Raw genomic sequence first — 57,671 nt, forward strand, 5'->3', positions numbered from 1 at the left:
CCGCCGCTAGGTTATTTAGAAGCAAGCTTCTAAATAACCCCGCTCGACTTGCATGTATTAGGCACGCCGCCAGCGTTCGTCCTGAGCCAGGATCAAACTCTCCATTAAAGACCAACCGAGGCTGGTTTATAGAAAGAGCGATTAGCTCATGTTGAAACTGACGAGATAAAATATCTCTTGTTTGATTTTGCGAACAAAATCAATTTACTCACTCGTTGTTCAGTTTTCAAAGATCAAAACTTTATTCTCTCTTACTTTGTTTCACCACCGCGTCTCAGCGACGACTTAAATAATATATCACGTTTGCCTCATCTTTGCAACACTTTTTTTTCGGGAGAATTTTTTAATCAATTCTACTTTGTTTTTGTGTTGCTAACTATCTTGTAAAAGACAGCTATAATAATATACCACATAGTCATGCTAATTAGCAACATCTTTTTTAGTGACATTTTTCATAGTTAAGATTACTGCATTTAAACAAAGAGACTATCATTCTAAACTATCAGAATAACAGCCTCTTTAACTTTTATTTCTTCCACCTACGACTAACAAATCGGGACGTTATTAGTGTTTACCTCTTTCTTGTATTTATCTGCGTCAGTCATTAATCCATGGATTTTGACGTGCACGAGCACTATAGGATGAGGAGCGAGATCTTCCTCCAGTCGATTTACGGGATTTATGCTTCTTAACAGTTTCATGCTCGCTTGAAACCTTAGCTTTGGATGTTTCTTCTTTGGATGTACTGTTAGAGATATCTTTTGATTTGCCTTTACGCGCGCTATCGTCTTTTTTTGAAGAAGAAGCAACTTCATTTTGAGATGGAATAGCCAGATTGTTATCTACCTCTTGCGTTCCCGGAGAGACTGGCGCCGACTCCGTGTTTCCTTCCCGGCATCCACAGTCTGGCATAAACATATAGGGCGTGGTATACCCCTCTAATGGATACATAGGTGCATTTCCATGTGCGAACGGATGATATGGGTGATTCGCGGAGTGTTGACCTATTGGTTGGCTAAAGTCGGACACGTATCCACTTGCAGGCATACTATATTGTGGTCCTCCCCATGCGTTGCCCCACTGGCTACCCTGGACTGCACTCTCTGGTTGCTGCTGCGGGCCCCCTTGATGGATAAATGGAGGATAGACAGGATAGGATGTATTTTCAGACGCTTCATGACTCGGATAATATCCGGGGGTGCAGCAGCAATCTGAATAGGCAGGATAAGGTGCGGGATGAGCATGTAAGGGTGCAGTCTGCACAGGCCCCCAGCACCATGGATGCTCACAGTCATGATGATAGCCCTGATCTGCAACTACAGTAGGAGAGGCATGGTCTGCAAAGGAAGTATTTACAGGAGCATTCCCCCAATTCTGAGGAGATCCAATCCCCGGATACCACGAGTTCGGCATAGCATTTATTTGCGGACTGTAATCAAATGCCGGTTGCTGTAATGGCCATGAGGAATTCTCCATCGGCTTCGAGCTAGTGCAGCCACAAAACTTTTCGGTTACGGGTTGCTTCTCGATATGAACTGGAAGCTGCGGTTTAGGTGCAATCGGTTGGGTGACTATAGGTTGCATTTGTTGAGGTGGGGCAGGTTGAGTAATTATGGGCTGCAATTGAGGTGGAGCAGGATTTACGGGCACCATATTGACGGGTGCCATATTGACAGGCGCCATAGGAACTTCAGGCAGTTTTAATTCAGGAAGCTTAGGAGGATTCACTGTTTCTTTCGGCTGTGTCATTTCTTCTTTAGGGCTAGGCATATTCTCCGGTTTAGGCTGTGTTAATTCCGCCTTGGGCTGGGTAAGCTCTTCCTTGGTTGGGGATTCAGGTTTAGGCTTTGTCATCTCTTCTTTCACTGCGGTATTTTTCTTATTCACAGAAAGATCAGATATGCTTTCTTTGTAGTGTGGAATATTAACTGTTTCTCCAACCAAAAGTGCATTCGGGTTTTTAAGCTGGGAATTGGCATCAATAATTATCTTCAGCGGTACATTCCACGCCTTGGACAACTTCCACAACGTATCACCTTGCTTAACCTTGTGTTGATAGACCGTTGACGGCTGTGTTTCCATCGTAACAGGATCTGTCGGAATTTTGATTTTCTCGCCGATGCTCAACTGATTAGGGTCTGCCAATTGGGGATTGGCGGCAATAACTTTCTCTAGTGTCACATTATACTTCTGTGCCAGTAAGTACAGAGTGTCACCTTTTTTGACGATGTGTATTTTCACAGGTCACAAACCTCCTAGACTTTCGTTCGGGCGGGATAAACGCCCGGCTTCTGTTATTACATCCTATGCACCTCCCGGGCGAATGACCCCCTACAAACAAAAAAATCCTCTCAACCGAATACTCTTACAAGCATTCAGTCAAAAGGATCTCGTATTCTTTTAGTCCTGCCACACTTTATAGCCATCCTGATCCACAATCTTCCGGAACTCGGCCAGGAGCTCTAAAGTCACTGGACCAGCAACACCGGAGCCGATCGTACGACCATCTACTTCATAAGCTGCAATCACTTCTGCAGCGGTTCCCGTAAAAAACACCTCATCCGCCACATATACATCATGCAATGTAAAAGGTTGCTCCTTAAGCGAATATCCAAGCTTGGCACACAAATCGATGATAGCATTACGAGTAATCCCCTCAAGCGCTCCCAAATAACAAGGCGGTGTATATAACACTCCATTTTTGACAATGAAAATGTTATCAGCAGAACCTTCCGTCACATATCCTTGGGAATTGAGCATAATAGCCTCACCTACACCAGCATAATTAGACTGGATCTTCACCAGGATATTGTTGAGGTAGTTCAATGATTTTATCTTTGGATTCAAAGCATCCGGGATGTTGCGACGTTGAGAGACAGAAATTGTCTTCAGACCTGTCAAATAAGCTTCTTCCGGATAAATGGCGAGCTGCTCGACAATAATGATGACACTCGCCTTTGCACAACGAAGGGGATCCAAACCTAGATTTCCAGCACCCCGGGATACAACCAATCGGATATATCCATTGCGCATTTCGTTAAGACGAATCGTTTCAGCCATTGCTTCCAACATTTCATCAGGAGACAACGGAATGTTCAACTGAATAGATTTCGCAGAATCATACAGCCGCTCTAAATGCTCCTTACATTTAAAAATATTGCCGTTATAAATACGAATACCCTCAAATATACCGTCTCCGTACAAGAAACCATGATCATATACGGAAACCTTTGCGTTCTCCTTAGTCACATGCTGTCCATCCAGATAGATCCATTGTTCTGCCATTACAACCACACCTCCGATTAATGTTCCTTCAAAATAGGTTCGATCGCTGCTTCAACATACTTGTAGCTTGGATAAGAGCCAAGAATACGTACATGGCACCCCAAAGCCTCGATCTCTGCAAAGGCTGCCGGAAGCAAAACGGAATGCAGAGATTCCAGAACTTCAATGTAAAAATAATAATTCCCCAATTGCTTTTTGGTCGGACGCGATTCAATACGAGACAGATTTAACCTGCGCCATGCAAATGCGGATAAAACCTGATGCAGCGCTCCTGGGAAATCCTGCGGCGGCGTAACCAGAATACTGGTTCGCTGGCCTTCAGGCGTACGCGGGAACCTTACAGGTTGATGCCCAATCAAGACAAAGCGGGTGAAATTGTTATCATGATCCGTCACTTTGCTGGCCAAAATATCTAATCCGTGTTTGGTAGCCGCAAGCTTGGTTCCAAGAGCGGTCCAACCTTTACCTGGGTTATGTTTAACAATTTCGACGGCCTCTGCCGTACTTCCTGCACTCTCCAGCTCGGCTTGAGGAGCGAAAGTTTGTATGAATTCTTTACATTGGGGAAGCGCTACAGGATGGGACATAATTTTGACCACTTTGCTCAAATCAAGCTTGTCCTGATCCCCGAGAAATTCACTACGATGTCCAATAAGATTTTGAATTGAAGGATATACCCATTCCGCCTGCATCGGAATGTCTACCTCATGCACAAGCCAGTCCATATGCAAACTTACAGAGCCATCAATCGTATTTTCTATAGGAATTACACTATAATCTGCCTGTCCCTTGTCTATTGCCTGAAATACGTCTGCTATATGCTTGTAAAACAGTAGTTCACAGGGTGTATCTCCTAACAAATATTTAATTGCTTCATGAGAAACAGTCCCCTCAGGAAGAAGTGCAATTCGCATCATATCGTAAGTTCCCCTTTAATCATATCCATAAAAGGGTGTGTATTCCCTTCCGTATATACTTTAGCCCCTTCAACCTCCGGGCGCAAATTTAAAACAGACGCAGTGATCCCTTCTTTGTTCATTGTCTCCGTTAAATACTGTTCAAGCTCCGCTTTACGATTTTCCCGTTGATCCGTCAATGCCAGCAATGTCGGTCCAGCACCGCTAAGGGCCACACCCAATGCACCATAATGGTGCGCATTCTGTAGGATCTCTGTCATACCCGGTACAAGTGCCGCGCGGTAAGGCTGATGAAGCTGATCACGCATCGCTTCAGCGATTAGATCTGTTCGACCCGATGCCAATGCCGCTACCAGCATTGAAGCATGGCTTATATTGTATACAGCATCCTTCAAGGATACATGGGTAGGCAGGACCTCTCTGGCCTTCGACGTGGACAGTTGAAAATCTGGAATAACTACCATCACCTCTAGATTAGCATCCGGTTCAATCCGTAAGTGCTTGGCATGTTTGCCATCCCACACGGCAGTAATAATACCGCCAAACAAAGAGGCCCCGACATTGTCCGGATGCTTTTCAATAGCGCTTGCCATATCAAATAGCTTGGAATCCGACAGAGGCGAGCCAATCAGCGTATTAGCGGCCACCAAGGCACCTACAATGGCGGAAGCGCTGCTGCCCAAACCACGGGTAAGCGGAATATCCGAGTACATCGAAATTTCCAGTTCAGGAACAGATACACCTGCTTCACGAAAAACCATTTGTGCCACCTTGTAAATCAAATTGGTTTTATCTTGGGGAACGCCATTCATTTGATCCCCGTACAGATGGAAAGCTGTCTGCTCGGCCTCTTTTAATTCAATCCATGCGTATAGAGACAACGCCATGCCCAATGTATCAAAGCCAGGTCCTAGGTTAGCCGTACTCGCAGGCACGCGCACTCTTGCTGTTTTCAAAACGGTCATACAGATGATTCCTCCTGCTTTTATTAACTATCCCTCTACCCGATATACACTCTTGATGCGGCGAATCACGTCCAAAGTTTCAAAATGCTCCAAAACCTTTTTCATACTTGCTTTACTAGCTAAATGAGTCACGATAATAATCTCAGCATCGGGATTAGTCTCATTCGGCTGCTGCACGACAGATGCCAAACTGACATTGAATTCAGCAAATACCTGCGTAATCTGTGCCAATACCCCTGCTTTATCATCTACGTGTAAAAGCACGAAATTTTTGAAATACACGTCTTCGTCATTGCAAATTTTTTTAGGATTGTAGGGTACGATTGCTTTTAGCCCATTTACGCCAAGTTTGAGGTTTTTCACTACAGCTACCAGGTCAGCCACTACTGATGTAGCTGTTGGCATTTCGCCTGCACCTGCACCATAAAACATGGTTTCTCCCACTGCTTCACCATGTACATAAACTGCGTTGAATACCCCGTTCACCGATGCCAATGGATGCTGCTTGCGCACCATAGTCGGCTGAACATTAATCGTAAATTCATCACCTTGGCGTTCTGCAATACCAAGCAACTTCATTTCATATCCTAGTTTTTTAGCAAAGGCAATATCTTCACTGGTTACCTTTGAAATGCCGCTCACGCTTACATCCTTGAGCTCTACATTAGAGCGGAAACCGAGGGTTCCCAGTATTGCCATCTTGCGCGCCGCATCCAATCCTTCGACATCTGAGGTCGGATCAGATTCTGCATATCCCAGCTCTTGAGCTTCCTTAAGAACCTCCTCGTACGAGGCTCCTTCCTGACTCATTTTAGTTAAAATAAAGTTTGTTGTACCGTTCACAATCCCCATAATGCGTTTAATACGGTCAGAGGAGAACCCTTCAATGAGTGTACGAATGATCGGGATACCGCCTGCCACACTAGCCTCATAAAAAATATCACATTGTTTTTCCTGTGCTTTTGCCAATACTTCAGAACCGTGCAATGCCATTAAGTCCTTGTTGGCTGTTACAATGTGTTTGCCTCTCTCTAACGCTTCTAGAATGTACTCCTTCGTCTGATCAATCCCACCCATGACTTCGATAATCACATCAATTTCAGGGTCTCGAATGACTTCCCACGGGTCCTCAGTAAGTTTGGCGGTGTCTACTTCTATGGAACGATACTTATCTATGTTTTTTACAGCTATTTTTTCAATGATGATCGGTGAACCTACTTGTCTGCTCAAGTCTTCCTGATTACCCTCAACGATTCGAACGACTCCCGTACCTACAGTCCCTAAGCCTAACAATCCTACTTTGACCGGTTTCATCCATTCCCCTCCTGCTAACTTTTATCTAACGAACTGTATCGCCTCAGCCTTGCCCAATCAGGCGGACCCGCTTGACTCCAGAAATGCTTTCCAAGCCCTCCAGCAGAACACCCAATTCATCACTAAGCCTGGACATTTCGACTGAGATAACTACATTGGCTCTACCTTGCAGTGGAATACTTTGCTGGATCGTCAGCACATTACCTCCGTAATCCGCCACTCTGCCGAGCACCCTGGACAGCATGCCGGATTGATGCTCTAGATCGATAGAGATATTGACAATTCGCTCACGCTCCAACTGGTTAACCAAATGTATGCCATCTTTATATTTATAAAAGGCGCTTCGGCTTAGCCCAACCTGCTCCACAGCATCATGTACGGTTTTAACATCTCCCGAAGCCAGCAGCAGTTTTACCTGTATGGTCTTAACAATAGCTTCAGGCAAAATATCTTCCCGTACCAAGTAATAGCGCTCTTTCAAGAACGTCCTCTCCTCAAAGACTTATGTTTTTGTATAGAGGACATTATATCGAAACTCATGAAAATCGGCAAGCTAACAATAAAAAAAACGGCTACTGCCTTCTATAGAATTCCCTATAGTGCAGTAACCGTTCAGGTTTTAAAGCTTTATTTAATTTTTAGTAGTAGCTGCTGCCTTCTACGAATTCGAACTCGAAATCAGCGATGCGTACAGATGTACCATCTGTGGCACCACGTTTGCGTAGCTCAGCATCCACACCCATATGACGCAACGTTCTTGCTAATTTCAAGATGGCATCATGCGAATTCATCTGCATGCGCTTCATCATGCGCTCAATTTTGGGGCTGTGCACCACGAATGTGTCATTTTCACGTACAATCGTAAAGCCCTCGTCTTCGGTCGTATCCAACTTAAATACCTTGCGTTCATTAACTTCTGCTACTTCCTCAACAACCGGCTCGTCCGGTATTTGATCCAACAGATCAGCAGCCCGATAGAGCAGTTCCTTTACACCCTGACGTGTCAGAGAGGAAATAGGCATGATTTCAAGGTCAGGACGTATGGTAGCAATCTGCTCTTTGAAGTGAGCAAGATTTTCTTCAGCTTCCGGCATATCCATTTTATTGGCCGCCACAATTTGTGGACGCTCAGCCAGAGCTGCATTATATTGCTTTAATTCGTCGTTTATTTTGGTCCAGTCTTCAAACGGATCACGTCCTTCAGAGCCGGCCATATCCACGACATGGATAATAATTCGCGTCCGCTCAATGTGCCGCAGGAATTCATGGCCCAGTCCAGTGCCTTCATGAGCTCCTTCAATCAAACCAGGCAAATCGGCCATCACAAAGTTCCGCTGATCGCCCACATCCACGACGCCCAGATTTGGGGTAATCGTTGTAAAGTGGTATGCGCCAATTTTGGGTTTTGCAGAAGATACAACTGACAACAAGGTAGACTTTCCTACACTAGGAAATCCGACCAAGCCTACGTCAGCCATCACTTTTAACTCAAGCGTAATATAACGTTCTTGCCCCTCCGCACCGTTTTCAGCCAATTCAGGCGCTGGATTACTCGGTGTTGCAAAACGAATATTGCCGCGTCCTCCGCGTCCTCCTTTAGCTACAACGACCTGTTGGCCATGACGAGTCATATCTGCCAGTACTTCACCTGTGTCATCATCCATGATAACTGTTCCCGGTGGTATACGGACAATCATGTGCTCAGCGTTGGCTCCGTGTTGGCTTTTGTTGCGACCTTTTACCCCACGCTGGGCTTTAAAATGCCGTTGGTACCGAAAATCCATCAAGGTACGCAAACCCTCATCTACACGGAAAATTACATCTCCACCGTTCCCTCCGTCACCACCAGCTGGGCCGCCATTAGGAACATATTTCTCACGGCGAAACGCTATTAATCCGTCTCCACCGTCACCGCCTTTAACAAAAATCTTCGCTTTATCTACAAACATGGTTACACCTTCCTTATGTCTGGCACTGCATTCGAATTTGAAGCATATCGCCCGTAGGGAGCTTCTCTGTTCGAAGGCGTTCACTTCCAAGTACGGATCTGACCTGCTTTAGTATATTTAAATCGGCAGGTATGTCACTTCCTTCAAACCGGACGATAACATCATTCTGATCCATACCGAAATAAAGTGTCAATCTGCGCACTTCTCCCCAGGACGACCGGCCCCCGCCATATTGATACGCACGCACCGTTTGTATGACGGCCGAGGCAAGCGACTCGCCGTCTTCGGGAGACATGACAGCGTCTAACTTTAAATCCTCCTCAACCTGTACCGACAATTGTAAATTTCCGGCGTTCACGCGAAAAGACTGCAAATAAAACACCAGCGAGGGAATACCCAGCTTAGATATTTTACTGTCTTCCGACACCCGCCCCTTTATTGTTTCCACATAAGCAGCTGATTTATCATGCTTATTCATACGAATATAGCCATAAAGCACCTGTAAATCATTCATCCAGTCATGCCGATGATGGTTAAGCGTTGCTATCGCTGTACGCTCAAAAGAACGCAAAGCAGCTTTCCGCTCATGTTCAACCTGTCTATGTGTATACCACATACCAAAACAAGCAGCAGCTACAGCCCACACAGCTAGTATGATAATCGTTAATGCTTTGGGATAGAGCAGTGAAAAAACCAAAGGAATCAGAATGGAACCCAACGCCAGATAAGGCGCTCTTTTCCGCTGGAACATGGCTTCTCTCCGTTCTGCGATAATTAAATGGACTAGTCAACAACCTTTATCCAGTATAGCACAGACTAACTTTCCAGTTCATTACCATCATGCAAAAAAGCCTCCGACAAAAGTGCCGGAGGCTTTTCAGCGTGTCTAAGCCGCTATTAAGCTTCTACAGTAGCTGCTACTGGAGCAACGTCGATCGGGTAGATGCTCACCTTTTTGCGATCACGGCCCCAACGTTCGAACTTCACAACGCCGTCCACTTTCGCGAACAGAGTGTCGTCCTTACCGATGCCCACGTTCGTGCCCGGGTGAATTTTCGTTCCGCGTTGACGAACCAAGATGCTACCGCCGGTAACTGCTTGACCGTCAGCACGTTTCACTCCAAGACGTTTCGATCTGCTGTCACGTCCGTTTTTTGTGGAACCTACACCTTTTTTCGATGCGAATAACTGAAGATCCAATGTCAATTTCAACATGATGTCTACCTCCTTCTTTGTTTATTTTCTATTTGAATATACTTACCGTATGATTCAGCAATGCTTGTCAGCATAATCACCATGGACTCCAACAACAGTTGAACCTGTGCGTTCGCATCATGATAACTTTCAGGAGAAAGATACGCGCTTAAAAAGCCGTTTTCCATTTCCGTTTCCATTTCAACGTCCGTAAGAGCTACAATCGAATTGACAGTTCCTACTGTTACCGCTGAAACACCAGCACATACGATATCCTCGCCAGATTTAGCAAAATTCGCATGACCTTTAACAGAAAACCCCTGTATGCTGCCATCCTCCAGCCGTATAATACGCACGATAATCAATTATCGCACCCTCTTACGCTTGGATTTTTTCAATCGTCACTTTCGTGTACGGTTGACGATGACCTTGCTTCACATGGTAGTTCTTTTTAGGTTTGTATTTGTATACAACGACCTTTTGACCTTGACCATGCTTCTCAACTTTAGCTGTTACAGAAGCTCCAGAAAGAAGCGGTGTACCTGCTGTCAAGCCATTGTCGCCGGACACTGCCAGAACACGATCGAACGTTACAGTTTCACCATCATTAGCTTCCAACTTCTCGATGAACAATACATCGCCCTCTTGAACTTTGTATTGCTTACCACCAGTTTCGATAATTGCGTACATTTGCTTGCACCTCCTTATGTCTCAGACTCGCCTAATTGCAGGTGGCAGTTTCCTTAGGATACTGCACTTCAGTACCTGATTGGAGCGGTTACAGCATGTGCAGCCAATCTTACGCATCACACATACTAAATGATTGTAGCACAAGCTTCGTACACATTCAACCTTTAGTTTTGAAATAATTTTGATTACGCACGTTCTACACGAGAGTCTTTTCTTCACGCACTTTTTTGCGGGTCATTTCCAGTAAACCTAACCGCGTCCAACCGACAACATATGATTTAGTCCGATCCTTTTTTAATCTTGCCTCCAGCACAGAAGATACTTCCCTACGATTCTCCTCTTGTTCCATATCGATGAAATCAATGATGATAATACCTCCAATATCACGTACACGTACCAGGCGGGCAATCTCTTCTGCTGCTTCAATGTTAGTTTGGGTCACCGTCTCTTCCAAATTGCTGCCGCCCGTAAACTTCCCAGTGTTCACATCCACGACGGTCAATGCCTCCGTGTGATCAATGACAATGTATCCGCCACCCTGAAGCCATACCTTTCGTGCAAAATCGCGTTCCAGCTGCTCATGAATGCCATAAGCTTTGAAAATCGTTTCTTCTGCACTGCGAAATATACTTACTTGAGCTTTCGCAGAACCAATCTGTTGCAGCATTACTTCTGCATCCTTTGCTTGCTCCTCGCTGTCAATGACAAGTTCATCCTGCTCAGGTGTAAACACATCGCGAATTAAACGCTGAACGATACTCAGATCTCGGTGCAATTCACACGGTGCGGAGTGTTCACCCGCTTTGCGCTGAATAGCCACCCATTGCTTACGTAGTTGATTCAGATCATTTTCAATCGCCTCTATACTCATTTCCTCTGAAACCGTACGAATGATGAGCCCTTCCTCACCCGTGCGTAGCTGCTCTCCCATGGCTTTCAAACGGGCACGTTCTCCCTCACGCTCAATCTTCTTGGATACGGCCACATAATCAGCCCGGGGCATGTATACAATCCAACGGCCCGGAAGTGAAAAATGAGTGGTCACCCTGGCTCCTTTGCTACCAACCGCCTCTTTTAACACCTGTACTACAATTTCCTGCCCCACCTTTAACAGTTCAGAAATGGACGGCTTTACCTCTGGTTGCTTGTCCAAATGGGCATGAAGTACGTCATCTACATACAAAAAAGCATTTTTTCGCTGTCCAATGTCAACAAAGGCGGCTTGCATACCTGGTAGCACATTGACCACTCTCGCTTTGAAAAAAGAACCTAGAATTCCCCGTTTTCGCGGTAGTTCAGCCGCATATTCAACCAATCGTCCCTCTTCCAACAGTGCCATTTGGGTCATCTGCTGTTGGCATTGTACAATCATTTGCTTCATGGTTTTTCAACCTCTCTGAATACAGCCTCTTCCTTATTTCATAAACATTATTTGGGTTTGGATTCTCCATCATTTGGCGGGCGTGCCGCAAAATAAGAACGTATAAGTCGTTGTTCCGGCAATACAGCTACAATCCGTCCCTGTTCATTCATAACGTAAACCATATGATATCGATCTCTTCTGAAAAGACGCAAAACAGGCTCCAAATGTTTCACGGGCAGGGATACAATAGGTAAGGCAATGCTTCCTTTAGCCGCTTCGCGGTAAAAAAGCTCGTCCCTCCCCAGCAAAAAACGTATAAAACGGTAAGGGATATTCCGATAATCCACAATATTAGAATAAAGCAAAAAAATCCCTACCGCCAGCAGATTTAAATGTAAAGGCTCATCTTGCCTTAATAACGGCGAAATACCATACAGGCAAAATAGCAGACTTGTTATGATACTGGCTCTAAAAGTCCATACTAATGTGCGGTGATAAGAGAAGAATAAGCTAATCAGCGACTGCAATATTTTTCCACCATCAAGCGGTAAAATTGGCAACAAATTAAACAATGCAATAACAGCATTTCCCTGAATTATATAATTTACATAATCATGCTCCAACCCACTCACATTCCTAAGCCACAAAAGAATGATGATCATGATTCCGTTTTGCAGGGGGCCTGCTAGGGCAATGACAATCTCCTTCCACGCATTGAGCTTCCCCTGATCCTCAATGACAGCCACTCCTCCAAAGGGTAACATCTGTATGGAAAGCAACCGCGCCCCCAATAACGAAGCAGCTGTCGCATGACCTAGCTCATGTATAAACACTAGTGTAAATAAGGTCATGATCTCGATGAAATGTCCAGTTAATACAGAGGTCAGCATAACCAGTACAAACAGTGGATGCAGTGATAAGGTCACCCCTCGGACATTAATCAAGGGCTACCACTTCCGACGGGTCAATGTATTGATCCCCTCTTTGAATTGCCAAAAATAAAGTCGCCGCCTCGCTACCGCCGTGACTTGCTGGCAATACACCGATCTCTTCACCCTCCTGAACCCAATCGTTCACTTTTAAGGTAGAGCGTGAGAGCCTTCCGTAAGTTGCTGTGATACCGCCAGTGTGACGAACTGTAACTGAAATCCCACTTTTGGGATGATTTAATACATCTAATACACGTCCTGCATCTATACTTTTAACAGCGATTGCCCCGTTATCGGTAACATTCGGCGTAATTTCTACCCCTTTAAGGCTCAGTACAAACGGCTGCGTTATATTGCCTTCAATCGGTGGAGAACCCTTTCGACTTGCGTCTACCTGATTCGTTTCATGCTCCTCGCCAAAAATCGGTAAGAAGGAAGGAGCTCCGTCAAAATAAGTTTCATACCATTGCCCGGCGGCTGCAAAATCCATGTCCTTATTCAAGGCATCCGCGACAAACATTCTCAAATTTACTGCATAGGGAATATCCCAGCGAAATAAGCCCCATACCACTCCAAATAACACTGCTGCTATGACAGTTCTACGCCAAAAGGAACTCCAAAAAGACGGACCACGATTTGCCCCAAAAGATTGCTGCCAACGTTGTCGATCATTTTTCCACTCGGTTTCTGGGTCTCTGGGCGAGTTGGCACTGACTACAGGCATCGATTTCATTTCTCTGTACCCGTACCTGTTCTGATCTATGCCTGAGGAATACGCCTCCGCTTTGTTTCCCTCGATTAGCTGCTGTATACGTTCTTTTCTGCGCTGCTTGATTCCGGAATTTTTGTGCATCCTGTTCAGCCCCCTCAGCGAGGTAAGTTTATTACATCTTATGAGGACGGGCTTCAACTTATGTTGTCCGGTTGGGGATTACATACCCTAAAAATCAAAAAAAACCGGCGCTATCGCACCGGATATGTTTTCTTTTGCATTTATAACATTTATGTAATGATCTAAATTTACGGACCAGAATCATAGAAATTTAAAAAAGCAAACCAAAAACACTTAAATAAGTGGTGACTTATTTAAGTGTCTAGTATTACAAATGAATGCTACTGTAACACTTCCCTTAGAAATCAGTGAAAATATCTCACTAGAAAAGGCCAAGCAACCACCAGCAATAACTTCCTGTTTTCCTTATCCACCCATACCAAAAAACTTCTTAAAGCGTGTCATCACACTCTTCTTCTGGTCCAGCTGCATAAGAGGCACAGTATCGCCCAAGATTCGTCTCGCAATATTCCGATAGGCAATCGCTGCCTGTGCATCCGGATTCATAACAGTAGGCTCTCCTGTATTAGCTGCTTTAATTACCATTTCATCATCCGGTACAATCCCAATAAGATCTATGCTAAGCACTTGTAAAATTCCGTCAATATCTAACATATCTCCGGATTTAACCATACTATTGCGAATGCGGTTAACCACCAACTTAGGTGATATCACGTGCGAACTTTCCAGTAAACCAATTACCCGATCTGCATCGCGTACAGCAGCATTTTCTGGAGTAGTCACAACAATGGCCTGATCCGCACCGGCAATGGCATTTTTAAAGCCTTGCTCAATACCCGCAGGGCAGTCGATCAATATATATTCAAAATCCTTTTTAAGCTCCAAAATAATATCCTTAACCTGCTCCGGCGTAACAGCACTCTTGTCCTTGGTTTGAGCAGCTGGTAGCATATACAGCTCCTCAAAACGCTTGTCCTTAACCAGTGCCTGATTCAGACGGCAACGACCTTCCGCTACATCAACAAGGTCATAAATAATCCGGTTTTCCAGACCCATCACAACGTCTAGATTACGCAAACCGATATCCGTATCCACCAAACACACCTTTTTGCCGAGCAGTGCAAGCGCTGTTCCTATATTGGCTGACGTCGTCGTTTTGCCGACGCCGCCTTTTCCTGAAGTGACGACGATAGCCTCTCCCATGTGCTACACCCCTTTGAACACGTTAAAATCGCGGCCCAGACGCACAATATTGCTCATTTTATCTATTTGCATAGCGCCATCCTTGAGATACGCAAATTCCATGCCAGATTCACGCGTCTCCCATTCATCTGGTGGACGGCTGATCATTTCGGAAATTCGCAGCTGTGTTGGTGCAAAATAGGAGGCCGCGATAATCGCTTCACTATTTCCCTCCATCCCTGCATGCGCCATACCCCGCAGAGCGCCAAGGACATAGATATCACCGGTACAAGTTATAATTCCACCCGGGTTAACATCTCCCAAAAAGAGTAAGTTTCCATCGTGATGAAGCACTTGTCCTGAACGGATAATCCCTGTCACCGTGTGAATGGGGGGCTTGCCCTGCACTACCACAGGCAATCCGGGTGATTCTACAGACCTGATGAGCAGATTCCCCTTCTGCTTCAAAATCTCCAGAATACTTTCCTTTTGCTCCTCAGTTACTTCCCGACTTCCCAGTTTAATATCCACATGAATGATCGGACCAGTTAAAATATTTTGATGACTGTGCTCCAGCTTAAAACGCAGCTCACCCAGCAAATCCTCAAATTCGCATTGATCGTCCAGCAGGAATACCAGGCCATCTTTGATGCCTTTAATCGTGACATGATTCGATTTCACCGCCATTAGCCTGTCCCTCCTATCTCAATCATTTCGTCCCCGGGACGTCAAATCCCTGCTAACCCGGACAAAATGTGTGTAAAAAGACCTAGACAGTCTCTTCCTTTTTCACACGGGTACCCAAACGCTGCAATTGCTTGCGAACTGGGACATAAATGATGAGGGCGAACAGAAAATGGATAAACAAATCAGGAATCATATACTGAGCAAGTGCCCAATTGAAAGTCTGATGATTCAGTTGAAACAGCTGATCAATGGCAAAAAGCATAGAATCCAGCAGGAAACTACCAATCAATACGGCCGCCATCATAATGGGCATTGGTGCACGTCTAGCAGTAAACACAAGCCCTAATAAGTATGCAGACAACCCCATTGCAAAAGAATAAGGGCCAATGATAAACCCGTAGTACACTACATCATGAATAAGTCCAAAAACAATACCTAGCACCAACGCTGTATGACGGCTGTGATACACAGATACAAACAAAATTACGACATACACAAAATTTGGGACCATTCTTGAATGCCAACTATCCGGGAGAAGCCACGGAAGAATCGTTCCTTCAGCTATAAACAGGACAAACAGCAGCAGTATCAGAACCTGACCGCGCATCTTCATTATTCCGGTACCTCAGGAGTGTAGAGGACGAGCAGTTCTTTCCAATCCACAAAGCTGGCTGCCGGTTTAATAATCGCTGTCCGTGTTTTGCCGAACTCTCCAACCTGAATTTTCTCCACCGTTCCAATCATTAGGTTTTTGCGGAACTTCCCACCTGCACCAGACGTAATAATCTGATCACCCTTTGCGATTGGATCTTTTTCTTCAATGCGAGTCATTTGAAATGTGTTCGTACCCGGATCATAGCTTTCAATCATACCAAACGATTGATTTTCCTTACCCAAGACTGTCGCTGCAATGGCATAAGAATTCGGATTTTTAGGATCCAATGTAGTCAACAGCGTAACGGTAGACGTAAAATTCCCCGTGCGGCTAATGACCCCAACAAACCCTTCAAGTGAACTGACCTCCTGACCGACCTTGGCTCCGTCCTTCTCACCAATATCAATCACGAGTGTTTTGGAATCATTGCTAACACTGTTCACTTGTGCAACACGATAATCATAATTATTTTTCGCCTTTTGCGTTTGGGTGAACTTCAGTTCATTCTGCAATCTGGCATTTGTTTCAACATAATTATGAGTCTGAATCTGATCCCGAGTCAGCTTGGCCACGGCTATTTTTAAACGCTCATTTTCTTCGTAAATACTACGCATATTACCAATATCTTCAAAGAAGCCCGCTATTGCTGAAGCGGGCCTGTAAAAGATACCTTGCACAAAGCCAATTGAATCTCTGGCAAACTTCTCGGGCCAGGTTAAGGAATTTCTCTGTCCAAGTGTAATCCCCATAAGGGCAATAAACAGAACGATTCCGATCAATAGAACAAATAGTCTTTTATTGCCAAACAGCTTAAACAGTTCCTACACCCCCGATTCAACGTTTGGAACGGACGGCAGAACTGCTGCGCGATTTGAACAAATGGATATTTTCCAGTGCTCTACCCGTACCGATTGCCACACAATCCAGAGGATTTTCCGCTACGATCACCGGCATTCCGGTCTCACCTGCCAACAGCTTATCCAGGTTGCGCAGTAGTGCTCCACCACCAGTCAGTACAATTCCTCTATCCATGATGTCCGCCGCCAGCTCGGGAGGGCATTTTTCCAATGTTACTTTAACTGCATCCACGATCGCATTAACGGTATCAGATAATGCTTCGCTAATTTCATCGGAGGTAATCGTAATTGTCTTCGGCAAGCCTGTTACCAGATCGCGTCCGCGGATTTCCGATGTTTCCACTTGCTCTAATGGCATAGCTGAACCAACTTCCATTTTCAGCTGCTCAGAAGTCCGTTCACCAATCATCAGGTTGTATTGACGTTTCACGTATTGAATGATGGACTCGTCCATTTCATCGCCAGCTACACGTACAGAACGACTTGTTACGATCCCTCCCAAGGAAATGACCGCAACTTCGGTTGTACCTCCACCGATATCGACAACCATACTGCCTGTAGGCTCCCATACCGGCAGATCAGCGCCAATTGCCGCTGCAAACGGCTCTTCAATCGTGTACGCCTCTCTTGCGCCTGCTTGCTTGGTCGCATCTTCAACAGCACGCTGTTCCACTGCAGTAATGCCCGAAGGCACGCAAACCATCACGTTCGGATGGCGCGGAAACAATGAACGTTGTGCTTGCGCCTGACGGATGAAATATTTGATCATCGTTGCAGTCGTATCAAAATCAGCAATGACTCCATCCTTCATTGGACGAATTGCACGGATATTTCCCGGTGTGCGACCGATCATTTTTTTCGCAGATTCCCCAACAGCCTCAATGGTTTTTGTATCTGTACGCAAAGCAACTACAGATGGTTCACGAACCACGATTCCCTTACCTCTTACGTATACAAGCGTGTTTGCCGTCCCCAAGTCAATTCCCAAATCTTTTGTAAAGCCACCCAGCATGATGTTAATCTCCTTTTCTCTTCCCTGAAATCTGTTATCCCTGTATAAACGGTTTATTCAGGCCGGTTTATCCGGTCATGTTTAAATGTTTGATTTAAATATTATATTATATCAGACCTTGTTCCTTCAAACTTACAAAGGTCCCGTCCCCGATCACAATATGATCAAGCACGTCGATGCCCACGATGTTGCCCGCTTCCATCAGGCGGCGAGTCAACTGGACATCTTCCGGGCTTGGCTTCGGATCACCGCTCGGATGGTTATGAGCGCAAATAATCGAAGCACTGCTGCACTTGATTGCAGCCCGAAATACTTCACGAGGATGCACGATGGCGGAATTCAGGCTGCCCATAGATAGCGTTTCCTGAGCAATGACATGGTTTTTGGTATTTAAAAACAGGCAAACAAAATGCTCTTTCTGCAAATAGCGAAGCTGTTCAAACAGCAGATCTGCCACATCCCGTGGACAACTAATCACCGGGGTCTCCAAGTGGCGTGACAATGCTAATCGACGCCCGAGTTCGATCCCCGCTTTTAGCTGTATCGCTTTAGCATTTCCAATGCCCTTAATCTGGGTCAACTCGCTCAGACTCATATCCACCAGTTGACGCAAATTCCCTGCTTGCTGCAAAATACGCTGCGCTAAATGCAGAGATGATTCACTTTGTGTTCCTGTACGCAGTAGTATTGCTAGCAACTCCGCGTTGCTCAAGGCATCCGCCCCATATGTCATCATGCGCTCTCTTGGTCGTTCTTCATGGGGGAGGTCGCGAAGCATCAGTATTGGCGACTCCAGCATATGTTTATCCCCTTTTATGGACGCAGCACATTCACTCCAAAATCGGACAGCATGTCCGACAGCAAAGAAAGCGGCAATCCTACGACGTTAAAATAACAACCCTGAATAGATTCCACCAACGTAGCACCCATGCCTTGAATGCCATACGATCCTGCTTTGTCAGACGGTTCTCCAGTATTTACGTATGCCACAATTTGCTCTTGGTTCAGAGGCTTCATTGTGACCTCCGTTTGGCGATGTCTAACAAGCATCTTGCCGGTTCCGGTATGTATGCAGGCTACCCCAGTGTACACACGGTGTGTTCTTCCCTGCAATGCAGTCAACATACGAACCGCGTCCGCATGGTCAGCAGGCTTGCCCAATACCGAATCCTCCAGCACGACAATCGTATCACTGCCAATCACCAATCCAGCTTCCTCGGACTGTGCGGCAGTGCGCACGACCGCTTCGGCTTTGCGGGCCGCAAGGGTCTCCACGATTTGCTGAGGCGTCCAGCTCTCAGGCGTGCTTTCATCCGCATGACTCGGCACCACCTCAAAGGGGAGTCTCAAATATGCGAGTAATTCCTTCCTTCTTGGTGAAGTCGATGCCAGAATAATGCGGGGCGTAATTTTCCCGTCCATAAGGGAAGCTCCTTTTCATCAGTTAGAGCCTGCGATACAGCCAGAATGCGGCGATGATGCCGATCAGACTAAGCAGGCTCAATTCAAAATTTATCGTTATGTTGTAGCTGATAATATCCAGATCCGCTCTCGGCGACCAAGATATCGTAGTGGGGTGGGTCAGAAAGGAAAGGACTTTGACCGATTGAAGGGCCTTAGCAATCCAGGCACCCAAAAGCCAACCGAGCAACAAAAACAGTATAAGCATTCCTACATTTTTTTTCATCCTGATCTTCCCTCGCCATTTTTTGACACCTTCATTATTATACGGTGATTTGTACTGCAATACAAACAGAAATCCGGCATGGGGAACTATTTCCAGTTCCTTGCCGGAAAGTATGGTTAGTCTACTGTTTTATGAATTGGATAAATTCCTTCTCACGCAAAACATATTCCATCATGGAGGACTGAATCTCCCAAATGTGTTCCTTGGCTGTGTTCTTGTTATATTCTCCAAGTGCAGAGACTGCGCTGTTCATCGCCTTTTCAAGCGAAGTTGCGGTGGCAGCCGCTTCCTTCGGAAGACCAGTGGGAAGTGCAGCGATATTTTGTGTCCACTGCTGATGCAGGTCGTTCAGCTCGCTCATGTCGGAGGCTGGCACCGTACTTGGGCCTTCTTCTCTGAGCAAAGTTGAGGAAAGTCCGCTCAGCTTGCCCACTAATGAGTTGCTTAACTGAAAAAAGGTAGTGAGTTTATCACCATTACCTCCGTAAGCCGCTTTTTCGAATCCGGGTAATTCGAGCTCGCGGACATACAATTCCACTCCTTGTGTCTTCAATTGATTACTAAGCAACTTGGCTTGCTCCCTATCCGACGATATTCCTGCATATACTCGGTTTTGATCCTCGCTATCCCCTCCTGCTGCAATGCCTGCCTTCAACAGTTCTTCCTTTGCCTGTAAAGCCCTCTCTGGAGTGCTGAAAACCCCGTATTGCAGCAAGTAATAGGTTTGTGGAGACACTTGAGTCGCTACGACGGCGACAGGGGCAGAATTCTCTTTTGCAGACGTTGTATCGACATCAACAGATTCTTTGAAAACGGGTACAGCCTCATTATCCAAAGAATCAGATCCCGGGACCATACTACCTCCGTTAAACAGTAACAACATAATATATCCGAACATGCCCCCAGTCACCAACGCACTGGCTACAGAACCGATTAATCTCCATCTGGAAGGGTGAGGTGGACGCTTTCTATACTCTTGACCGGAATAATAGGCCTCCTCAACATCATCCTCTTCTGGACTTTCCGGTAGAACGTCCGCATCTGACCAGGAAGCTGCCGAACGACCAAAAGGGTCGTCCCATCCCTCTTGTACCCTCAATGTTGGAGTAAAGCGCCGAGTTGCAGTGCGTTTATTCGTCTCCACAGGTTTGCCGAGCTCTGAATGTTGTGTAGTTCGAGTATGTTTCTCCATACTACTAGTCCGTTCCATTCCTTTACGCTGGTTATCAGTTTGATAAAGCTCATCATCGTGGTGTAACTCCGTATCTCTAATCATGTCACGCTGTCCGTTCGTAAACGACTCATTTTTGTTCGGAAGCACCTGTAGCTTATCCTCCCGGCTTGTTTCCGGCAACTGTTGAGCGAACCGGAATGTCATCTTGGCCTTGTTCATGGATGCACTCCCTCCTTGTCCCATACTTCCTCATAGTCTGTTGTATGAGTCAAGCTGAGGAAATATGCCACGGCATTACAAAAAAAGGTATCCCGAAACACTTTCGTGTTCGGAATACCCTTCAAAGCTATAATTCATTGGCGTAACAGCCCATGTTTATACGTAATTACACTTGTTGCCCGCGAAGATGGCGTGCTAATGCGTCGCCAGCTTTCCAGATATCCCCTGCTCCCATTGTCAGCACAAGATCGCCCGGCTGTAACCGATCTTTCAACTCTTCGATCACGGCTTCTTTGGTCGGTAAATAGACTGCATTCGCATTGCTGTTTTGGACGATTAAATCCACCAGTTTGGAAGAATGCACACCTTCAATCTGTTTTTCTCCCGCTGGTGAATAAATATCGGTAATGATCACTTCATTAGCCTCGCTAAACGCACGGCTGAACGCATCCAACAGGAAAAAGGTACGGCTGTAGCGTTGTGGCTGGAACACGGCAATAATACGCTTCCCAGTCGCTCTCGCTGCACTGATCGTAGCCTCAATCTCTGTTGGGTGATGCGCATAGTCATCAATAATCAAAATGTCATTGCCTTCACCTAGCACTTGAAAACGACGTTTTGCTCCGTGAAATTCCACAATAGTTGCAGCAATTTGATCAAATGGAATTCCTGCTTCCAAACATGAAATCACGGTAGCCATCGCATTATACATGTTATGTTTACCCGGTACAGACAATTCAATCGTTCCGAGTGCTGTTCCCTTACGACTCATCGTAAAGCTTAATCGGCGGTCACCTAGTTGGATATCTGTCGCCATGTAATCCGCTTCATGCTCTACCCCATAAGTAATGACCCGAGTTTGGAGCTGAGGCAACATCTCTCGGATGTTCTGATCATCTGCGCATACAATAGCTGCTCCATCCGGCCGAATTTGACTCAAAAACTGTACGTAAGCACTTTTCAGCCGATTAAAATCGCCATCGTAATTTTCCAAATGATCCGCTTCAATATTAGTTACGATACCCTGCCAAGGATGATATTGCAGGAAAGAACCGTCGCTCTCATCCGCCTCGGCAACGACAAACTCGCTTTTACCCGCTTTGGCGTTCGTTCCCAAATTCGTGATTTCGCCGCCAATAATATACGTTGGATCAACGTTACATCTCTCCATAACCAGAGCGATCATGGAAGAGGTTGTCGTTTTCCCGTGCGCACCCGCAACCGCTATTCCCTTACGTTCGTTAAGCAAGCGAGCCAGCATCTGCGAACGGTGCAGTGTTGGAATATTCAATTCTTCCGCTGCCACCCGCTCTACATTGTCACGTGACAATGCTGTTGAATAGACAACAATATCTGCGCCTGCAATATGTTCAGGCGTGTGTCCAATATATATTTTTGCGCCTTTTGCCGCCAGTTTTTCTGTCAGCTCCTGTGATGCCACATCTGAGCCAGTCACGGTATATCCCATCTCCAGCATGACCCGAGCAATCGCGCTCATCCCGTAGCCGCCGATACCGATAAAATGAACATGTTCCGAAGTAATCAACAAATTTCACCAACCTTTTTCCGAATCGGTTTGATACATAAGGGTAGCCCGTACATCCGCAATAAGATACAGCGTGCCGGACACCACCCCCAGATCTTCCGCTTCCGTATGTGACTGAAACAGGCTTAAAGCCTTTTTCCAGTCACCTTCTACAATAATTTTTAAATCCGTTTTGGCATAAGACGGCCGCAGCTTCTCCACGAGATGAGCCAAATCAGCGGCATTCATTTTGCGGCGAAAATCGGGCTCGGTCAGGATAAGCGTATCCACTAGTGGCAGTATATGCTGCAAGTATGCCTCATGATGCTTGTTTGACAGCATTCCCATCATTAAAACCAATTTTTTGTACGAATACACTTGTGGGAGACTCTTGGCCAGCGTCTGAGCCCCTTCTGGATTATGAGCCCCATCAAGGACAATTCTCGGCGAGGTACTGACTTGTTCGAGACGCCCTGCCCAGGCAGCTTGCCTAAAGCCCTCCAGCAGATCCGCATCATCCAACACAAAAGCCATATACTGACGTAGGACTTCAAGTGCCATCATAGCTCCTGCCGCATTAGAACATTGATGCTCGCCTAACAACGTGATGTCGATTTCCATATGCCGGAAGGGTCCAGCGAATGAAAAGGTCTGACCTGTTTCATTCCCATTTAACCGTTCATACGTAAATTGTTCTCCTGCCAGGTACAAGGTAGCTCCTTGCTTGGTCGCCGTTTCACGTATGACCTGAATAGCCTCGGGCTGGGAAACACAACTGACGACAGGTACACCCGGCTTGATGATCCCAGCCTTTTCTCTTGCAATCTGTTCCAGTGTATCTCCCAAAATGTCCGTATGGTCATAGCCGACATTCGTAATGACCGAGACGATAGGACTCACGATATTAGTTACATCCATCCTTCCCCCGAGACCTGTCTCCCATACCACAACATCTGGAAAAGCTACCGTAGCATAGTACAAAATAGCCAACGCTGTGGACACCTCAAACATCGTAGGTGATCCCAACTCACTATCTGCGATTTCTTTCACCAACGGATACAAGCGATTGGCGAGTGAAACCAGCGTTTCATCTGGAATATCGGTCCCATTGAATTGAAAACGGTTCGTAAATCGGGTGATGTACGGAGAAGTAAAGGTCCCAACATCGTATCCACATTTCAGAAGCACAGAGGTTAGAAAGGCACAAGTCGAGCCCTTACCGTTGGTTCCCGCAATATGAACAAATTTCAGATGTCGTTGGGGATCACCCAGTCTACTCATCAGCTGTTCGATTCGTTCCAGTCCGGGTCTAATGCCAAACGGAATCAACCCGTTAATCCATTCCACTGCTTCATCATAACTTTGTAAAGGGGCTATGTCGCCGCCCCTGATCGTATCTGACATCCTCTTCACCTTCAGGTCATTTTATTGTGAGTGAAATTATCCCTTGAGTTCTTCAATACGTGCGATAACTTTAGCGCGCTTATCTGAGTAATCGGCTTGCTTGGCCTTCTCTTCCTCGATGACTTTGGCTGGTGCCTTTGCCACGAAGCCTTGGTTGGAGAGCTTTTTCTCCACGCGCTCCACTTCACTGTTCAAATGCTGAAGTTCTTTTTCGAGTCTGCTAATTTCCTGGGCAATATCTAGCAGTCCGGCTAACGGCAGGTATAGCTCTGCGCCGCTAACAATAGATGTCATGGCTTTATCTGGAGCGGTGAACTCTAATCCCGCGTCGAATTCAGACGTATTACAGAATCGACGTACATACTCCCCATTGCGGTTAATGATATCAAGAACGGCTTGATCGCCAGGTTTTATGAGCAATTCAATTTTTTTACTCATCGGCACGTTGACTTCAGCGCGGATATTGCGCACAGCACGAATCACGTCGATCAGCAAATTCATTTCAGCGACCGCATCCTTATCCTCGAAAGCAGGATCGTAAGCAGGCCAAGCAGCCAGTGTGATCGTTTCTCCCTCATGCGGAAGATGCTGCCATATTTCCTCGGAGATAAAAGGCATGAACGGATGAATCATGCGCAGTGTCCGATCCAAAACATAGGCAAGGACGGATTGTGTTTTCTTTTTCGCCTCTGCATTATCGCCATATAGGGAAAGCTTCGCAAACTCAATGTACCAGTCGCACAAATCATCCCAAATAAAGTTGTACAGAAGGCGGCCTGTCTCGCCAAATTCATAAGCATCTATTAGACGCGTGATGTCGCGTGAAGTTTCGTTTAGACGGTGCAGAATCCAACGATCAACGGTGCTCAAGTCACCGGTAATGTCTATATCTGCCGCAGTGACGCCTTCCAGATTCATCAGCGCAAAACGTGATGCATTCCAGATTTTATTAGCAAAGTTACGCGCCTGCTCCACACGTTCCCAGCGGAAACGAAGGTCTTGTCCAGGCGTGCTGCTGGTGGAGATCATATAACGCATAGCATCGGTACCATATTGTTCGATCACGTCGAGCGGATCAACACCATTGCCCAGGGATTTGGACATTTTTCTTCCGTCCGCGTCACGAACCAGACCGTGCATAAGTACGTCCTTGAACGGAATCTCTTCCGTAAATTCCAGCGCGGTAAAAATCATACGCGATACCCAGAAATAAATAATGTCGTAGCCTGTAACTAGAACATTAGTCGGATAATAGCGTTTGAGATCCTCTGTCTGCTCAGGCCAACCCAGGGTCGAAAACGGCCACAAAGCAGAGCTGAACCAAGTATCGAGTACATCCTCATCCTGTTTGAGCTTTCTACCAGCATATTCAGGCAAAGTGGTAGGGTCCTCCGCCGATACAATCACTTCTCCGGTTTCTTCATCATACCAAGCCGGAATACGGTGTCCCCACCATAATTGACGGGAAATACACCAATCTCGCACATTTTCAATCCAATGCAGATAAGTACGCTCAAAGCGATCCGGCACAAAGTTTACACCGTTGCCAGCCTTCTGTGCTTCAATCGCCTTAGCTGCCAGAGGCTTCATTTCCACGAACCATTGCGTGGACAGATAAGGTTCTACAACTACACCTGAACGCTCACTATGGCCTACTTGGTGTACATGCTCTTCAATACGAATTAGTACACCCTGCTCTCTCAAATCAGCGACGATTTGCTTACGGCAATCGCTGCGATCCAGTCCCTGATATTTGCCTGCTTCAGCATTCATGGTTCCCGTCTCGTCCATCACCGTAATTTGTGGCAACTGGTGACGTTGTCCCATTTCAAAGTCATTCGGATCGTGAGCCGGTGTGATTTTAACAGCGCCGCTACCGAAATCTTTATCCACATAGTCATCCGCAATGACCGGAATTTCACGCCCGATGATTGGAAGCACAAGCGTTTTGCCGATCATTTGCTTGTAGCGTTCATCTTCCGGATGTACAGCTACAGCCGTATCGCCCAGCATCGTTTCAGGACGTGTGGTGGCTACAGTAATAAATCCGCTACCGTCTTTCAGTGGGTATTGCAGGTGATATAGATTTCCATTCACCTCTTTGTATTCCACCTCAATATCCGACAACGCAGTACGTGCAGCAGGGTCCCAGTTAATGATGCGTTTACCGCGATAAATCAGGCCCTTTTTGTACAGTTTAACGAATACTTCGCGTACCGCTTTGGACAGTCCCTCATCCAATGTAAAACGTTCACGGGAATAATCGAGAGAAAAGCCCATTTTTTCCCATTGGTTGTGGATATTGTCCAGATAAAGATCCTTCCACTCCCACACTTTTTCCAAAAACTTCTCACGGCCCAAATCATAGCGAGTCAGGCCTTCTTCACGCAGCTTCTGCTCTACTTTTGTTTGAGTAGCAATACCTGCATGGTCTGCCCCTGGCAGCCACAAGGCATCATAACCCTGCATCCGCTTGGCGCGGATAATAATATCCTGCAAAGTAAAGTCAAGAGCATGTCCAATATGCAACATACCCGTAACATTGGGTGGTGGAATAACGATTGTAAAAGGCTCTGCCTCTGGATGTTGCCCGGCGCGGAAATAGCCCTTCTCCATCCACGTTTTGTACCATTTTTGTTCTGCTGATTTGGGATCATACGTTGTTGGCATTTCCAAGGTTGTCTTGTTGTCTTGTTCTGACATATCAGGATACCTCCATGATTTTTCAATTGGCAAATAAAAAAAGCCCTTCATCCTCAAAGGACGAAAGGCTGTTCTCTCGCGGTACCACCTTTGTTTCACCCCTAGTGTATGTATCCACTGATCCATTACACATGGTGTGACACTTTATGCAGATAACGGTTGCGGACCGGCCTTATTCTACCGTGAACCTCTTACCTTCCGAAGGAATGAAATGAGGAACCGTTCAAACAGGCGACTCCCGGGTGACTTCGGCCAGTAGCTTCCTGCGGAACCTCACAGCGCTGCAATTCCACTCTCTGAAGGGCTTGCTGCCTACTCTTCCCGATCTCAGTCTTTCAATAACTATACCACATCATACATTTCCCATTGACTATAGTCAACACCCATTTCTCATTGACTATAGTCAGCACTTCGTCGCATGTTTCAGCAACCGAATCAAGGGATGTACAATACTTGCCCTTCTTCTACATGATGCTCTGCCAATCTGTTATACAATTGAAGCTCCCGTGTGCTGAGTTGATAACGGTCTGCTATCGTTTCCAGTGTATCCTCGCGCTGTACAATGCATAACCTTACCTTGCGGAAAGGCGTTTCATCCTGTGTATGGAAAAAAAGATTTTTCCACTTGGCATCCTCACGCTCTTCGTCGACTTTCTGATCCTGACCTTGCGGTTCATGTTCCAGTTGCTGCTGGTGTTCCGCTTCTTTTACCGAACGGCTGGATTGAAGCAATGATGAGTAGACAACCGGGTCCGGCTCGTCTGCTCCTTCATCCTTTTTACTGTTAAAAGCCACGCGCATCTCTGGCTTTTCCTCAGTAAAGGTATCATGAACTTCATGGTTTACCTGTTCTGACGCCTCAGGCCTGAAGTCAAAGTCATTCCCCTGACTTGCTTCCAACTGCGGCTCCAAATAAATCTCCGACTCTGTGTCAGAATGCGGCTCCGACAGCAAAGAGTCGTATGCTACATTGGGAGATGTAGAAGATACTTTAGGCTCATCTCCTACCGTCCCTGCTGCCTCTTGCTGAATTCCCCACACTTCCGGTGACTCCTGCTCATGCTTCACTTCGGAAGAACTGTCTTCAATTGCTTTTCCCGTCCATGGCTCATAATATCGATTCGGATCTACTATCGGGTCATAAGTCTGCTGCTCCAATGATGACTTCTGTTCAAGTTGATCCTCTGACGACTGTTCCCAGTAAGCTGACTCCTGTTGCGCTGCTACTGTGTATGAAGTTTCCGAGTCTGTATAGTTGTTGAATGCCGAGTCTTGGGTAGAATAGGCCTCTTCGTGACGATGCTCTCCATCGCCAGAAAGAGATGAAGCTGGATGCTCAGGCGCATGCACTACAGTAAACTCCTCATCCAGCCAAACCGCTGTCTCCTCTGCATGAGAGCTTTCCACCCCATGCAAAGAAAGAACCCCTGTAATGTTTAGACTGCGTAAAGAGAGCAGGTCCACATCAAAATTTTCAATCTCCACGGAGATATCTTCCAATTTTCCTACCCGATTTAGCGGAATGGTAATTTCCACAGGGATCAAATGATGAAGCTCGCTCGTGATCTGTTCAGGTGTGCGGTACACGCCCTCCAGCAGCAAATGCCCTCGCAAAGCGGCATGGTCGCCGTGGGTTACAACCTGAATGCGTGGCAGAAGCTCAATTTCCTCCAACTCGGCAATCCCGGCAGCTTCCTCCGTCAAATGAATGCGTTCATAAATATCAAAACGCAAGCCTTGCGGCTGATCATTCTGTTGTTTATTCAAGGATGGCATCCTCCTTTGGGCAGCCTCCGCACATCCTCTGACTCGTGTCAGGCGCACGGAAACTCCATATTGCAAACCGTTTCTAGGTTCAAGTATATGCGCCAAAATAGAAGGCATGCCATCTTTTATAGCTGTTTGTGCAGCTTTTGAAAATCATCCGGCCAAGCATCCTCCACGGTTATCGTTTCGCCGCTCAGCGGATGACAGAAGGTAAGGCGCTCTCCGTGAAGGGCCTGCCTACCAAAATCAACAGCACGACCGCCGTATAATACGTCCCCAAGCAAAGGATAGCCAGTATGACTAAGATGTACGCGAATCTGGTGCGTCCGACCTGTCTCCAGCGTCAGATACACGAGACTGACCGCACTCGGACCACTCCCCCATACTTCACCAACTTCCACATGGGTAACCGCCTTCTGCCCGGTTGGGGATACACGGCGGCGCTGTTTATGATGCCTATCCTTGCCAATCGGCCAATCCAACGTCCGCAGCGATGGAGGTACTTTCCCTCGTACCAAAGCTACATAACGACGACCGATGTCCTTAGCTCGCATTTGTTCGTCCAGCTTGAGCAACGCAAATTCATTTTTGGCATATAGCACCGGGCCTGTCGTGTCCACATCCAGACGATGTACATGCCGTACTGCTGTATGAATATCGTTAATTTCATAATAGGATGCGACAGCATGATCCAACGTCAGCGGACCATCCTTTACACCACCGTCTGGATGGACCGCCATACCCGCTGGTTTGTGTACGACCAAGCAAAAATCATCCTCGTATAGTATCTTCAAATCATACCAACGTGGGATGACGCCGAGGTCCACTACAGGAAAAAGGGCCAGCCGCAGCCGGTCCCCTGTAAGTTCAATCCCTTTTTCATGCCGTAGCCTGCGCCACAGCTTGTCTGGTAATCCCAGACGGTTCAACAACCAGCGGTCCACAGCTTCAGCGCGATTTTCATCAGTTGCAATTTCTCGCCCCGGTGTGACTTCCAGCCACGGTCCTCTTCTTTTCCAGGTGCCTTTCCAACTCATAGACGTTTGAGCGCGCGATAGTTCGCTTCAATGGTAGCATCAATATCCTCAACTGTATGCACACCTGATACGAACATGCCCTCAAATTGAGATGGAGCTACACTAACGCCCTCATTCACCATTTCAGTAAAGTAACGGCGGAAGTGGTCCTGATTACTCGTTTTAGCAGTGTCAAAATTGACAACCTTCTCGTCTGTGAAGAACGGACACACCATAGAACCTACACGGTTGATCGTGACAGGAATCCCCAGCTCTCGCGCGTTACGTTCGAATCCGGCCTGAAGTCGTGCTGCCCGCTCTTCCAGGCGATCATATACTTCTGGTGTCAGCAATTTAAGCGTCGAATAACCTGCTGCCATAGCCAGCGGATTTCCGCTAAGCGTACCCGCTTGATAGATGGGGCCAGATGGCGCGATTTGCTCTAGAATGTCGCGACGACCGCCATATGCACCTACAGGTAAGCCACCACCAATCACTTTGCCTAGACACGTAAGATCCGGCGTCACACCAAAGCGCCCTTGAGCGGAATGAAGTCCCACCCGGAATCCAGTCATCACTTCATCAAAAATAAGTAGACTTCCGTGCTGCTGGGTTACCTCACGCAAACCTTCCAAAAATCCAGGCTGTGGCGGTACAACACCCATATTGCCAGCTACCGGCTCGACAATAATAGCAGCAATCTCTTCACCAAATTTCTCAAAAGCCAGCTTCACCGATGCCAAATCATTATAAGGGACGGTGATTGTATGTGTGGCCACGACTTCAGGTACACCCGGACTATCAGGTAGACCTAAGGTCGCAACACCAGAGCCCGCTTTAATCAGCAAGCTGTCCGCATGACCGTGATAAGAGCCTTCAAATTTAAGAATTTTGCTACGTTTTGTAAATCCACGCGCGAGTCGTATCGCACTCATCGTCGCCTCGGTTCCCGAGTTGACCATGCGAACAATGTCCATAGAAGGAACACGCTCACATACGAGTTTCGCCATTTCCGTTTCCGCCAACGTTGGGGCTCCGAAGCTGGTTCCTTTTACAACAGCAGCCTGTAAAGCTTTAACCACTTCGGGATGCGCATGGCCCATAATAAGCGGTCCCCATGAACATACATAGTCTAGATAGGATTGACCGTCGATATCATATACACGCGATCCTTCTCCACGATCGATATATACCGGCGTTATACCTACGGATTTAAAAGCTCGAACCGGACTGTTCACGCCACCCGGAATATACTGTTTTGCCTCATCAAAAGCTGCTTTGGAACGCGTATCCTTGCGTACTGTTCGTTGTTCGTCGATCATTCTAATCACTCCTGTCTTCTGAAAAATACACTTATTGCTTCAACCATCTTGCCGCATCCTTTGCAGAATAGGTAATAATCATATCCGCACCGGCACGCTTCATGCTTGTCAGAATCTCCAGCACCATCGCTTTTTCATCAATCCAGCCTTGGAGGGCTGCCGCTTTGACCATTGCATATTCGCCACTGACGTTGTAAGCCACCATAGGCAAATCAAATTGGTCCTTAATGGTGCGCATTACATCCAGATAAGAAAGAGAAGGCTTCACCATCAGCATGTCCGCACCCTCCATCACGTCAGACTCCGCTTCCCGCAACGCCTCACGTGCATTGGCAGGGTCCATCTGATAGGATTTGCGGTCACCGAACTGCGGCGCAGAATCAGCAGCTTCCCGAAAAGGACCATAAAAGGCAGACGCATATTTAACGGAATACGACATAATCGGAATATGTGAAAAACCTTCCAGATCTAGTCCTTGCCGAATCGCCTGTACAAAACCGTCCATCATATTAGAAGGAGCGATAATATCTGCACCGGCTCTCGCCTGAGAAACGGCTGTACGTACCAGCACCTCCAGAGATTCATCATTCAATACTTCACCGCATACCTCACCATCATGCTCATGCATGTGTACCATACCGCAGTGTCCATGGTCCGTAAACTCACACAAGCAAGTGTCTGCCACGACCAGCAGTTCGGGATAACGTGACTTGATCAAACGAGTAGCTTCCTGAACAATACCGTTGTCCACAAAAGCTGAAGTCCCTACACTGTCTTTGGTTTCTGGTATGCCAAACAGGAGCACAGCAGGAATGCCAAGCTCACTAATTTCTTTCAGCTCTTCTTCCAGCCGATCCAAAGAAAAACGGTATACGCCTGGCATGGAGCTAATCTCCTGTTTCACTCCAGTACCAAATGTTACGTAAATCGGTTGGATAAAATCAGCCGGGTTCAATACCGTTTCACGCACCATGCTGCGAATGGCAGCCGACTGGCGCAAACGGCGATGTCTGGTAAAAGGGACACTCATAATTACAAACCTCCATTTTTTATACGTTCATTTGTAAAAATTAAAATTTATAATGTCATAACCGTACTTGATTGTTTCCAGTCACATAGCGATTGAATTAGACTTTCAATGGTCGCCTTCTCTGACATCAAACTGACAGTAAAGCCAGCTTGGGTTGCTGTCTCACCAGTCAAGGGACCGATCACAGCGATCGTAACTCCCTCCAGCAGCGAGACTGGATCACTGATCCCCATTTGTCTGAGGGCTTCCAGGAAAAAGGTTACGGTTGAGGAACTGGTAAAAGTAATCGCATGAATGGCACGCTCCTCCAGCAGCTTGAGCAGTTCATCATCCTGTGTGTTGGCCGCCAGTACTGTTTGATACAAATCAGCCTCGGTCACACGAAGTCCCATCTCCCTCAGCTGATCTGGCAGCCAGGAGCGAGCGAGATCACCTCTTGGAAGAAATACGTTTTGCCCTGCTTGCAAATCTTGCTCAAACGCTTCAAGCAAACCCTCTGCCTGAAAAGGACCTTCGATCTGTTCTGCTACAATTCCGTGCGTTCGAAGCGCGTCTGCTGTAGCTGGTCCGACAGCGGCAATACGGGCTTTGTATAGAGCACGTACATCCTTGCCCTGTTCCTTTAAGTGAGTGAAAAAGTATTCCACTCCGTTAACGCTGGTAAAGAACACCCAGTCATATTCAGGAAGCCGCGCAAACGCCTCTTTAATGTTCTGTTTTGCCTGCTCGTCCGAAGGGACGACGGTCTGGATAACTGGGAACTCATAAGGTTCGCCGCCAAGCTCCTCAATCCGGTGAACCAGACTGCTGGCCTGCGCGCGTGCGCGAGTAACTAAAATTCGCTTCCCGAACAAAGGCATATCCTCTGCCCATTTTAACTGTTCACGCTGATTGACCACTTCTCCGACAACGATGACGGCGGGCGGTTGGAAATTCGCTGCCTTCACCTTGGCTTCAATATCCGCCAGCGTGCCCACTAGCGTATCTTGCTCGGCGCGGGTCCCCCAACGGATCAATGCAACTGGAGTATCGGACGGCTTACCGTGCTTTATCAGCTGATCACTGATATAGCCGATCTTCGCTACACCCATCATAAAGATCAGTGTCCCCGTTGCGTTCGTTACTTTATCCCAATGAATACTTTTATCGAGTTTATCCGGGCTTTCATGACCTGTAATAATAGACAGCGACGAAGCCATATCCCGATGTGTAACGGGAATGCCTGCATAGGCAGGCACGCTGATAGCTGATGTGATACCAGGTATGATTTCATAGGAAATGCCGTGTTTACGCAGCAGCCCGGCTTCCTCGCCAACTCGGCCAAAAATAGTGGGATCTCCCCCTTTGAGCCGGACGACTGTCTTTCCTTCCAAGGCTAAATCCACCAGCAGCTGATTAATTTCCTCTTGCTTCATGGTGTGACGATCTGGCAGCTTGCCGACATATATTTTTTGGGCCCCTGGCTTCATCAGCCCTAAGAGGCGAGGGCTTGCCAGTCTGTCATACACAATGACATCGCCCAGTTGAATGCACTCCCAACCCTTAACCGTAATTAATCTTGCATCTCCGGGTCCTGCACCTACTAAATATACCTTTCCCACCATTCCATTATCCCCTCACCTGCGCCAGAATCTGTTCCGCTCCTTTGGCTATCAAACTGGCCGCCACCGCTTCTCCCAGCTTCTGCGGATCATTTCCCTGGAGCGTTTCCTTCAAAATAACCTCGCCATCTGGCGAGCCTACCATCCCTGTGAGGCTGATTTCTTGACCAGCCCAGACTGCATGAGCGCCGATTGGCACTTGGCATCCCCCATTTAACACACCCAGAAAAGTTCGTTCTGCCTCAACCGTAGCCGAGGTATCCTGGTGGTTGTAGAGACGCAGCAATGCCAACAGCTCTTCATCGCTCGCACGGCATTCAATACCGAGCGCTCCCTGTCCCACTGCCGGCAAACATGCCTCCTCTGGTATATAGGACGTAATTCGGTCTTTCCAGCCCATCCGGTGCAAGCCTGCTGCTGCCAAAATGATGGCGTCAAAACCTTCCGTCTCCAGCTTTTTCAGACGGGAATCAATATTGCCACGTACTGGCTCCAATTGTAGATCAGGACGCATGGACTTGATTTGACTGGCTCTGCGCAAGCTGCTTGTGCCCACCTTGGCTCCTGGAGGCAAATCCTCCAGACTCTTGGCGCCCAATGTGATTAGGCAATCGCGTGGGTCCTCACGGCGCGGTACAGCGCCATTGACAAGACCCTCCGGCAATTCGGACGGCATATCCTTCATACTATGTACTGCCATATCAATTTCACCAGCCAGCATGGCCTGTTCAATCTCTTTGACAAAAAGCCCTTTGCCACCCACTTTGGACAAGGTTACATCCAATATCCGATCACCCTTGGTCAGGATTTTTTTGATGACAAATTGCAAATCCAATCCATGCTCCGCGCACAGCGCATTCAAATCCTCAATGACATGCCCGGTCTGAGTTAACGCCAGAGCGCTCTGTCTGCTACCTACCACAATTGTTCGCATGTTATTCCTCCTGATTTTGCGCAATCCATAAATCTATTTCTTTTTCGGTCCAAGCCATAAATTCATGACGTCGTATTTGTTCCAAAATTCCGCTACTCGCCAAGCGTCTTAATAGTTTGGTCCTTTGCTGTGGGGAACTTATCTTGCGTTTGATGATCTGTCGCATATCGTGCATGAAATCCAGATAAGGCTCATATTCGCTACCGAACAACGTATCCAAGGCTGATCTAATATCAGCGGTCACAGCGGGGCCTGCCCCTTCTGTGGAAATACTAATCGTCAGTCTCCCTCGTCGGATGATACCCGGCGTTATAAAATCTCCCTCTTCCGAGCGATCCGCCACATTTACCAGTATACCCCTTTGTCTGGCCTCATGCGCAACCTTATTATTCACTTCTCTCTGGTTCGTAGCGGCATATACAAGAAAGGCTCCCTGGAGGTCACCCTCGCGATATACGCGATTTACCCAGTGGAGCTGCTTGTGATCGGCCAGGACCTGTAAATCCGGCGTTATATTCGGGCTAATGATGGTAATGGACGCCCCACTTTCCATCATCCCCTTAACCTTTCGTTCCGCAATCCTGCCGCCGCCTACAACACAACAGAGCTTATTGTTACAATTCAACGAAATTGGGACAAAATGCTGCAAGTGGCTTTTCACTCTCCCGTCCACTGATGAAATACAGACCAGGAATTCAGCAAAAAATTAAGAATTAGTAGCGTGTAGCCAACCAAAGACCACTTTGCCATTACAAGGCCTGAACGCTGGTTCAATCTTTTGCTCACTAAAAATACAATATACACGCATAAGGCAATCGCTGTCATTAGCACTTTGGTATCTAGTAAAAGACGCCAGCGTTCCTCGGCAATAATAGAAATGACAGCCACGACAATAGAAACTCCCAGCAGAGGAGTACCAATTAACAGCGCCATATGTGTATACCGATCCATCATTTCCAGACTCGGCAGGCGCTTGATCGTGTCATTCCATTTCTTTACTTTCAATTTACGATGCAAAAACAGATACAACCCCGAAAATACAGCTGCTACCGTCATCGCGACAAATCCAAGATTAGCCAGCGCAATATGAATCAGAAGCAGCCCATGTACGGTATGCCAATTTCCAAGCGGGTTGTCGATCGGCTCCATCCATATATTGTTGAGCACAAGAACAGCAAAGCTAATGATATTAAGCAGCAATACTGCAAATTCCGATCGCTGATAACGTGACAGAAACAAAGAAATCAGCACCAGAATAAATGAGAACAGAAACAGAAAGTCGTAGGTCACGAAAATGGGAAGATGCCCTTCATTCCAGGTTCTCATTCCCATAAAAACAAGTTGGAGCACTACAACGACAAGAAGAAGCCCTGTACCTGTCCGTTTAGCATTCGCATTGCGACGAATTCCATCCGAAAATACAAACAGAAGACTCAGGGCAAAAACATAAATCATTGAATCATATATAAGCATGCCTGAGGCCACGTCTGTTCACCCACCTTTACAGGCTGGCCGGCGCAAACGACGCTGGCAAAGCCTGAGCCTGACCGGTTTTTCCATGAACACCAGTCTCCGGTTTTATCAACGCAGATGCATCGCTTTTATCTACTTTCTGAGCAGCGTCCTCCAAACGATCCTCCAGAGCAAAAATGTGGCTAAACATGTCTAGCGCCTCATTTCCCTGCTTTTGGACAGCCAGTTCCTTAACCCGATTGATCGGATCATGCATCATCTGATTCAGCATACTTTTCGTCAAGCGGCTTATCACTTTACGCTGCCGTTCATCCAGCTCGGGAAGCTTGTTATACAAGCTTTCCAGCGTATCCTGATGTATAGACTCCGCTTTTTCCTGTAATGCACGAATCACCGGACGCACTCCCATCGTTTTCAACCATTGATAAAACTCGCTAAGCTCATCTTCGATCATATGCTCGATTTTTGCAGCTTCAGTACGACGCATTTCCAGGTTGCTCTCCACGATCCCTTCCAGATCATCAATATCATATAGGAAAACATTCTGCAATTCCCCAATAGCCGGATCCAAATCGCGCGGAACCGCGATATCAATCATAAACAAAGGACGAGACTGACGACTTTTCATACTGGCTTCGACACGGTTGCGATCCAGAATATACCCCTGAGCACCAGTCGAGCTAATCACAATATCCACATCCGCCAACCGATTCATGCCATCCTCCATCGTAACTGGTGTACCATTAAACTTGGAGGCCAGATCCTCGGCGCGGGACAAAGTTCGATTTGCTACAATAACCTCGGCAGCTCCGCCGCTGTACAAATGCTTAACGGTAAGCTCACTCATTTTACCAGCACCGAGGATTAGTACCTTTTTATCCGTAAACATCCCGAAAATCCGTTTGCCCAGCTCAACGGCTGCATAGCTAACAGATACGGCACTTTCTCCAATAGACGTCTCCGAATGGGCACGCTTGCCCAATGTGACGGCCTGCTTAAACAGCATATTAAACCACGTTGCTGTAATTTTCTGAGATTGAGCCTGGAGAAAAGCATTCTTTACCTGACCCAAAATTTGTGTTTCTCCAATGACCATGGAATCCAGACCACAAGTCACACGGAACAAATGCCGAATTGCCTGCTCGTCTTCATATATATATAAATGTTGTGTAAACTGATCACGAGGAATACCAAACCATTGCTCCATAAAACTGCGTATAAAATAACCGCACATGTGAAGGCGGTCGACCACAACATATATTTCAGTCCGATTGCAGGTTGCGACAACTACGCCCTCCAACACACTTTTGGTAAGTTTGAGTTGCTCCAGCGCTTCTGGCAAATCCTGTTCTGCAAATGTAAACCGTTCTCTGACTTCCACAGGCGCCGTACGATAATTCAACCCAACAACGACGATGTGCATTGTAAAATTCACCTGCCTAAACTGTAATAAGAATACTCATTGTTATCATAAACTATGTTAATTATATCACAGAAGTCCGAATCCCCTTCGGCTGTTTTATGAATTGTTTATGAAAATTGGATAGCTTTCATAAACATCCAGCACGTTCTGTATGATTTAGTTTAGTTTGAACTACTTTTAAAACAAATAACCATGGAATTGTTCCATGGTTATAATATAGGACGCACAAAAGGCTCCATAAAAAAGATTTATACCAACTCAGCCAACTTGCACTTCGGTGATTCCACCTGAAGTTCTCCCAAGCCGCGAATTAGCTTCTTCGCATATGTTTTTTTCGGTTTTAGAACGGATACCAGGTAATCAATAGCCAGCTGCGGATCAACAGTCTCACCGCAAGTATAACAATCAATAGCGGCAAACCCTCTCTCAGGATACGTATGAATAGAGAGATGACTCTCCGACAACAGTACAAGCACGGTAGCTCCCTGTGGTTCGAATTGCTTGGATTGAACGGACATCACCGTTGCTCCGCAAGCTTCAGCAGCTTCAACTAATTGAGCCTCCAGAAACTGCGCATCATTCAGTAATTCAAACTCAACACCCCAAGTATCTACGGCAACGTGTCTTCCGAAAGTTGAGTATTCCAATTCCATCTTTCGGTTCCCCCTTCCTAGGAATAAAATGTTTGAAAAAAATTTCATCCGCTAGGACCTACGTCATTCACTTCCCGAGGGATAACCTCTCGCAACATTCAATGTCCTGAGTGAATCCTGGTTCCTATATTCATTTTCAACGAGATTAAAAATAACATCTATGTGCAGCAAATGCAATCATTTTTTTGGAATAAAAAAGCCCCTTTCGGCAAAGAAAGGGACTACACTGTATAACAATTCATTCCATATATTCAGCCTTTTAAGCTTCCAGTGCAAATAATTTGGAGCAACTCATCCGAAGCTTATGGTCAATCTGTTCCAGCTCAGAGAAAGTACGCGCCAAATTCCGCTCGTCAAGTAACGAATTAATGAGGTTGTATATATCTGCTATTTCATTTTCGACGTTCTGATGTTGAAAAAGCTGTTGCAGTTCTTGCACTGTATTTCTATATTCAAACACCAGCCTAGAGCCTTCCGCATTCTTTTCCATAATTTTGCGGACCGCACCTTCATTATAAAAATACACCATAGTGAATCCTTGATACATGCGGTAAACAATACCTTCACCCTTAAAGCGAACAAATAGTTGGCGTATAAACAGAGTTAGCTGTGGATGAACTAAGCGGCAAGTTAATTCACAAACAAACGCTCCCTCTTTGGCTTCAAAAAATAAATGAACTTCCTCACCCGCAATATGCTCTAGAACGATTTCCTGTCTTCCGTTATCAAGAACTTTAATGCGGTAATGCACCTGGGGATCATCCACTGCCTGCAAAAATTCGTCCATTTGGGTTTCTGACAAGGTCAAAGTGGTTTTTACATACTCTGTGGCTAACCGCTGTGCCATACCAATCTCCTCAATTCTTTCCTGAACCTTTAGTGTAAGCTTTATACTTTATTATACATCAGACCTGTTGCGCTTTCTTGCGTATCAAATCATAAATATCCGCCATTCATCGAAGATAAACGGAAAATACCGTAATCGCAGCTGTATTATCCTCCATATGCTCACTTTTATGCTTAAATCCCACGATTTCCTTTGTTTATTATATATTATTCCTACCTTTTTAGTGAGTTTAATGTTTTTGAATTCAACATCATAAAAAAAGGCGCCCTTAAGGACGCCCCTAACCTTACAATTCCGTCTGCTCTTCGTCGTCATTCTCGATATAACTGGAGATGACCGACCACAGCTCTTCCTTGCCCATGCCTTCTTCGGATGAAAAGGGGATAAACAAACCCCCGGGAAGTATTCCAAGTTCCTGCTTGATTACCTTATAGTGCTTTTCTCGACGTGTTTTAGGGATTTTATCTGCTTTTGTACCTACAACACAGACAGGGAGCCCGTTATGGCGCAGCCAGTCGTACATCATGATATCATCCTTGGACGGTGGGTGGCGCAAATCTACCATTTGTAGCACCAGTTTGAGCGGCTCACGTTCCAGCAAATAAGACTCAATCATTTGTCCCCAAGCCTTACGTGACGTTTTGGATACCTTAGCATAACCGTAACCGGGAAAATCGACAAAATAGAGCTCATCATTAATCCGGTAATAATTGAGTTGCTGAGTTTTACCCGGCGTAGAACTGGTACGCGCCAAATTTTTACGGTTAATCATCCGATTAATCAGTGATGATTTTCCAACATTGGAGCGCCCCGCCAGAGCAATCTCTGGCAAAGCGTCCACAGGAAACTGATCCGGACCAACCGCACTTATTATAAATTCTGCTTTTGTTACTTTCATTGTGTCTTTAATTCCTCTCTAATGTACCCTTGCCTGCTCAACCAAAGCATGCTTTAACACCTGATCCATATGGGCAACGGGGACAAATTCAACATCCTGCCGGATACTGTCGGGAATATCCTTCAAATCCCGTTCATTATCTTTGGGAAGCAGAATTTTTTTGTAGCCTGCCCGATGGGCAGCCAGCGATTTTTCTTTCAAACCACCAATCGGCAATACGCGACCGCGCAGGGTAATTTCGCCCGTCATCGCTACATCCTTGGATACATGACGGTTGGTCAAAGCCGAAATTAATGCAGTAGCAATCGTGATTCCGGCAGATGGACCATCCTTCGGAATTGCTCCCTCAGGAATATGAATATGGATATCATTTTTCTCATAGAAATCCAATTCGATGCCCAGATCGACTGCTTTGGAACGAGTGTAGCTGAATGCCGCCTGCGCGGATTCTTTCATGACGTCTCCTAGTTTACCCGTAAGAATCAGTTTCCCGCTCCCAGGCACGACCGTCACTTCAATCATCAGTGTTTCACCACCGACCTCTGTCCACGCCAAGCCTGTAACCGTACCGATCTGATCCTCCAGTTCTGCTACACCGTAACGGAATTTGGCGATACCCAAATAATCTTTCAAATTATCCGGTGTGATTTCAATCGGCCCTTCGCCACCGGATACAACTGACTTCGCCGCTTTGCGACATAGAGAAGCCATTTGCTGTTCAAGATTACGCACACCAGATTCACGGGTATATTCACGAATGACACGCAGCAGCGTATCCTCCCCAATAACCAACTGTTCCTCTCCCAAGCCATGCTCTCTCTTCTGCTTGGGCAGGAGATACCGATTGGCAATTTCCAACTTCTCCAGTTCGGTGTAACCGGGAATATAGAGCGTCTCCATACGATCCATCAGCGGACGCGGGATATTATGTGCAGCATTGGCTGTCGTTACAAACATCACGTTGGACAGATCAAACGGCAACTCAACAAAATGGTCACTGAACGTGTTGTTTTGTTCAGGATCGAGCACTTCGAGCAATGCCGCCGACGGATCGCCCCGGAAGTCGGAGGCCATTTTATCAATCTCATCCAGCAAAAAGACTGGATTAGATGTTCCTGCGGTCTTCATTCCCTGAATAATCCGACCCGGCATCGCGCCAACATAAGTCCGGCGGTGACCACGGATTTCCGCTTCATCCCGCACACCTCCGAGAGAGATGCGAACAAATTCCCGACCCATGGATTTGGCAATCGAGCGAGCCAGCGAGGTCTTGCCGACTCCTGGCGGACCTACGAGACACAGAATGGGTCCCTTAATAGTCTTCACCAGTTTGCGCACGGCCAAATACTCCAACACCCGCTCCTTGGGCTTATCCAGCCCGTAATGGTCGTTATCGAGTATTTCTTCTGCTTTGACAATATCAAGATCATCATCGGTGAACTTGTTCCACGGCAAGCTTAACAACCAATCGACGTAATTGCGGATGACACCACCCTCGGCAGAGCTTGCCGGCATTTTTTCCAGACGGTCAATTTCCTTTTCGACCTTCTCCTTCACCGGAACCGGCAACTCTCGTTCACTTAGCTGGTTGCGTAGTTCTTCAACTTCTCCTGCGCGACCTTCCTTCTCACCAAGTTCCTTCTGAATCGCCTTCATTTGTTCACGCAGATAATACTCCTTCTGCGTCTTTTCCATCTGCTTCTTCACACGCTGGTTGATTTTACGTTCCAGCTCCAGCACTTCACGCTCATTGTTTAAAATATCTAGAAGCTTCTCCAGACGCTGAGTTACGTCGATCGTCTCCAATATATCCTGCTTTTCCTTAATTTTGAGCGTCAAATGGCTTGTGATCACATCAGCCAGGCGTCCTGGCTCCTCAATATCAGATACCGCAGCGAGAGTCTCCGGTGTTACCTTTTTGGACAAATTGATATAATGCTCGAACTGAGTTAATACAGTGCGCATAAGCGCATCCGTTTCAGGCTGCACATTTTCTGCCTCGTGCAGTTCCTTCGCCATTACCTCGTAATATTCTTCATTGTCCGTATATTGAATAATCTCAGCACGTTCCAGCCCTTCCACCAATACTCGAATGGTTCCGTTGGGAAGCTTGAGCATTTGGCGTACTTTGGCTACCGTGCCGACTCGAAAAATATCCTCTTGTGTGGGTTCTTCAATATTAACTTCTGATTGAGAACACAGGAGAATCAAATTGTCTTCAACCATCGCTTTTTCCAAAGCCTTGACCGATTTTTCCCGGCCCACATCGAGATGTAGAACCATGCTCGGGTAAACCAGAAGTCCTCTTAAAGGCAGCAAAGGAAAACGACGACCTTTTGTCTTGGTGGGTCCCATCGCTTTCGCACCTCCAGTGATTCTCAGGTTCCGGATTTTACAATCCTCACGTTGCTATCTTTCATATTTTATCAAATGTTTTATAAAAAAACCAATGAAAGACTAGTTCATTAGCAAGATCCTGTATCTGAAATCGTCCCATTATGCGTTCCATCCGCCTGTAACAAGGAGGACTGGGATGGGCGAAAAGTCTCAATTGGCGCATGTACAGGCGCATCCGTCGTCATCTCTTCTCCGAACACATGACGGAACACTTCGGTCACCGACTGTACAGGGATGACTTTTAGACCTTCAATGCTATCAAAAAGAGCTTGCCAGTTGTCCTGCGGAATGATCACTTTTTTGGCTCCAGCCTGAAAAGCAGCTTCGACCTTGGCTAATACGCCGCCAATCGGCTTGACTCGGCCATGGATGCTAATCTCGCCAGTCATGGCAATTTCATGATCCACCGGAATTCCTCGCATCGCGGAGGCAATAGCTGTTGCCATTGCAATCCCTGCCGACGGACCATCTACTGGCGTCCCCCCAGGAAAATTGATATGCAGATCGTAATTGGAGGGGGATAAACCGAGCGTACGCAAAACAGTCAGAACATTTTCCACAGAGCCTTTAGCCATGCTCTTACGACGCAGTGTTCGGGAGTTACCTCCGATCTCTTCTTCATCCACAACACCCGTAATATTATAGCTTCCCTTTCCTTCGGGAACCGGAACCGCAGTAACTTCAATTTCCAGCAGCATGCCCATGTTCGGGCCGTATACAGCTAATCCGTTAACGAATCCGATTTGCGGCAAGCCCGGTATTTTCCGATCAGGACGGGGTTGAATTTGGCTGCTACCCGCTACCCATTCCACGTCCGAAGCATCGAGTCGTTCCCTTTTCTCGGTAAGTGCCAAACCAGCAGCAAGCTGGATCATATTGACTGCCTCCCGGCCGTTGGTCGCGTAACGCTGTACAACCTCTACTGCCTCTGGACAAGGACCAAAGCCTAGCTTGTGTACAGCATCTTCAGCAATACGAGCAATCTCCTGCGGTTGCAGGGCACGGAAATAAATTTCCATGCACCGGGATCGAATAGCAGGTGGCAGCTCATGCGGCGAACGGGTCGTCGCACCTACCAAGCGGAAATCCGCAGGCAAACCGTTCTGGAAAATATCGTGAATGTAAGCAGGCGTATGCGAATCTTCTGAATTGTAATATGCACTTTCCAAAAATACCTTTCGATCCTCCAGCACTTTCAACAGCTTATTCATCTGCGTTGGATGCAGCTCGCCAATCTCATCAATGAACAACATCCCTCCATGAGCCTTCGTTACAGCTCCGGGTTTAGGTTGAGGGATACCTGCTACACCCATCGCTCCTGCCCCTTGATAGATTGGATCATGTACTGAACCAATTAACGGGTCCGCAATACCACGCTCGTCAAAACGGGCCGTTGTGGCATCAATTTCCGTGAATTTAGCATCCCCTTTGAATGGGGAGGACTGATTCTTCTTGGCCTCTTCCAGCACCACACGTGCGGCAGCCGTTTTCCCTACACCAGGGGGGCCATAAATAATGACATGCTGCGGATTCGCACTGCATAACGCCGCCTTGAGCGCACGTAGCCCGTCCTTCTGACCGACGATATCCTGTAACGTGGCAGGCCGTGTGCGTTCAGCTAGCGGCTTAGTAAGTGAAATAGAGCGCAATTTGCGCAACTTATCCAATTCCTTCCGAGATTCCCGATCCACCGCACTACGGTTCGTTTTCTGGCTCCGTAGAAGGTTCCAGAAATACAGACCAATAACAATCCCGAAAAACATTTGCACCAATAACAATATCATAGTCAAGTCCATCGTATTCCCTCCGTTTCTCATCTCAGCAATATAAAAATGCTGTTCTATGAAAGACAGTATTTCCTTTTCCACGAGAGCTAAACGGCTGTCTTTCAAAAGATCAGAGAGAAATACAAAAACACCGCGAAGAACAGTTCTGTAGCAGAGCTGCTCTCCACGGTGTTTAAACAATGACAATAGTTTATGATTATACCTGTTTTAAATAACCGCTTATGCCTACACTTTCTCGGCAGTGTGACGCTCTTCACGTCCGGGTATTTTACCTGTTTCCTCATAAGCTTTGACGATGATATCAATTTCTTTTTTCAATTCGTCAACCATTTCAGCCTCAGGGACTTTGCGAATCATCTTTCCATAACGGAACAATAGACCTTCTCCGCGTGCTCCGGCAATTCCGATATCAGCTTCCTTCGCTTCACCCGGGCCGTTAACTGCACACCCTAGTACAGATACTTTAATCGGCACCTTGAGTTTTGCAATGTAATCCTCTACCTCGTTCGCAATAGAGAACAGATCAATATCCAGACGCCCACAAGTCGGACAAGAAATCAATGTAGCTGCGTTCGTGATCAACCCAAACGTTTTGAGCAACTCCCGTGCTACCTTCACTTCTTCTACCGGATCGGCACTTAGCGAAATACGCATGGTGGACCCGATACCTGCTGCCAACAGAGCTCCCATACCTGCCGCGCTTTTAACCGTTCCAGTAAAGAGTGTACCGGCTTCGGTGATGCCCAAATGGAGGGGATACTTAATAATTTCAGCTGCCTTCGTGTAAGCGGCAATCGCCATTGGAACGTCAGAAGCCTTCAGTGATACGATAATATCATGGAAATCAAGCTCTTCCAGTATCCCGATATGGTACAGTGCACTTTCTACCATCGCTTCTGGCGTAGGGTAGCCATACTTATCCAGTAAATGCTGTTCCAACGATCCGGCGTTTACACCAATCCGAATCGGAATCCCCTTTTCTTTACATGCCTTAACGACAGCTTCCACTTTTTCACGTCGTCCAATGTTGCCTGGGTTAATGCGAACCTTGTCAATCCCATTTTCAATTGCCAGTAGAGCCAGCTTGTGATTAAAGTGAATATCTGCAACCAGCGGAATATGAATCCGCTTCTTAATTTCTTTAATAGCTGCGGCAGCTTCCTCATTGTTGACGGTGACCCGCACTATCTGACATCCGGCTTCTTCCAAACGAAGAATCTCGGCTACTGTAGCTTCCACATCTGCCGTCTTGGTTGTGCACATGCTTTGGATGATGACTTCATTGCTGCCGCCAATCGTCAGATTCCCGACTTGAACGGGACGTGTGTCTTGTCTTAAGAACATATACTTTTCTCTCCCATTAACGCCAAACCTCCACCCCATAAAACCTCATACAGGTTTCGTGAAGTGGAGATCTGGCTTCTCATGTTGTAGAGATCGCGAAGTATCAATCCTTAGGCGCTCTCTTCTTGTTTTTTATCCTTATCTGTACCACCGAGTTCCGGTGCAATTTTGTCTTTTACTACCTGCTCGTTGATGACGCAAGTCGTCACATCATCACGGGAAGGAACCTCGTACATAACGTCAAGCATAATACCTTCAATAATTGCGCGAAGGCCACGAGCACCCGTGTTACGCTTGATCGCCTCACGAGCAATGGCTTCCAGAGCATCTTGTTTAAACTCCAGCTGCACATTGTCCAGTTCCAGCATCTTCTGGTATTGCTTGGTCAACGCATTTTTCGGTTCAGACAAAATACGAACCAATGTCTTCTCATCAAGTGGCTCCAGCGTCGAAATGACTGGCAAACGTCCTACGAATTCCGGAATCAGACCGAACTTCAACAGATCCTCAGGCAATACCATGGAGGTATATTCGCCTGGTTTCAGATCTTTTTGTTCACTAGTCGCGTTAAAGCCGATGACCTTCTTACCGATACGACGTTTGATCATTTGCTCCAGACCATCAAAGGCACCGCCACAAATGAACAGGATATTCGTAGTATCAATTTGAATGAATTCTTGATGTGGATGCTTGCGACCGCCTTGCGGAGGTACAGAAGCAACTGTGCCTTCCAAAATTTTAAGCAATGCTTGCTGTACACCTTCACCCGATACGTCACGCGTAATAGACGGGTTTTCAGATTTACGAGCTACTTTATCAATTTCGTCAATGTAGATAATGCCGCGTTCTGCTTTTTCTACATCATAATCGGCAGCTTGAATCAGTTTCAGCAAAATGTTTTCAACGTCTTCACCCACATAACCCGCTTCCGTAAGGGAAGTGGCATCTGCGATAGCAAATGGGACATTCAAAATTTTAGCCATGGTTTGCGCAAGCAACGTTTTACCCGAACCTGTAGGTCCAAGCATCAAAATGTTACTTTTTTGCAGTTCCACATCATCAATTTTGTTTTGTGTATTAATACGTTTGTAGTGATTATACACCGCAACAGACAATGATTTTTTCGCTTGATCCTGACCAATAACATATTGGTCCAGAATTTCACGGATTTGCATTGGTTTTGGAATGTCTTTCAGATCTACTTCTTCTTCATGACCCAATTCTTCCTCCACAATTTCCGTGCACAACTCGATGCATTCATCACATATATATACGCCCGGTCCGGCAACAAGCTTGCGAACCTGATCCTGAGATTTACCGCAGAAAGAACATTTTAATTGTCCTTTTTCATCATTAAATTTAAACATAGAGCCACCCCTTTACAGATTAATCGGTTTAGACAGCACCTGGTCAATGATACCGTATGCTTTTGCCTCTTCCGCTTCCATGAAGAAATCCCGGTCAGTATCACGTTCGATTTTTTCGAGGGGCTGACCTGTACGCTCCACATAGATTTGATTCAGCTTGGCACGTGTTTTGATAATCCAGTCCGCATGAATCAGCATGTCGGAGGCTTGCCCCTGAATGCCGCCGAGCGGCTGGTGGATCATAACTTCACTATTGGTAAGTGCATATCTTTTGCCTGGTGCACCAGCTGTGAGCAATAAAGAACCCATACTAGCAGCCATACCTACACAAATCGTCGATACATCCGGCTTAATGAATTGCATTGTATCATATATACCCATGCCTGCAGTAACAGAACCGCCTGGCGAGTTAATGTACAAATTAATGTCCTTCTCTGGGTCTTCCGCAGAAAGGAACAATAGCTGTGCAATGACGAGATTGGCGACATCGTCATCAATCGGGCCACTTAGGAAAATGATGCGATCCTTAAGCAACCGCGAGTAAATATCGTAAGATCGTTCTCCTCGATTCGTTTGTTCCACAACCATAGGGACGAGACTCATCACGACCAACCTCTTTTCTTTATTAAAATGAACACCTGTATTCATCCGCTTCCTTATGTCCCATTAAAACGGAAGCGGCAATCATGAAACGTGAACACCTTACAAAATATTTTAACATGTTCAGAGTCTCGTGTCATATTTGCCTGCTCATATATGAAGTGCAGGCTATTTACAGACACCCTGCCGAGACCTTCTCATATTTAACCATGTTTCGTATGTATGTGCAAATGTACGGTAGTGACTTATGTAAAACAGAAAACACCATTCACAGCGCTTTCCATAAACGACTAAAATTTGGGTTGTCTAAGGTAAAAATAAGGCACGTAACTTTCACTACGTGCCTTATCCTTATCTAATTACTACGTTGCAGCCTGTTACAGCCTACACACCGTATATTTTATCGTTTAAATTACTCAGCAGCTGCAGCTGGCGCTTCAACTTCTTTGCTGTTTTCCACCAGCAAAGCGATTGTTTTGCGCAGGGAGATCTCTTCTTTCAAGTTAGCGAACGAGCCGTTACTTTCCAGAATGCTACGGATCTCTTCTACAGAACGTTTGTAAGTGTCAGCCATGTTTTGCAGTTCTTCATTAATTTCCGCTTCGGAAACTTCGATGTTTTCTGCTTTAGCCACTTGCTCCAGCACGAGGTTGTTGCGTACGCGCTTCTCAGCATCTGCTTTCATTTGCTCTTCCAGGTCTTCTTTGCTTTGACCGGAGAAGCCGAGGAACATTTCAAGGTTCATGCCTTGGCTGCGCAGACGGTTGTCGAAATCGCGAACCATGTTTTGCACTTCACTCTTGACCATTGCTTCAGGAATGTCGATTGTTGCATTTTCAGCAACTTTCTCCACTACAGCGCCCTCACGAGCTGCTTTAGCTTCGTTTTCTTTGCGCTCCAGCAATTGCTTTTTCAAGTCTTCCTTGAATTCAGCAAGTGTGTCAAATTCACTTACATCTTTAGCAAATTCATCGTCCAATTCAGGAAGAACTTTGCGTTTCAGTTCATGAACTTTTACTTTGAATACAGCTTGTTTACCAGCGAGGTCAGCAGAATGGTAGTTCTCAGGGAACGTTACTTCAACGTCCTTGGAATCACCAGTGTGCAAACCAATCACTTGGTCTTCAAAGCCAGGGATGAAGGTATTGGAACCCAGTTCCAGAGAATACTTCTCAGCTTGTCCACCTTCGAATTGTACGCCGTCTACGGAACCGTCGAAGTCAATGATAGCTGTATCGCCGGATTGAGCAGCATCTTCATCAACGACAACCAATTCAGCATGACGTTGTTGCAGGCGCTCCAGCTCTTGAGCCAGTTCTTCGTCGCTTACTTCGTTTTTGCTTACAGGCACTTCTACGCCTTTGTAATCGCCCAAAGTTACTTCAGGTTTAACCGTAACTTTTGCTTTGAATTTGAAAGATTCGCCTTTAGCAAATTGATCAATTTCAACATCAGGGCTATCTACTGGGAAGATGTCTGTTTGCTCTACAGCTTGGCTGTATGCTTCTGGCAACAGGAAGTCAATTGCATCCTGGTACAGACTTTCAATACCATAACGTTTTTCAAAGATAGGACGTGGTACTTTACCTTTACGAAATCCTGGTACACTTACTTGTTTAACCACTTTATTAAAAGCTTTGTCGAGTGCAGCGGCTACACGATCCGCGTCTACCTCAACTTCAAGAACCCCAAGGTTCTTCTCTATTTTCTCCCAAGTTGCTTTCATTTTATGCTTTCCCCTCCAACAAAATCTTCACTTAGTTTTCATTACAATCAACGCACACAAAATAACCACTATAGTATATCTAACATTACTGTCTTTTTCAAGGGCAGCCCTTGAATGCTTTAACAGGTAAACGTTTCCGGTCATTAAGGAGTGTTCATTCCCGCCGCGACGAATAATCGCATCGACCGATACGCTTGCTCAAAACGGAAGCGTAGTGCATCTGTAATGCCATATATAGCGCGGGTTTCTTCCTCATTATTGTTCCCGTTCAAACTTTCCGAAACGGTCTGATGGAGTGCTGCTGCCCAAATATCCGGCATCCCGTCCTCTTCCACCAACATTGATCTATAATCTTTCGTACCGTACACTGCCATCACAAACTGTGACCATAGCTCCTGTGCAAAATAGAATAGTGTAGGCTCATGCACTTCAGTCTGGTCAGCTACCCGTTCCAAAATACGCATAATCGCCTCTGGAAACTCATCGGGCTGTAACGGAACCGTTTCAATATCGATTTCCGTCTTTTCATCACCCCGTCTGATTTCTATCGTCCCTTCCATTCCACGGCGTCTCAATGTCTGTAGAACACGGAATTGGAGAAGAGGATGGATTTCCCGTTCAGTAATCCAGCGAAGCAAGGCATCGTCGATCTCCGGCAGTTCCAAGTAGGATAGCTGTTCCAAAGCTAGAATCGTCTGTTCGGATAACGGTTGATCCATAGCCATCTGCAAAAGCTTGTTACCGTAGCCTGCATCCTGTTCCTGCTTAAAGCGTGCATGACGGCGAGCCAACTCAACTTCACTGACTTCGTCTTCTTCCACATTGTCCGTTGCCGCCCCGCTGTCAGCGTACTGTGGAAATGCAGCTTCCAGCCATTGTAACAGAGCGTTCCATTCATCGTATTGTTTCTGCTCCTGTCCCTGACACTGCATCAAAAAACGCAGCATCGCCATCGCCTCTCCGTAACGTTCGTTCTCAAGCATCACCGTAAGTTGAATTTGATAGTAGTCCAGTGTCTTCGGAAACAATACGATATTATTTTCTTTTGTCGTCACCTTGGAGTCCTTTATTTTCAAGGCACCCCCTCTCCTCCGCAAGCTAAAGTATTTGTAGATTATATGAGAAACAGCAGCCGAAGTTCAACCACTCGTCTTCAACATATTCACCTGTATTCTAACATACCCTTTTATAAGGCAAAAAAAACGATGTGTATTCTGAATTTATATGGTGTAGAGCCCAAATAAGCGATATATGCAAAATAAGACTTGTATCTTTTTCATCCATATGATATATTAATATTCGCTTGAATTTTATGTCCCAGTAGCTCAGCTGGATAGAGCAACGGCCTTCTAAGCCGTCGGTCGGGGGTTCGAATCCCTCCTGGGACGTATAGTCGAAGCTTCCTGTTTAGGAAGCTTTTTTTATTTTCCAGCGAAATAGGACCCACTGTGGATGTTGGAGCCTAGCATCGTATTACAACCTATTTTAATGTAGAAAAGGCTGTTTCCGCAGCGCTGTTTGAGCGCTTGTCTGGGACAGCCTTTTATCGAGGCTATACCATTACACCGCTTGACTGCGTGGAGTAGTAAGGAGTTTAATCAAATGAAATTAATATCTTGGAATGTAAATGGCTTAAGAGCCTGTGTAACCAAAGGATTTTATACTTATCTAAAAGAAACGAATGCTGATATTTTTTGCGTACAGGAAACAAAGCTTCAAGAAGGACAAATCCTCATGGAGAACATGGAGGAATACGCTCAATACTGGAATTACGCTGAGAAAAAAGGGTACTCCGGCACAGCTATTTTCACCAAAATCAAGCCGCTCTCTGTGCATTATGGACTTGAAGAAAATGAAGAGCCAGAGGGTCGAACTATTACACTAGAATTCGAAAAATTTTACCTCGTCAATGTGTACACACCAAATACGAAACGAGACTTATCGCGATTGCCATACAGACTAGAATGGGAAGACCGTTTTCGCAGCTATCTGCAACAACTAGACGCTCAGAAGCCTGTCATCATTTGCGGAGACTTGAACGTGGCTCATCAGGAGATCGACCTTAAAAATGCCAAAGCCAACTACGGTAATGCTGGCTTCACGCCCGAGGAACGAGACCGCATGTCACAGCTGCTCAACGCCGGATTTATAGATACCTTCAGATATTTTTATCCTGATCGGACAGATGTTTATTCCTGGTGGTCCTACATGCCAAAGGTGAGGGAACGGAATATCGGCTGGCGGATTGATTACTTCCTCGTCTCAGAGAGGCTTCATCCGCTATTAATGGATGCGAGTATTGATTGCCATATTACAGGCAGTGACCACTGCCCTGTTATATTGGATTTGCAAGATTTTTCTGCATAGATCCCCTACCTGACGCAAGGATTTATAAAATTAAAAAGCCGTCATGCTCTGTTTTACAGCATGACGGCCTACATAAATTGAAGCTATTGCTAACTTGCACCTGGTTTTCTATTTAAAACCCGTTCTTCTCCATCATTTGCTTGAACCACAGCGCACTTTGTTTGGGGGTCCGTTCCTGCGTCTCGTAATTGATATGTACAATACCAAAACGCTTGCTATATCCCCAGGCCCATTCAAAGTTATCAAAGAAAGACCAGACAAAATAGCCCTTGAGCTGACCTCCCTCCCGGATAAAGCGATGACACGCCTTTAAATGCTCTTCAATATAGCGTTGACGCCCGGTATCTTCAATCTGTCCATTCACCAGTTCATCCTTCATCGCTGCTCCATTTTCCGTAATCAGAATGGGTAAGCCCTTGCTAAAATCCTTTTCAATCCGCGTCAGCAGCTTATAAAAGGATTCAGGGTGAATCTCCCATCCCATGTCTGTTACTGGCTCCTCCATGTGAATCTGCTCCACTTGCAGTAGCGAAGCGTCGTTAGTTGCTCGAATGATGCTGCGGGTATAATAGTTAATGCCTACAAAATCTCCCGGCTGCTGAATCAGCTCCAGATCACCAGGCTGTACAAAATCCAATCCATTCAGATACGTTCCGTACCATTCCACCATATCTTCAGGATACTTTCCGTTAAACAATGGCTCAGCAAACCAACGATTAATAAAGCCATCCCTTCTGGCGGCAGCAGCTATGTCCTCGGGTCGCTCGGAAGCGGCATCCACATGTTCCATGTTTAGCGTAATGCCAATTTTACCTGTTAATCCTTTTTCCTTGTGCAAATGGATCGCAATCCCATGACACATCAAAATATGATGGGCAGCAGTAAAGGCTTCGCTCCAGTTCTCATGACCAGGAGCATGCTCCCCTGTACCATATCCCAAAATAGAGGCGCAATAAGGCTCGTTTATCGTATTCCACCAGTTTATTCGCTCGCCAAATCGGTCCATGATTACAGAGGCATACGTTTTAAAATGTTGGATAATCTCTCGCTGCGTCCATCCACCTTCGTCCTCAATCCACTGCGGTAAATCCCAGTGATACAGAGTCAGCATTGGAATTAGCCCGGCCGACTCAAGCTCATCCAGCAGATGCTCATAGAAGAGCAGCCCTTGTTCGTTGATCACGCCAGGCGCGGGCATAATGCGTGGCCAAGCTACAGAAAAACGATAATGTAAAAAACCAAGCTGTTTCATTAATTGCACGTCTTCTTTAAAGCGGTGAAAATGGTCACAAGCCACATCTCCACAATCCCCTTCGATCACCTTCCCGGGAATTTGACAGAAAGTATCCCAAATGGAGGGCGTTCTACCGCCCTCATTTGTGCCACCTTCAATTTGATAGGAAGAGGTTGAAGTTCCCCACATAAACGTATCAGGAAATACAAAGATATTCTCGCTCATACTCGGTACCTTCCTTTCAGAAATCAAGACTTCACAGCTCCGGCCATTGCACCGCCGACAATAAAGCGCTGGAGGAAAATATGCAAAATAACCAGCGGTAAATGCACTCACTTTTACGAAAGCGGTTTAGTTAATTACAGCTACTATTATGTATCGAATAACCTGTATTTGTAAATAGAGAATTATGAAATATCAAAAAAATATAATAACCGTTAAATTATCGTTGTTACTCCTTAAAATATTAGGATAAATCCTTTATTAACTCTGTTGACTCCCATCTATGAGGTAGCATAGAATACGAGTAATCATTGAATTTGAAATACAAAGTCAATTTAACTAAATCAGTTTAGTTGCGGAGGATTCCATGAATATAAAAACAATAGCTAGTATGGCAGGCGTTTCAGTAGCGACGGTTTCGAAAATCATAAACAATTACACAGATATTAGTGAGGAAACCCGGCAGCGAGTACTTAAAATTATGGAGGAAACAGGCTATAGACCTTCCTCCTCGGCTAAAACACTTGCTACCAAAAAATCCAATCTGGTAGGCGTTATATTCGCTGGCAAGCTGAATGTCGATTTTAGTCATCCTTTTTTTGTGGACATCATTAATGTTTTCAAAAAGCAGATTGGCTTGCTCGGTTATGACCTGCTGTTTTTTTCAAATGAAAAATTTCTGGATAATGGAGAGAACTATTTGGCTCGCTCGAAATATTTTTCAGTGGACGGGTGCATTATTATTGCTGGGGACGAAGTGGAGAAAAGTGTTTTCGATCTCGACGCCAGTCCTATCCCCTGCATCGGTGTCGATATTGAGCTAACCGGAGCCAGTTCCTGCTACATTATGTCCGACAATCAAAAGATCTCAATGAAGGTTGTTGAGCACTTTTACATGAATGGATACCGCGAGATGGGTTTTATAGGCATTGAACGTCCCTCCTTGGTTATTAAAGAGAGAGAGGAAGCGTTTATGGCTTCACTAAAGCGTTTTAGTCTTGATGTAAGACCTGAATGGGTCGTGTATGGTAAGGACTATGCGGCAGAGGATGGATACCAGATCGCGAAGGCGTGGATACAGCAAGGAGATTTACCAAGAGCTGTTTTTGCGGCTACCGACCTGCTTGCCTTTGGTGCCATCCGTGCTTTTAAGGAAAGCGGCTTGAGGGTACCCGAGGATATTGCTGTAGTAGGCTGTGACGATATTGAAGCCTGTCGTTATACCGATCCTCCATTGACGACTGTAAAACAAGACAAGCAAAAAATAGGTCGTCTAGCCGCCATGGTGCTGTTTGACCTGATGAATAAACAAATGGATACGAAATGTATTAAAGTAGAACCCGAACTAGTCATTCGTACCTCTTGCGGAGCCCGGCAAAATTGGAACCATACGAGGATCAAGGGATAGCATATACCTCAAAAAGGTGACTCCTGTTGAATTCAGAAGTCACCTTTTTACAGTTTAAATATATAGAGCCTCTTCGTTTAAGCTATTACTTATAGGCCATCGTTGCATTCACGGCCTTTTTCCAGCCCTCATACAGGCTGTCACGTGTTGCTTCATCCATCGTAGGGGTAAAGGAAGTTTCCACCCTCACTCGCTTACGAAGTTCATCTGTACTCTTCCAGTATCCTATCGCCAACCCTGCCAGACATGCGGCACCCAGCGCTGTTGTCTCATGGATAACTGGCCGTTCCACCGTCGCATCCAGAATATCGCTCTGGAATTGCATCAGGAAATTGTTCAACACGGCTCCTCCATCCACTCGCAACATCTTCACCGTAATACCTGAATCAATCTCCATGGCTGTAAGCACATCCTTGGTCTGATAAGCGAGCGACTCCAGGGTGGCACGGATAAAATGCTCCTTCGTGGTCCCACGTGTCAGACCAAACATCGCTCCACGCACCTCGCTATCCCAGTAGGGGCTGCCCAGCCCGACAAAAGCGGGTACAAGATATACTCCTTCTGTGGAGGAAACACGGGCCGCATAAGGCTCACTGTCCTTCGCTTCACGGAACATGCGCAGCCCATCTCGCAGCCACTGGATCGCAGAGCCCGCAACAAACACACTCCCTTCAAGTGCATATTGCACTTTGCCTTCCTCCAGCCCCCAAGCGATGGTCGTGATCAGACCGTGCTTGGATTCAACCGGCTGATCTCCCGTATTCATCAACATGAAGCAACCTGTACCGTAAGTGTTTTTGATCATTCCTTTTTCGTAACAAGCCTGACCGAACAAGGCTGCCTGCTGGTCACCCGCTGCACCGGCGATCGGTACATTCTGACCAAAAAAATGATAATCCACGGTGTGCGCATATACCTCGGAAGAAGGCCTTACCTCAGGCAGCATGTTTTTCGGAACTCCCAGAATATCCAGTAGCTCTTCATCCCACTTAAGCTCATAAATATTGTACATCAGCGTTCTGGCCGCATTGGAGTAGTCTGTTACATGGGCCTTTCCGCCGGATAGTTTCCAGATTAGCCACGAGTCAATCGTACCAAATAATAAGTCACCTCGTTCCGCTTTTTCCCGCGCTCCTTCTACATGGTCCAGTATCCACTTTACTTTAGTGCCTGAAAAATACGGATCGATCAATAGCCCTGTTTTGCTGTGAAACAACTCCTCATGCCCTTGCCGCTTCAATTCTTCGCAAATATCCGCGGTTTGGCGTGATTGCCATACGAGTACGTTATACACGGGTAATCCTGTATTTTTGTCCCACACGACCACCGATTCACGCTGATTGGTAATGCCGATGGCAGCAATTTGGTTTGCTTTTACACCCGATTCGGAAAGACAGGAGGCAATAACGCCCAGAATAGAGCTCCAGATTTCATTCGCATTCTGCTCTACCCAGCCGGGGTGAGGAAAATATTGCGGAAATTCCCGCTGGGCTGAGTACACCACATCTCCTTCGCTATTGAACAAAATCGCTCTTGAACTTGTCGTTCCCTGGTCTAGTGACAAAATATATTTTCCCATGTTCATCTCTCCCCGTGTAAATCCATCGTTTTTACGCTGTAAGCTTATGATTCATTTTATGATTTTTATAAGTACGACTGATACGGAAGGTAATCAAAAGTACCACCGCGATGACCCCTAATAAAATCCAGAAAGCCGAAGTTACACTCCCCTTAAAAATGGCCTGATAAAATGGCCCTGCGAAAGATCCCCCCAATAGCGGTCCTACAATGGGCACCCATGCGTATCCCCAGTTGGATGCTCCCTTCCCGGGAATCGGTAGCAAATAATGCATCAGACGCGGTCCAAAATCCCTCACTGGATTGATGGCATAACCCGTTGTACCTCCAAGGGATAAACCGATACTGACAACCAAAAAACCAACAATCAGCGGTTTCAGTCCGTCTGTAAATGAATTGGCACCAAACGACAGTAAGGCAAGGACAAAGATAAAAGTACCTATCATTTCACTAAGCACGTTGGCAAACGGATGATCAATAGCTGGTCCTGTCGCAAATACACTGAGTTTGGTTGCTGCGTCCTCCGTCTCTTTCCAGTGGGGCCAATAATGCAAAATGACGATCACTGCACCCGCCATGGCCCCAAAAAGCTGGGCCACAATATAGCCGGGAACATCCTGCCATGGAAAACTACCCTGAAATGCCAACGCGAGTGTAACTGCCGGATTCAAATGCGCTCCGCTGATTTGACCCACCGCATACACCGCAATAGCTACCGCGAGCCCCCACCCCATTCCGATCACAATCCAGCCGGAAGCGTGAGCAAATGACTTTTTCAGGGACACCCCTGCGCACACTCCGCCACCTAGGGCAATAAGAATCATTGTCCCTATGAATTCGGCTGCGTATGGCGACATACAACCAACCTCCTCAATAGATCCTCCGATTTTGATCGTTTTCATCGCGCAAAAAAAGAAAAGCCATCACAAACCAACCCTGTGCTGTACCATGGGATGTCTGCGTGGCTCTCTCGTCTCCGTCACGATTATTAACTTAAATTTGATATTATATAAGCATGTAAGCGATGTCAACTACGGATTTACGTCTTTTTGCATTCTAAAATAATCGTTGACCATGTTAGATTGCGCGATTTATGATGTAAAAAAATGGCTGGACGTAAGGATTTCAGGATGAATACGACACTCCCAAACTTGATGAAGAAGGGAAGAATGTTATGCTGAAATTTCTACAAAAAATCGGCAAGTCGTTAATGCTTCCAGTAGCTACTTTACCCGCCGCAGGGATCTTGCAAGGGCTAGCTCTCATTAATTATGAAACGGACATTCCGCTTGGTCCTGGAGTCGGTGGATTTCTGAATCATTATGTCACTCCTTTTCTGAACGAAGGAGCGGGTGCCATCTTCGGCAACCTGGCGCTCATTTTCTCGATCGGTGTTGCCATTGGCCTGGCAGGCGACGCGGTAGCCGCACTTTCGGCAGTCATTGCCTACTTGGTGCTGACCCGTATTTTGGCGGCCGTACCGGGTATATTTGCGTATATTCCAGACGACGTCAAGCTGGACATGGGCGTATTGGGTGGTATTTTTATCGGCGGATGGTCTGCTTACCTGTTCAAAAAATATCACAATATTCAGCTTCCAGATTGGCTTGGCTTTTTTTCGGGCAAACGTTTTGTCCCCATGATTACCGCCTTCACGACCATGATTCTAGCGATTCTGCTCGGCATGATCTGGAGTCCGATACAAGATGGAATTGCAGCCTTCGGCAACTGGATTGTCGGCTTTGGCGGAATCGGCTCAATGGTGTTCATGATTGCCAATCGACTGCTGATCCCGCTCGGTTTGCATCATGTGTTGAACTCGATCGCATGGTTTCAAATTGGTGACTATACCAATGCTGCAGGTGAAGTTGTTCATGGTGATCTGACGCGTTTTTTTGCAGGTGATACATCGGCAGGTATGTTCATGTCCGGCTTCTTCCCCATTATGATGTTCGCTCTGCCGGCAGCGGCTCTCGCATTCATCCATACGGCCAAACCGGAAAAACGTAAAGCTGTCGCTTCCATCTTTATTGGTTCTGCGCTAGCGTCGTTCCTGACCGGAATTACTGAGCCCCTCGAATTTTCGTTTATGTTCATTGCACCATTGCTTTACGGCGTTCATGCTCTGCTGACAGGGCTGAGCGGTCTGGTCGTATACCTATTGGATGTCAAA

51 protein-coding genes, 1 tRNA gene, 1 rRNA gene and 1 other annotated feature (1 of these 54 running past the window's edge) are annotated in these 57,671 nt (G+C 46.3%); of the genes, 4 read left to right on the top strand and 49 right to left on the bottom strand.

The features are described 5' to 3' along the window. The 46 genes from OIU26_RS16250 to OIU26_RS16475 all read right to left on the bottom strand — a co-directional run. Window positions 1–108: ribosomal RNA gene (locus OIU26_RS16250) — 16S ribosomal RNA — on the bottom strand; the annotation flags it as partial. Between the two features lie 489 nt (window positions 109–597). Next, window positions 598–2,241, bottom strand: coding sequence for a LysM peptidoglycan-binding domain-containing protein (locus OIU26_RS16255; protein WP_264217407.1), 1,644 nt, complete (start codon window positions 2,239–2,241; stop codon window positions 598–600). Window positions 2,242–2,400: 159 nt separating this feature from the next. Next, window positions 2,401–3,285 (bottom strand): branched-chain-amino-acid transaminase, encoded by an 885-nt coding sequence (gene ilvE, locus OIU26_RS16260; RefSeq protein ID WP_013372655.1) that lies wholly within the window; start codon window positions 3,283–3,285, stop codon window positions 2,401–2,403. 17 nt (window positions 3,286–3,302) lie between these two features. Next, window positions 3,303–4,202: a prephenate dehydratase gene (gene pheA / locus OIU26_RS16265; RefSeq protein ID WP_264217408.1), complete on the bottom strand. Its 900-nt coding sequence runs from the start codon at window positions 4,200–4,202 to the stop codon at window positions 3,303–3,305. Next, a complete protein-coding gene (gene thrB, locus OIU26_RS16270; protein ID WP_264217409.1) occupies window positions 4,199–5,167 on the bottom strand; it encodes a homoserine kinase in 969 nt (322 codons plus the stop codon). Before thrB ends, pheA begins: the two co-directional genes overlap by 4 nt. A 27-nt stretch (window positions 5,168–5,194) precedes the next feature. Beyond that, window positions 5,195–6,481, bottom strand: a complete 1,287-nt coding sequence (locus OIU26_RS16275) for a homoserine dehydrogenase (RefSeq protein WP_264217410.1) — start codon at window positions 6,479–6,481, stop codon at window positions 5,195–5,197. Window positions 6,482–6,524: 43 nt separating this feature from the next. Continuing rightward, complete coding sequence (locus tag OIU26_RS16280; RefSeq protein WP_013372659.1) at window positions 6,525–6,962, bottom strand: ACT domain-containing protein; 438 nt, start codon at window positions 6,960–6,962, stop codon at window positions 6,525–6,527. A gap of 157 nt (window positions 6,963–7,119) precedes the next feature. Further along, complete coding sequence (gene obgE / locus OIU26_RS16285) at window positions 7,120–8,430, bottom strand: GTPase ObgE (RefSeq protein ID WP_025678440.1); 1,311 nt, start codon at window positions 8,428–8,430, stop codon at window positions 7,120–7,122. 13 nt (window positions 8,431–8,443) lie between these two features. Beyond that, on the bottom strand, window positions 8,444–9,181 hold the full coding sequence (locus tag OIU26_RS16290) for a Spo0B domain-containing protein (protein WP_264217411.1): 738 nt from the start codon (window positions 9,179–9,181) through the stop codon (window positions 8,444–8,446). Between the two features lie 146 nt (window positions 9,182–9,327). After that, entirely contained in the window at window positions 9,328–9,645 is a 318-nt protein-coding gene (gene rpmA, locus OIU26_RS16295; protein WP_013311590.1) for a 50S ribosomal protein L27, read from the bottom strand. 5 nt (window positions 9,646–9,650) lie between these two features. Next, the gene (locus OIU26_RS16300) at window positions 9,651–9,989 is read right to left on the bottom strand and encodes a ribosomal-processing cysteine protease Prp (RefSeq protein WP_016818432.1); all 339 of its coding nucleotides are present in this window, start codon (window positions 9,987–9,989) and stop codon (window positions 9,651–9,653) included. Between the two features lie 13 nt (window positions 9,990–10,002). Then, complete coding sequence (rplU, locus tag OIU26_RS16305; protein ID WP_013372663.1) at window positions 10,003–10,314, bottom strand: 50S ribosomal protein L21; 312 nt, start codon at window positions 10,312–10,314, stop codon at window positions 10,003–10,005. Between the two features lie 13 nt (window positions 10,315–10,327). Continuing rightward, window positions 10,328–10,414 (bottom strand) — a sequence feature (ribosomal protein L21 leader region). 96 nt (window positions 10,415–10,510) lie between these two features. After that, the gene (locus OIU26_RS16310; protein WP_264217412.1) at window positions 10,511–11,695 is read right to left on the bottom strand and encodes an Rne/Rng family ribonuclease; all 1,185 of its coding nucleotides are present in this window, start codon (window positions 11,693–11,695) and stop codon (window positions 10,511–10,513) included. A gap of 47 nt (window positions 11,696–11,742) precedes the next feature. Beyond that, window positions 11,743–12,621: a M50 family metallopeptidase gene (locus OIU26_RS16315; protein WP_165081779.1), complete on the bottom strand. Its 879-nt coding sequence runs from the start codon at window positions 12,619–12,621 to the stop codon at window positions 11,743–11,745. Then, entirely contained in the window at window positions 12,614–13,459 is an 846-nt protein-coding gene (locus tag OIU26_RS16320; RefSeq protein WP_264217413.1) for a M23 family metallopeptidase, read from the bottom strand. The genes OIU26_RS16315 and OIU26_RS16320 overlap by 8 nt, the downstream gene beginning before the upstream one ends. 345 nt (window positions 13,460–13,804) lie before the next feature. Next, window positions 13,805–14,602, bottom strand: coding sequence for a septum site-determining protein MinD (minD, locus tag OIU26_RS16325; protein WP_013372668.1), 798 nt, complete (start codon window positions 14,600–14,602; stop codon window positions 13,805–13,807). A gap of 3 nt (window positions 14,603–14,605) precedes the next feature. Continuing rightward, entirely contained in the window at window positions 14,606–15,268 is a 663-nt protein-coding gene (gene minC, locus OIU26_RS16330) for a septum site-determining protein MinC (RefSeq protein ID WP_013372669.1), read from the bottom strand. 82 nt (window positions 15,269–15,350) lie between these two features. Further along, entirely contained in the window at window positions 15,351–15,881 is a 531-nt protein-coding gene (gene mreD / locus OIU26_RS16335; protein WP_264217414.1) for a rod shape-determining protein MreD, read from the bottom strand. Continuing rightward, window positions 15,881–16,702, bottom strand: coding sequence for a rod shape-determining protein MreC (mreC, locus tag OIU26_RS16340; RefSeq protein ID WP_013372671.1), 822 nt, complete (start codon window positions 16,700–16,702; stop codon window positions 15,881–15,883). Before mreC ends, mreD begins: the two co-directional genes overlap by 1 nt. A 55-nt stretch (window positions 16,703–16,757) precedes the next feature. After that, window positions 16,758–17,792 carry a rod shape-determining protein gene (locus tag OIU26_RS16345; RefSeq protein ID WP_013311600.1) on the bottom strand — a complete coding sequence of 345 codons (1,035 nt, stop codon included), beginning with the start codon at window positions 17,790–17,792 and terminating at the stop codon, window positions 16,758–16,760. 106 nt (window positions 17,793–17,898) lie between these two features. Continuing rightward, a complete protein-coding gene (gene radC / locus OIU26_RS16350) occupies window positions 17,899–18,591 on the bottom strand; it encodes a RadC family protein (RefSeq protein WP_013372672.1) in 693 nt (230 codons plus the stop codon). Window positions 18,592–18,605: 14 nt separating this feature from the next. After that, the gene (locus tag OIU26_RS16355; protein WP_013372673.1) at window positions 18,606–19,214 is read right to left on the bottom strand and encodes a Maf family protein; all 609 of its coding nucleotides are present in this window, start codon (window positions 19,212–19,214) and stop codon (window positions 18,606–18,608) included. 22 nt (window positions 19,215–19,236) lie between these two features. Continuing rightward, window positions 19,237–19,479 carry a DUF4321 domain-containing protein gene (locus tag OIU26_RS16360; RefSeq protein WP_013372674.1) on the bottom strand — a complete coding sequence of 81 codons (243 nt, stop codon included), beginning with the start codon at window positions 19,477–19,479 and terminating at the stop codon, window positions 19,237–19,239. A 121-nt stretch (window positions 19,480–19,600) separates the two neighbouring features. Next, window positions 19,601–20,872 carry an SPOR domain-containing protein gene (locus OIU26_RS16365; protein WP_264217415.1) on the bottom strand — a complete coding sequence of 424 codons (1,272 nt, stop codon included), beginning with the start codon at window positions 20,870–20,872 and terminating at the stop codon, window positions 19,601–19,603. A 166-nt stretch (window positions 20,873–21,038) separates the two neighbouring features. After that, window positions 21,039–22,418, bottom strand: a complete 1,380-nt coding sequence (gene murC / locus OIU26_RS16370; protein WP_058712276.1) for a UDP-N-acetylmuramate--L-alanine ligase — start codon at window positions 22,416–22,418, stop codon at window positions 21,039–21,041. Window positions 22,419–22,424: 6 nt separating this feature from the next. Then, a complete protein-coding gene (locus OIU26_RS16375) occupies window positions 22,425–23,801 on the bottom strand; it encodes a bifunctional folylpolyglutamate synthase/dihydrofolate synthase (protein ID WP_264217416.1) in 1,377 nt (458 codons plus the stop codon). Between the two features lie 36 nt (window positions 23,802–23,837). Further along, window positions 23,838–26,504 carry a valine--tRNA ligase gene (locus tag OIU26_RS16380; RefSeq protein ID WP_264217417.1) on the bottom strand — a complete coding sequence of 889 codons (2,667 nt, stop codon included), beginning with the start codon at window positions 26,502–26,504 and terminating at the stop codon, window positions 23,838–23,840. A 435-nt stretch (window positions 26,505–26,939) separates the two neighbouring features. Then, a complete protein-coding gene (locus OIU26_RS16385) occupies window positions 26,940–28,271 on the bottom strand; it encodes a LysM peptidoglycan-binding domain-containing protein (protein ID WP_436449158.1) in 1,332 nt (443 codons plus the stop codon). A 125-nt stretch (window positions 28,272–28,396) separates the two neighbouring features. Beyond that, window positions 28,397–29,308 (bottom strand): RluA family pseudouridine synthase, encoded by a 912-nt coding sequence (locus OIU26_RS16390; RefSeq protein ID WP_264217419.1) that lies wholly within the window; start codon window positions 29,306–29,308, stop codon window positions 28,397–28,399. Continuing rightward, a complete protein-coding gene (gene hemL / locus OIU26_RS16395) occupies window positions 29,305–30,609 on the bottom strand; it encodes a glutamate-1-semialdehyde 2,1-aminomutase (RefSeq protein ID WP_058712267.1) in 1,305 nt (434 codons plus the stop codon). Before hemL ends, OIU26_RS16390 begins: the two co-directional genes overlap by 4 nt. A 31-nt stretch (window positions 30,610–30,640) precedes the next feature. Beyond that, window positions 30,641–31,639, bottom strand: a complete 999-nt coding sequence (hemB, locus tag OIU26_RS16400) for a porphobilinogen synthase (protein ID WP_013372683.1) — start codon at window positions 31,637–31,639, stop codon at window positions 30,641–30,643. Window positions 31,640–31,686: 47 nt separating this feature from the next. Further along, the gene (gene cobA, locus OIU26_RS16405) at window positions 31,687–33,243 is read right to left on the bottom strand and encodes a uroporphyrinogen-III C-methyltransferase (protein WP_264217420.1); all 1,557 of its coding nucleotides are present in this window, start codon (window positions 33,241–33,243) and stop codon (window positions 31,687–31,689) included. A 4-nt stretch (window positions 33,244–33,247) separates the two neighbouring features. Beyond that, window positions 33,248–34,174 carry a hydroxymethylbilane synthase gene (gene hemC / locus OIU26_RS16410; protein ID WP_025678460.1) on the bottom strand — a complete coding sequence of 309 codons (927 nt, stop codon included), beginning with the start codon at window positions 34,172–34,174 and terminating at the stop codon, window positions 33,248–33,250. Between the two features lies 1 nt (window position 34,175). Further along, window positions 34,176–34,823, bottom strand: coding sequence for a precorrin-2 dehydrogenase/sirohydrochlorin ferrochelatase family protein (locus OIU26_RS16415; RefSeq protein WP_436449159.1), 648 nt, complete (start codon window positions 34,821–34,823; stop codon window positions 34,176–34,178). 8 nt (window positions 34,824–34,831) lie between these two features. After that, complete coding sequence (ccsA, locus tag OIU26_RS16420; protein ID WP_013372687.1) at window positions 34,832–35,659, bottom strand: cytochrome c biogenesis protein CcsA; 828 nt, start codon at window positions 35,657–35,659, stop codon at window positions 34,832–34,834. A 16-nt stretch (window positions 35,660–35,675) separates the two neighbouring features. Further along, window positions 35,676–37,070, bottom strand: coding sequence for a glutamyl-tRNA reductase (hemA, locus tag OIU26_RS16425; RefSeq protein WP_264217422.1), 1,395 nt, complete (start codon window positions 37,068–37,070; stop codon window positions 35,676–35,678). Window positions 37,071–37,318: 248 nt separating this feature from the next. Continuing rightward, window positions 37,319–37,717 carry an adenosylmethionine decarboxylase gene (gene speD / locus OIU26_RS16430; RefSeq protein ID WP_025678464.1) on the bottom strand — a complete coding sequence of 133 codons (399 nt, stop codon included), beginning with the start codon at window positions 37,715–37,717 and terminating at the stop codon, window positions 37,319–37,321. 265 nt (window positions 37,718–37,982) lie between these two features. After that, window positions 37,983–38,570 carry a hypothetical protein gene (locus tag OIU26_RS16435; protein WP_013372690.1) on the bottom strand — a complete coding sequence of 196 codons (588 nt, stop codon included), beginning with the start codon at window positions 38,568–38,570 and terminating at the stop codon, window positions 37,983–37,985. Window positions 38,571–38,856: 286 nt separating this feature from the next. Further along, window positions 38,857–39,468 (bottom strand): ribosome biogenesis GTP-binding protein YihA/YsxC, encoded by a 612-nt coding sequence (yihA, locus tag OIU26_RS16440; protein WP_013372691.1) that lies wholly within the window; start codon window positions 39,466–39,468, stop codon window positions 38,857–38,859. Between the two features lie 18 nt (window positions 39,469–39,486). Continuing rightward, a complete protein-coding gene (gene lon, locus OIU26_RS16445; RefSeq protein WP_025678468.1) occupies window positions 39,487–41,823 on the bottom strand; it encodes an endopeptidase La in 2,337 nt (778 codons plus the stop codon). Between the two features lie 110 nt (window positions 41,824–41,933). After that, the gene (lonB, locus tag OIU26_RS16450) at window positions 41,934–43,661 is read right to left on the bottom strand and encodes an ATP-dependent protease LonB (protein ID WP_016324658.1); all 1,728 of its coding nucleotides are present in this window, start codon (window positions 43,659–43,661) and stop codon (window positions 41,934–41,936) included. 216 nt (window positions 43,662–43,877) lie between these two features. Continuing rightward, window positions 43,878–44,996, bottom strand: coding sequence for a flavodoxin-dependent (E)-4-hydroxy-3-methylbut-2-enyl-diphosphate synthase (ispG, locus tag OIU26_RS16455; RefSeq protein WP_013372694.1), 1,119 nt, complete (start codon window positions 44,994–44,996; stop codon window positions 43,878–43,880). Between the two features lie 110 nt (window positions 44,997–45,106). After that, entirely contained in the window at window positions 45,107–46,363 is a 1,257-nt protein-coding gene (clpX, locus tag OIU26_RS16460) for an ATP-dependent protease ATP-binding subunit ClpX (protein WP_013372695.1), read from the bottom strand. A 12-nt stretch (window positions 46,364–46,375) separates the two neighbouring features. Next, the gene (clpP, locus tag OIU26_RS16465) at window positions 46,376–46,966 is read right to left on the bottom strand and encodes an ATP-dependent Clp endopeptidase proteolytic subunit ClpP (protein WP_016324659.1); all 591 of its coding nucleotides are present in this window, start codon (window positions 46,964–46,966) and stop codon (window positions 46,376–46,378) included. A 409-nt stretch (window positions 46,967–47,375) separates the two neighbouring features. Beyond that, window positions 47,376–48,689: a trigger factor gene (tig, locus tag OIU26_RS16470; RefSeq protein ID WP_013372696.1), complete on the bottom strand. Its 1,314-nt coding sequence runs from the start codon at window positions 48,687–48,689 to the stop codon at window positions 47,376–47,378. Window positions 48,690–48,832: 143 nt separating this feature from the next. Then, the gene (locus OIU26_RS16475) at window positions 48,833–49,765 is read right to left on the bottom strand and encodes a hypothetical protein (RefSeq protein ID WP_264217423.1); all 933 of its coding nucleotides are present in this window, start codon (window positions 49,763–49,765) and stop codon (window positions 48,833–48,835) included. Window positions 49,766–50,003: 238 nt separating this feature from the next. Between OIU26_RS16475 and OIU26_RS16480 the strand changes: the two genes are divergently transcribed. After that, window positions 50,004–50,077: transfer RNA gene (locus OIU26_RS16480), tRNA-Arg, on the top strand. Between the two features lie 214 nt (window positions 50,078–50,291). Then, window positions 50,292–51,056 carry an exodeoxyribonuclease III gene (locus OIU26_RS16485; RefSeq protein ID WP_264217424.1) on the top strand — a complete coding sequence of 255 codons (765 nt, stop codon included), beginning with the start codon at window positions 50,292–50,294 and terminating at the stop codon, window positions 51,054–51,056. A 112-nt stretch (window positions 51,057–51,168) separates the two neighbouring features. Here the strand turns inward: OIU26_RS16485 and OIU26_RS16490 are convergent, their stop codons facing one another. Then, entirely contained in the window at window positions 51,169–52,515 is a 1,347-nt protein-coding gene (locus OIU26_RS16490; protein ID WP_264217425.1) for a GH1 family beta-glucosidase, read from the bottom strand. Window positions 52,516–52,879: 364 nt separating this feature from the next. On the opposite strand from OIU26_RS16490, the gene OIU26_RS16495 reads away from it, so the two are divergent. Then, window positions 52,880–53,920: a LacI family DNA-binding transcriptional regulator gene (locus OIU26_RS16495; protein WP_264217426.1), complete on the top strand. Its 1,041-nt coding sequence runs from the start codon at window positions 52,880–52,882 to the stop codon at window positions 53,918–53,920. A gap of 85 nt (window positions 53,921–54,005) precedes the next feature. Here the strand turns inward: OIU26_RS16495 and glpK are convergent, their stop codons facing one another. After that, window positions 54,006–55,499, bottom strand: coding sequence for a glycerol kinase GlpK (gene glpK / locus OIU26_RS16500; protein WP_264217427.1), 1,494 nt, complete (start codon window positions 55,497–55,499; stop codon window positions 54,006–54,008). A 31-nt stretch (window positions 55,500–55,530) separates the two neighbouring features. Next, a complete protein-coding gene (locus OIU26_RS16505; RefSeq protein ID WP_137079125.1) occupies window positions 55,531–56,355 on the bottom strand; it encodes an MIP/aquaporin family protein in 825 nt (274 codons plus the stop codon). A 317-nt stretch (window positions 56,356–56,672) separates the two neighbouring features. On the opposite strand from OIU26_RS16505, the gene OIU26_RS16510 reads away from it, so the two are divergent. Next, a protein-coding gene (locus tag OIU26_RS16510; RefSeq protein ID WP_264217428.1) for a PTS transporter subunit EIIC crosses the window boundary here: on the top strand, window positions 56,673–57,671 show its 5' portion. The gene runs 483 nt beyond the window's last position; the window shows 999 of its 1,482 coding nt (coding positions 1–999); its start codon is at window positions 56,673–56,675; its stop codon lies off the right edge, out of view.

Origin of the sequence: Paenibacillus sp. BT-177, from assembly GCF_025846815.2 — a bacterium.
GTDB classification, from domain to species: domain Bacteria; phylum Bacillota; class Bacilli; order Paenibacillales; family Paenibacillaceae; genus Paenibacillus; species Paenibacillus polymyxa_C.

What these genes read in the sequence shown, in the direction of transcription:
- ilvE (WP_013372655.1), bottom strand. Translation starts at nt 3,285, where the DNA reads ATGGCAGAACAATGGATCTATCTGGATGGACAGCATGTGACTAAGGAG.
- pheA (WP_264217408.1), bottom strand. Translation starts at nt 4,202, where the DNA reads ATGATGCGAATTGCACTTCTTCCTGAGGGGACTGTTTCTCATGAAGCA.
- thrB (WP_264217409.1), bottom strand. Translation starts at nt 5,167, where the DNA reads ATGACCGTTTTGAAAACAGCAAGAGTGCGCGTGCCTGCGAGTACGGCT.
- OIU26_RS16275 (WP_264217410.1), bottom strand. Translation starts at nt 6,481, where the DNA reads ATGAAACCGGTCAAAGTAGGATTGTTAGGCTTAGGGACTGTAGGTACG.
- obgE (WP_025678440.1), bottom strand. Translation starts at nt 8,430, where the DNA reads ATGTTTGTAGATAAAGCGAAGATTTTTGTTAAAGGCGGTGACGGTGGA.
- OIU26_RS16290 (WP_264217411.1), bottom strand. Translation starts at nt 9,181, where the DNA reads ATGTTCCAGCGGAAAAGAGCGCCTTATCTGGCGTTGGGTTCCATTCTG.
- rpmA (WP_013311590.1), bottom strand. Translation starts at nt 9,645, where the DNA reads ATGTTGAAATTGACATTGGATCTTCAGTTATTCGCATCGAAAAAAGGT.
- rplU (WP_013372663.1), bottom strand. Translation starts at nt 10,314, where the DNA reads ATGTACGCAATTATCGAAACTGGTGGTAAGCAATACAAAGTTCAAGAG.
- OIU26_RS16310 (WP_264217412.1), bottom strand. Translation starts at nt 11,695, where the DNA reads ATGAAGCAAATGATTGTACAATGCCAACAGCAGATGACCCAAATGGCA.
- OIU26_RS16320 (WP_264217413.1), bottom strand. Translation starts at nt 13,459, where the DNA reads ATGCACAAAAATTCCGGAATCAAGCAGCGCAGAAAAGAACGTATACAG.
- minD (WP_013372668.1), bottom strand. Translation starts at nt 14,602, where the DNA reads ATGGGAGAGGCTATCGTCGTCACTTCAGGAAAAGGCGGCGTCGGCAAA.
- minC (WP_013372669.1), bottom strand. Translation starts at nt 15,268, where the DNA reads ATGGCGGTGAAATCGAATCATGTCACGATTAAAGGCATCAAAGATGGC.
- mreD (WP_264217414.1), bottom strand. Translation starts at nt 15,881, where the DNA reads ATGAAGATGCGCGGTCAGGTTCTGATACTGCTGCTGTTTGTCCTGTTT.
- OIU26_RS16345 (WP_013311600.1), bottom strand. Translation starts at nt 17,792, where the DNA reads ATGCTGGGTGGCTTTACAAAAGATTTGGGAATTGACTTGGGGACGGCA.
- radC (WP_013372672.1), bottom strand. Translation starts at nt 18,591, where the DNA reads ATGCTGGAGTCGCCAATACTGATGCTTCGCGACCTCCCCCATGAAGAA.
- OIU26_RS16355 (WP_013372673.1), bottom strand. Translation starts at nt 19,214, where the DNA reads ATGGACGGGAAAATTACGCCCCGCATTATTCTGGCATCGACTTCACCA.
- OIU26_RS16360 (WP_013372674.1), bottom strand. Translation starts at nt 19,479, where the DNA reads ATGAAAAAAAATGTAGGAATGCTTATACTGTTTTTGTTGCTCGGTTGG.
- OIU26_RS16365 (WP_264217415.1), bottom strand. Translation starts at nt 20,872, where the DNA reads ATGAACAAGGCCAAGATGACATTCCGGTTCGCTCAACAGTTGCCGGAA.
- OIU26_RS16375 (WP_264217416.1), bottom strand. Translation starts at nt 23,801, where the DNA reads ATGTCAGATACGATCAGGGGCGGCGACATAGCCCCTTTACAAAGTTAT.
- OIU26_RS16380 (WP_264217417.1), bottom strand. Translation starts at nt 26,504, where the DNA reads ATGTCAGAACAAGACAACAAGACAACCTTGGAAATGCCAACAACGTAT.
- OIU26_RS16390 (WP_264217419.1), bottom strand. Translation starts at nt 29,308, where the DNA reads ATGAGTTGGAAAGGCACCTGGAAAAGAAGAGGACCGTGGCTGGAAGTC.
- hemL (WP_058712267.1), bottom strand. Translation starts at nt 30,609, where the DNA reads ATGATCGACGAACAACGAACAGTACGCAAGGATACGCGTTCCAAAGCA.
- hemB (WP_013372683.1), bottom strand. Translation starts at nt 31,639, where the DNA reads ATGAGTGTCCCTTTTACCAGACATCGCCGTTTGCGCCAGTCGGCTGCC.
- cobA (WP_264217420.1), bottom strand. Translation starts at nt 33,243, where the DNA reads ATGGTGGGAAAGGTATATTTAGTAGGTGCAGGACCCGGAGATGCAAGA.
- hemC (WP_025678460.1), bottom strand. Translation starts at nt 34,174, where the DNA reads ATGCGAACAATTGTGGTAGGTAGCAGACAGAGCGCTCTGGCGTTAACT.
- hemA (WP_264217422.1), bottom strand. Translation starts at nt 37,070, where the DNA reads ATGCACATCGTCGTTGTTGGGTTGAATTATCGTACGGCGCCTGTGGAA.
- OIU26_RS16435 (WP_013372690.1), bottom strand. Translation starts at nt 38,570, where the DNA reads ATGGCACAGCGGTTAGCCACAGAGTATGTAAAAACCACTTTGACCTTG.
- yihA (WP_013372691.1), bottom strand. Translation starts at nt 39,468, where the DNA reads ATGAAAGTAACAAAAGCAGAATTTATAATAAGTGCGGTTGGTCCGGAT.
- lon (WP_025678468.1), bottom strand. Translation starts at nt 41,823, where the DNA reads ATGGGACCCACCAAGACAAAAGGTCGTCGTTTTCCTTTGCTGCCTTTA.
- lonB (WP_016324658.1), bottom strand. Translation starts at nt 43,661, where the DNA reads ATGGACTTGACTATGATATTGTTATTGGTGCAAATGTTTTTCGGGATT.
- ispG (WP_013372694.1), bottom strand. Translation starts at nt 44,996, where the DNA reads ATGTTCTTAAGACAAGACACACGTCCCGTTCAAGTCGGGAATCTGACG.
- clpX (WP_013372695.1), bottom strand. Translation starts at nt 46,363, where the DNA reads ATGTTTAAATTTAATGATGAAAAAGGACAATTAAAATGTTCTTTCTGC.
- clpP (WP_016324659.1), bottom strand. Translation starts at nt 46,966, where the DNA reads ATGAGTCTCGTCCCTATGGTTGTGGAACAAACGAATCGAGGAGAACGA.
- tig (WP_013372696.1), bottom strand. Translation starts at nt 48,689, where the DNA reads ATGAAAGCAACTTGGGAGAAAATAGAGAAGAACCTTGGGGTTCTTGAA.
- OIU26_RS16485 (WP_264217424.1), top strand. Translation starts at nt 50,292, where the DNA reads ATGAAATTAATATCTTGGAATGTAAATGGCTTAAGAGCCTGTGTAACC.
- OIU26_RS16490 (WP_264217425.1), bottom strand. Translation starts at nt 52,515, where the DNA reads ATGAGCGAGAATATCTTTGTATTTCCTGATACGTTTATGTGGGGAACT.
- OIU26_RS16495 (WP_264217426.1), top strand. Translation starts at nt 52,880, where the DNA reads ATGAATATAAAAACAATAGCTAGTATGGCAGGCGTTTCAGTAGCGACG.
- glpK (WP_264217427.1), bottom strand. Translation starts at nt 55,499, where the DNA reads ATGGGAAAATATATTTTGTCACTAGACCAGGGAACGACAAGTTCAAGA.
- OIU26_RS16505 (WP_137079125.1), bottom strand. Translation starts at nt 56,355, where the DNA reads ATGTCGCCATACGCAGCCGAATTCATAGGGACAATGATTCTTATTGCC.